Source organism: Pseudomonas sp. GM25, assembly GCF_000282255.1.
Taxonomy (GTDB): Bacteria; Pseudomonadota; Gammaproteobacteria; order Pseudomonadales; family Pseudomonadaceae; genus Aquipseudomonas; species Aquipseudomonas aphyarum.
Genome location: NZ_AKJQ01000063.1, coordinates 1 through 57,671 on the forward strand (window position 1 = coordinate 1; position 57,671 = coordinate 57,671).

Consider the following 57,671-nt stretch of genomic DNA (forward strand, 5'->3'; position numbering starts at 1 on the left):
TGGCAGGCCAAGCCGATCCAGCCGCCGACCGGCGTCAATCTGGCCGGGTCTTCCAGCGAGTTCGTCAGCGTCGCACCGGGTAACGTCTACATCCCGCTGGGCAATCTGAAACCGGGCCTGTATTTGGTCGAAGCGCTGATCGGCAAGTACCGCGCGACCACCATGGTGTTCGTTTCCAACACCGTTGCGGTAAGCAAGATTGCCGGTGATGAACTGCTGGTATGGGCTGCGCGCAAACACGAAGGCAGCTCGGTGCCGAAGGTCAACGTGCTGTGGACCGACGGCCTCGGCGTGATGAGCAGCGGCGCCACTGATACCGATGGTTTGCTGCGCCTCAAACACGTCAGCCCGGAGCGTTCGTTCGTGATCGGCGAGGACGACGAGGGCGGCGTATTCGTCTCGGAAAACTTCTATTACGACAGCGAAATCTACGACACCAAACTCTATGCCTTCACCGACCGGCCGCTGTATCGCCCGGGTGATTGGGTATCGCTGAAAATCGTTGGCCGCGAATTCAAGAATGCGCGGGATTCGGTATTGCCGGGGGCGGCGGACGTCAATGTCAGCGTGCTCGATGCGACCGGTACCGAGTTGCAGCGACTGGATCTGAAGCTCGACTCCAAGGCCGGCACCCAAGGCCGTTTCCAGTTGCCGGACAACGCGGTGGCCGGTGGTTATGAGCTGCGTTTCAACTACAAGGATCAGGCCTACAGCAGCGCCTTCCGTGTGGCGGAGTACATCAAGCCGCACTTCGAAATTTCGCTGAACCTGGCCAAGCAGGATTACCGCACGGGCGAGCCGGTGAAGGGCAGCCTGGTGCTGCTGTACCCGGATGGCAAACCGGTGGCCAACGCCAAACTGACCCTGAGCCTGCGCGCCCAGCAACTGTCGATGGTCGACAACGAGCTGCAATACCTCGGGCAATTCCCGGTGGAACTGACCAGCACCGAACTGACCACCGACAGCAAGGGCAACGCGACCCTCGACTTGCCGGCCGCCGACAAACCGAGCCGCTACATGCTCACCGTGTTTGCCAGCGATGGCGCGGCTTATCGGGTCAAGACCACCAAGGAAATCCTCATCGACCGGGGCGCCGCCAGCTTCCGCCTGACCGCGCCGCAGCGTTTCAGCGCGGTCGGTGACAAGATCGCGTTCAGCTACGCCAATGAGGGCGGCAGCGAACAGGCAAAGGCCATTGTGCCGAGTAGCTACAGCTGGGTGCGTCTCGAAGACCAGACCACCGGCGAAGGCAAACTGGCGGCGAAAGACAAAGGCTTCAGTGTGGCTTTCGATCGCCCGGGCACCTACAACCTGTCGCTGAAAGATCAGCACGGTCGAGTGCTTGGCGCGACCGGTCATTCGGTCACCGGCGATGGCGTCAAGGCCGTGCCGGGCACCGTGGAAATCGTCCTCGACAAACCCGAGTACAAGGCCGGCGATGAAGCGCTGGCACTGATCACGTTCCCCGAGCCCGTGAGCGATGCACTGCTGTCGCTGGAGCGCGACAAGGTCGAAGCCACCGCGCTGCTGGCCAAGGGCGGCGACTGGCTGAAACTGGAAAAACTCAGCGACACCCAATACCGCGCTCGTATCCCGGTGAAGGACAACTTCGCGCCGAACCTGACGTTCTCTGTGCTGTACACCAAGGGCGGTCAGTACAGCTTCCAGAATGCCGGGATCAAGGTCGTCGCGCCGCAGATCGACGTGGCGATCAAGACCGACAAAGACACCTATCAGCCGGGCGATACGGTGACGGTCGACCTAACCACGCAGTTCGCCGGTAAAGCGGTGCCGGCTCACCTGACGGTCAGCGTGGTCGACGAAATGGTCTACGCGCTGCAACCGGAAGTTGCGCCGACCATCGACCAGTTCTTCTATCACCCGCGCCGCAACAACGTGCGCACCAGCGCCAGTTTGTCGTTCATCAGCTACGACGTGGCGCTGCCGGGCAGCCCGGGCGCGCCGGGCAAGGCCAACCGCAGCGAACGCGGGGTGAAAGTGCTCGAGCGGCCGCGTCGCGAAGACGTCGACACCGCCGCGTGGCAGCCAGAATTGCTGACCGATGCCGACGGCAAGACCCGCTTCACCTTCAAGATGCCGGACTCGCTGACCCGCTGGCGCATCACCGCGCGGGCGATTGCCGATGACGGTCAGGTCGGGCAGAAGAAGCAGTTCGTTCGCTCGGAAAAACCGCTGTACCTGAAGTGGAGCGGGCCGAGCAAATTCCGCAAGGGCGATCAGCCGCAACTCGGCGTGTTCGCGTTCAGCCAGGCCGAGAAACCGGTCAAGGCTGAGCTGGTGACGCACTACGCCGGCGCCGAACAGCGCCTGCCGGTGACGCTCAACAACGGCATCAACTACCTGCCGCTGCCGGCCTTCGCATTGGCCACCGGCGAATGGACCGCCGAACTGGTGCAGGATGGCAAGACCGCCGACGCCCTCGCTGTGCGCCTGACCGCGACCGGCGAAGGCTGGCAAGTAACGCAGACCCAGAGCCTCGTCGTAGCCAGCGGCGACACGCCATTGAGCCTGCCGGCGGACGCCACCGATATTCGCCTGCGTCTGGATGACAGCCCGCAAGCGCTGTTCCGTTCGGCCCTCGACGATCTGCTCAGTTATCCGTACGGCGGCGTCGAACAGACCGCCAGCCGCTTGCTGCCGCTGAGCATCGCCTATCCGTCGCTGGCGTCGAGCCCACAGATCCGCGATCGCTTGCGCCTGATCATGCAGAACAGCCGTCTGCGCCTGGTGCAAATGGCCGGGCCGTCGGCGAGCTTCACCTGGTGGGGTTTCGATGGCGAGCCGGATGCGTTCCTCACCGCTTACGCCTATTACGCCGACTGGAACGCCAGTCAGGTGCTGGATCTGACCCTCCCGCCGGAGCACTGGCAGCGGGTGCTGGAGGTTTACGCCAAGCAGGCGCCGAACACACCGTTGCTGCAACGGGCGCTGATCCTGTCCTTCGCCAAGCAGATGCATTTGCCGGTCAACACGCTGCTCAGCGGTTTGATGGAGGATCTGGCGAAGGCCGGGGAAGGCAATGCCGAAACCCTGATGGACGATGGTGAAGACAGTCTGGTGATGGGCGATCCGGATTCGGCGCTCGGTCTGGCGGCGGCGCGGGTCTTGACCGCATCGTTGGCCACGCAGTCGAAAGTCGCTTTGCCAGACGCGTTCAATCGTCAGCTCGGCGCTGCGCAACAGCGCTTGTCCGTCAGCTCGCAGCCGTTTGCCGAAGCGCTGAACCTGTCGCTGCAACCGTTCGATCAGGTTCGTGCGACGGCGTTGTTGCAACGCCTGTTGCCACAGCAATCGACCCTTGAACGTGCGCTGGCGCTGACCTGGCTGCAACGCAGCATCGCCCAAGCGTCGCCGACCATCGCGCTGGCACCGGGCGAAGGCTGGAAGAAAAACTATGGCGCGACCGGTGAGATGTACTGGACGTGGCAGGGTGCGACACCGGTGCCGAGCGTGTTGTCGGTGTCGGGTACTCAGGAGCGTCCGTTGCGTGCCGCGCTGAGCTTCCAGACCCAGCAACCGGCGGTCGATCCGATGGCGGTGACCATCACTCGTCGCCTGTCGCGTCTGGTGCCGGGCGACGAAGCCTTTACCTTCAAACTGGAGCAGGTCGGCACCAAGCCGTTGTCCAGCGACAGCCTGTATCTGGACGAAGTGATCCTCACCAGCAAGGCACCGAAACCGCTGCGCTACGGCATGCTCGAAGTACCGCTGCCGCCGGGCGCGGATGTCGAGCGCACCACGTGGGGCATCAAGTTGCAGGGCAAGGACGGCACCGAGCCGACCGCGCTGGAAAAAGCACGGTTCGAACCGGGTCAACTGGCCTACGCGGTGCCGGTGGATGCGCTGAGCGGTGAATTACGTCTGCGCCATCTCGTGCGTTTCTCGCAGAAAGGCCAGTTCAACCTGCCGCCGGTGCGTTTCACTCAGGTCTATGCGCCGCAGCATCAGGCCCGCGAAGCGAAACCGGCCCTTGGTCAGGTCACGGTCAACTGACATGACCCGGCCGCTGGTGTGGCTGCTGATGTGTGTGATTCCTGCGCTGGCGACGGCGCAGGATGAACCGTTGCGCGTGGCGTACAAAGGCGAGTTGCTGTCGCTGAACACCACGCAACTGACCGCTCGCGAGCCGCTGCCTTCGTCTCTGCATACACCGCTGGGCAGTTTGTGGAAGGTGTTCGTTTACGCGTGGCTGGTGGATACCGGCGCGCGGGAACCGGCTTATGAATGTCGCGGGCAGTCGAAGGAAGAGGTTTATTGCTGTACTGCGGGCGGGAAGATTGAGCGTGATCAGGCGCTGGTGAAATCCTGTGGGCTGTATTTCGAGCCGGCGCGGTTGGGCATAACCGCTGGCGATTGGAGAACCTATTGGCAGGCGCGACAGGCGCCGTCGTGGTTGCTGGATTTGCCATCGATGCAACCGGCTACTCGGGTTCCCGTGGCTGACTTGCTGAGGGTTTTGGCTTTGCTGCCGGCTCAGGATCAGATGCGCCGTGTGCTGCTCGACGTGGTGCTGAACGCGGCGGACGGCAATGTCGTCGGTGAGCTCGGCGGGCGCTTGCGGGTGAAAACCTGGAGCTGGCTCGGCGATCAGGACCCGCAATCACGTCAGGGCGGATTCGCCGGCTGGACCGCGGACGGCTCGCCGATCTGGGCCGGTGGCCGGGGCACCAGTCAGATGGTTTTGCGGCATTACGGTTCGGCGTTGGCGACGGTGTTGCCCGCATCGTGGCCGGCGGAAGCGGGGCGCTGCGTTGAGGTCGGGCTGTTCACGCGTTATCCAGTTTCGCAGGTTCTGTCGGGTGAGCGCGTTGCGGGCTCCGGCCCGTTGCAGGGCGATTTCCGTGTCGAATTCGCCAACGGCAATGCGCTGGATATCCACAGCGACGGCGAGCTGTTTCTGCTCAACGACAAACTGGTCGCCCGGCTGGATCGCGAAGAGTACGTCGCCCGTGTGCTGGAGCGTGAAGCCAAACCCGAACCTGCCGAAGCCGCCAAAGCGTTGGCCGTGGCAATCCGCACGTATCTGCTGCAAAACGCCACGCGTAACGGCGAATGTTTGAGCATCGACGACAGCAGCACCCGCCAGCGCGTCGCCCCGCGTCCGGCCTCCGCCGAATCCCGCAACATCGCGGCGTGGACGGCGGATCTGGTGTTGGCCGGCAGCACCGTCACCTATCACTCCGATCAACCCGGCCCCGACAAACTGGCCTGGCAACAAGCCGTCGAGCAAGCCAATGCCGGCCAGCGTTACGACGCGATCCTGCTGCACGCCTATCCCCGCGCCAGCCTCAGCCGTTGGGACAACCCGGTGGCGTCCTGCGAAGCGCTGCCCGCCGCCCAAGACTGGCTGCAAAAACAAAGACGCGTCTGGCGTCCGAGGCTGGAAAGCGAAACCGGCTACAACGAAGTCAGCACGTTCGCCGTCTGCAAACTCGCCTTCGGCCGCCCCTTCGTCGATCGCGAACGCCAGCGCATCTACGTGCGCGGCGTGCTGTCCTTGCAGGACCGCCTCGACCTGACCCACGAATACCTGCACTTGGCCTTTGAAGCACACCCCAACGGCCAGGATGAAACCTATATCGAAGGGCTCGCCCGTCACCTTTTGCTGGAATAGACCATGACACTCCGTTATCCACAGGTCTTGCTGTTGCTCTGCGCGCTTAATGCATTGCCAATGGCGATGGCCGCCGACAGCGTCAAACTCGACACCCCGGTCGGCGGCTGGCGCAGCGGTGCCCCCGAAGGTGAGGGCGAGAGTTTCCGCCAGACCGTCAACTACCCGGCCTCCTCGGTGAACACCCCGCTCGGTCAGGCCAACACCGCCCGCATCAGCGGCGAAATCAAAGCCACACCGAAAAACAAAGAGCCCGGCCGCCTGATCGTCAACGGCGTCAGCATGCCGCTGAAAATCGACGACAGCGGCCGCTTCGACCGCCCGTTCTCGTTTCCCAACGGCAGCAACAGCGTCGAAGTCCGCAGCCCGGACGGCCAGCAACGGCACCGCACGCAGTTCCTCAACACCAGCGGCGGCGCTACTCCGGCGAAACTACGGGTGTTGCTGGCGTGGGACAGCGATGGCACCGACCTCGACCTGCACCTGATCACACCCGACGGCGCGCATATCTGGTACGGCGACCGCGTCGCGCCCAACGGCGCGGCACTGGATGTCGACGTGACCACCGGTTACGGCCCGGAAATCTTCGCCATGCCGGCGCCGATCAAGGGGCAGTATTTGGTCTATGTGAACTACTTTGGCGGTGGCTATCGCGGGGATGATGAGGGTGGGGAGGAGGCGGTGCAGCCGTTGACCACGGCGCAGGTGACGGTGATTACGGAAGAGGGGACGCCTAGCGAGAAGATGGAGACGTTCGTGGTGCCGATGCGGGCGGTGGGGGAGTTGACGTTGGTGAAGTCGTTTAGTTATCCCTGACGGTAATTGGGCAGAAGGTTGCTGCCCAATTCTATTCAATCACTCAGGCCGCTAATTCAGGTCGGAAGCTGCTGGTGGTCAGACGCTTGAGCGCAATATCAAGAGACTGATCATCGAACAGTTTGCTCTTGCGCGCCGCAGCACCGGCGCCACCGTCCCAGTGCTTCAATGCTTCGCGCACTGCGGGAACGGTTGCCGAAACTCCTTCCTGGCTCAACAGCCAGTCAACTGTCGCCAGCAACTCCATGCCGAATGGCGATTCAAAACCGTCAATGAGCCGAGCCGTGCGTTCCAATGCTTGAGAGTATTCCTTGGCCTCAGTCTTGAGATAAGCCTGCAAAAAGGCTTTGCGTTCTTGATCAAACCAGATCACATCGCTAATGCCAGCGTCACTGATTCGCTTGTCACAATGCAGATAGCTTCCATCAAGGTTATCGAGCAGATGCTCCAGACGGTTAGCGTACGGGCCGTATTTATGTGCGACGAACTTGAGGTTGAGCGGGTTTTCAATTTCCGGCAGCTTCTCGATAGCGCGCTCAAGAAACCAGGCTAGTTTCTGGATTTCCAGCAGGCTGCATTCCATGCCCAACACCCAATAGCGTCGAACCAGTTCGGCGATAAGGGCACGAGCCGGCGTGAGTTTCTCTACACCGCTGCGCTTGGCGACATTCAGATATTGATTGGTAGGCTCGAACACCAGTACGTCGACATCGAGATCGCCCAAAACTTCAACGATCTGTTCACGGACTTCAGGCCACTTCAGTCCACCGTTACCAGCACCTAGTGGCGGGACCGCGACGGATTTCACGTCGTTCTCGATCAGAAAGCGACGCAGGTCATGCAAACCTTCTGTTATCCAGGCCATTTGCGAAGGTGAACGCCAGTGACGTTTGGTCGGGAAATTGACGATCCAACGAGGTCCCTCAAGTTCGTTGGTGGCGGTCACGTGCATCTTGCCGGTTTCAACTTCCTTGGACTTGCACGCCGCTGCGTACAGACGATAGTTCTGTGCAAAGCGTTCTTTGAACATCAACGCGATGCCTTTGCCCATCACGCCCACGGTGTTCACCGTGTTGACGAGGGCTTCGGTCTTGGCTTCCAGCAGGTTGCCTTGGGTAAATCTGATCATTGGAAATACCATTTGGGACGCGCATGGACAGACAACGTCAGGCCTCGAGCGGCAACGTCTTGTTCTATGCGTTCTTTCATTGCATCGGTGTGGCACATGATGCCCAGTAGTCCCGTAATCGGTAAGTGATGGTGGATCAGCGCTTCCGCTTGATAACGCTCCATTTTACGAGGGTCATCAGGATCGCGCTTGAAGTCGCGCCGTTGAAGGATAGTCCAATCGATCTGGTCGAGATTCGCCAGATCGCTGTAATAGTCTGTCCAACTCGGATAGGCATGTGCGTTTGTGAAGACAAACGGTAGGCCGAGCTCTTCAACGCGATAAAGGCTTGAAACTAGAATGACGATCTCGTCATTGCTGCGTTGCTGCACGCTCCACCCGGAGTGGATGTTCTGCATCATCACCGAGAAGGGCGTGAAATAGAAGGGCACGTAGTCGGCCAGGACGCCTTCGGGTGCGATAGGCACCTGACGGGAACGGCGCTTGTCGATCAAGTCGACGTTGCCGATATTCACGTACTGAGGTGCCTGTACTTCCGAGTTTGCGCAATGCAGGCCGTTGTCCAGAATCCAGGGCAGGTTATCGCGATGGACGATACGCCAAATCAGAGCTTTCTCTGGATTCAGGCTGGTGTAGTTCATTTATAGGAACATTCCGGGGTTCACGCTGATAGGGGTCGCGAGTTTGGCCACGCGCATTTTAGCCTCACAAAGTGTTTTGACCTCCTCGTTCGGAACATAAATCCTCGAAAAGGTTTTGGGATTTACCACTCTCGGAGAAAGGCATTCGGCCATGCAGACGTTTTTGCATTCGGAATTCTGGTAGGCCCGGGTGTTCATCAACTCCCAATTGATCGCTTCAAAACCTTCGTTGTATTCCAGCACCTGGATGTCGTCATCAGCGAGCGGGTGCCGAGGGATGACTTTCCAGCCATTCTGCTTGGCAAATGTCCGAAAGACCGAAATCAGGACAAATTTATCTCTTGGCCGATCAAGCTGCACTCGCCCATCAAACGGGTTCGCAGCAAACCAATGAAAAGGTACGAAGCGATCAAGGTTATAAGCTTTGCGCTTCTTGATAATTTCGCTGTCCGCTACGTCGGTAAAACCTTCAAGGTCTGCGCGGGGCTTTAGGCCGTCCTTGAAAATCCCATTCAGGTTTTCAACGGAGGTGAGGTGGTATACGAAGAATTGATCCTTGATGTTGACTTCCGACATTGTGGTCTCCTTGACCTGCGCATCAACCTAAACTGGATTCAGTCCCGGCCTCGCCCCGTGCTGATGTAACCCTCGATCCGTGGGGGTTGGTAGAACAGTTGCTGTGATTCTAGTGTGCCATCACTTTTAACCACAAGCCCCATAAGGAAACTGGCTAGTCAACGTTAAACAGCACAACTCCTGCGCTCACTCCTCATCAAAATAATCGCGATCCAGCGTCGGCAATCGCAACAAACGAGATGTCACACCTACCTCATGATCCATCATCAGGTGCACCAGCCGCATACCGTCGACCAACACAATTCCATCCACCGATTTGGCGAAGTCGACAGCGTTAGCCGTAAAGCCAGAAGTGGTGATAAACACACCACGTTTGGCTTTTTGTCCGGCGAGCGCGCCATAGAACGCCTGTAACTCAGGTCGGCCAACCGTGTTCTGCCAACGCTTGGCCTGTACGTAAACCTTCTCCAGCCCCAATTTATCGAGCGAGATAATGCCGTCGATGCCGGCATCACCGGAACCGCCGACACGTTGCAGATCATTGCGACTGGCGCCGTAACCCAAGCGATGAAGTACATCCAGCACGATCACCTCAAAGCGGTTGGGGCTGACCTGGAGCAAGTTATCCAGAAGGTCTGCCGCTGTGGCATCGCGCAATTCCTTCAGCGCTCGCTCCAATCGGTCGTCGGGGCTTTCGGTGGCGGAGGTCAGATCGGGTTCAGCACTTGGTTGGTCATCCAGCGGCTCGGCGTCTGGTGCGACTTTCAGCCTCACGTTCATGTAGCCAATTGCTAAATGCTCCACGTCTTTGGCCGACAGTGGTGATGCGTGATCTTTGGCGTACTGCACACCCGCATCAGTCAACTTCCAATAACCGCGTTTGGCACTGCTGGAAAGACCGGCACGCTTGAGTCGGTCGTGCGCCCAGCCTGATCGGTTCTTGTAGGCAGCCTGACCACTGGCGATCAGTTCTTCGCGCTGAGCTTCAGTCAGTTGCAGCATTTTTGCTGCTGCTTCATGGGCGTCCCGAGCGATTGCACCCTCGGGTTTTGTGGCGAGAAATCGCAGGATCGGCTCAATGAACTGATCGTACGTTGGAACGGACATGGGCGCATCCCTGTGCTGGTGGGTGTTTTTTTACTGACCGGCGGGCGAGTATAAATTAACGCTCGCTGAGGATGCCTTCTAGCGTTAGCGCTGATGCGGTGAAAGCGTAAGCCGCTGTGTCCCAACGCACTCATACATTGAATTGCTGATCAAAAAGCGTTTTGTCCTACAGAACAGACCTTCGCAATAAATTCCGCCGTCTGGCATACGCAAGCTTTGCCCAGGCGCTATCATCCCCCACTTTTTAGCGCCTGCTGATCGGGCGCGTGAGCTATGGAGCAACACACGGTGATCACCGGCGAACTCAAAAGCAAAATCGACGCTATCTGGAATGCCTTCTGGTCGGGCGGTATCTCCAACCCGATGGAGGTCATGGAACAGCTGACCTATTTGCTGTTCCTGCGTCGTCTGGATGAGTTGCACACCCTGGAAGAGAACAAGTCCAATCGTCTGAAGCAGCCGATGGAGCGCCGCATCTTCCCGGAAGGCCTCGACGCGCGGGGCTGCAATTACAACGATTACCGCTGGTCGCACTTCAAGAACCTGGCCCCGGCGGACATGTTTGAAGTCATTGCCGATCACGTGTTCCCGTTCCTGAAAACCATCGGCAGCGATGATTCCACCTACAGTCATCACATGCGCGATGCGCGCTTCACCATTCCGACGCCGGGGCTGCTGGCCAAAGTGGTGGACTTGCTCGACGACATCCCGATGGATGATCGCGACACCAAGGGCGACGTCTACGAATACATGCTCGGCAAAATCGCCAGCGCCGGGCAGAACGGTCAGTTCCGCACGCCACGACACATCATTCAGTTGATGGTTGAACTCACCGCGCCGCAGCCGAACGACGTGATCTGCGATCCGGCCAGCGGTACTTGCGGCTTTTTGGTTGCGGCGGGTGAATATCTGCGTGAGAAGAATCCAGGCTTGCTACTGGATGCTGCAAAGCGTGAGCATTTCCACCATGGCATGTTCCATGGCTTCGACTTCGACAACACCATGTTGCGAATTGGCAGCATGAACATGATGTTGCACGGGGTGGAGAACCCGGATATTCGCTATCGTGATTCTCTGGCGGAAAGTACGGCAGGTGAGGCTGAGCACTACAGTTTGATTCTCGCTAACCCGCCGTTTGCTGGAAGTCTGGATTACGAAAGTACGGCGAAAGATCTGCAGAAGATCGTCAAAACTAAGAAGACCGAGTTGTTGTTTTTGGCGTTGTTTTTGCGGTTGCTTAAACCAGGTGGTCGTGCGGCTGTGATTGTTCCTGATGGCGTGATGTTCGGGTCTGGAAAGGCGCATAAGGAATTGCGTCGGATGATTATTGAGGATCAAAAGTTAGATGGTGTCGTTAAGCTGCCTGGTGGGGTATTTAAACCTTACACTGGTGTCGCTACATCTATTTTGTTGTTCACTAAAACTAATTCTGGCGGCACCGATAAGGTTTGGTTCTACGATGTAAAGGCTGATGGAATGAGCCTTGATGATAAACGTAATCTGCTGCTCAGTGAGGATAAGTTGGGAGTGTTGCCGGGCGTTTTGTTGAGTCAGGAAGAACACGAAAAAAATAATCTGCCAGATGTGCTTGCTCGGTGGGAGCAACGACGGAAATCGGAAACTGAGCGGCCGCGCAGTGCACAGAGCTTTTGCGTCTCGAAAGAGGAGATAGCTTCGCAAGGGTACGATTTAAGTATTAATCGTTACAAAGAAGTTCTTCATGAGGAAGTTATTTATGAAAGTCCCGTCGAAATATTAAAAAAGATCAATGATCTAGATCGGGATGTTCGTCGTGGAGTGGCGGAACTTTGGGAGCTCCTAGAGTGAAGTGTGATTATGTGAGTGTTCGTCTCAGTCAGGTTGCGGAGATTAATCCAAAGCCTGCTTATAAGCTGAAGTGTAACGAAGTTGTATCATTTCTGTCGATGTCCGCTGTGACGGTGGAGGGCGTTACGTCTGAGGGGGAGGATAAGCTTTATTCTGATGTAAATAAGGGGTACACGTCATTCAAAAATGGAGATGTTTTGATTGCAAAAATAACCCCTTGCTTTGAAAATGGAAAAATTGCACAAGCAAAAATAAAAAATGAGTATGGTTTTGGCTCTACAGAGTTTCATGTTGTACGGGCTATTCCTGGTCTATTAGATGCAAGGTATCTTTTACATTTTTTACGGCAGTCTAATGTTCGATTAGACGGCGAGCATAGGATGATTGGTAGCGCAGGTCATCGTCGAGTACCAGCAGATTTTTTTTCTGATCTGAAAGTTCTCTTACCTCCTTTATTTGAGCAGCGACGCATTGCCGGGATTTTAGATAAAGTTGAGTCGGTTAAGCAGAATTCTGATTTGCTCATAAAAATGCTTCAGGTATTGCCTCAATCAGTGTTTGTTAAAGTCTTCGGAAACTTGACCGAAAAAGAAAGTAGTTTGCCAACGGTCCCATTGCGAGATTTAGTAGATCCACTTAGGCCCATAAGTTATGGCATTCTTATGCCAGGGCCTGAGCAGGAGGAGGGTGTAAAGTATGTAAGGGTTGTAGATATGAAGGATGGAGGCATAGATGTTGGTTCTGTTCGAATGACCACTGTTACGATTTCTGCTGCCTATAAGCGCTCACTTCTTAAACAATTCGATCTCATAATGTCGATTCGCGGTCATGTTGGTCGATTGGCTATCGTTCCTTCCGAGCTTGAAGGTGCAAATATCACTCAGGATACTGCTCGGATCGCGGTAGATGAGTCCAGAATATTGCCTGTATTTTTGCTGGAGTACCTGCGCACGGAGGGCGTCCAGCGTTGGTTAACTCGGCATGTGAAGGGCGTTGCGGTTCGGGGTATAAATCTCTCCGATGTAAAAAATATTCCCGTGATACTTCCCAATTTAGACTTGCAACGTGACTTCGCTCTCAAGGTGAAGGCGATTGGATGTTTAATATCCTCCTATCGTACGCAGCTCGAAAGTATCGAGGCTCTGTTCGCCTCCCTCCAACACCGCGCCTTCCGAGGCGAACTCTAACCCATGCGCGGCTCCCTGCTCCCAGTCTGGTCTCGAACCTGGCGCGAGCTCTGGAGCCCTTTGGCGCGGCACGGATCGGCGCCTGCCGATCTGTTCTGCGAGTTGTACCGGGCGTTGGTGCCTGCCTTAAAAACGCCCCCAACCATGGCGGCTCTGGCCGAAATCATCGACGACCCGCCTCAGAGCGTTCGAGCCTTCCGGCAGATCAGCGCCGATGACCTGATCGACGAATCATCCCTGCTGAGCTTCCTGCAGACCGCCTACGAAGTACTCGACGAACTGGCCGGCGACGCACTGGCCAATGCGTATTTCAATCGCCTCGCCAACTTCATCGACACCTACAATCTCAATTACGAACTACGGCGACCCTGTCGGTTGTATCCGACAGTCCCCGGCCTGTTCGCCAATCTGGTTCAAGGCCTGCGCAACAGCAACGCCGAGCATCCGCACCTGCATACCCTGCAAAGGGATTTCGACGAAGCCTTCCGTGATCTGCACGACAGAGGCGGAGAAGGGCGGATCAAAACCTGCCTGCAGAAACAGATCAATCTGCTGGAAGCCCTAGGTCGCAATCATCCGCAGGTCAATGAATACGCACTGTCGAGCATCTGCGATCAACTCCCGCATTGGCCTCACGCCAAGGTTCGCCAAGCACTGAAAAGCCTCTATGGTTTCACCTGCGACTATCCCGGCATCCGCCACGGCGGTAAGCCCGGTAGTGTGGAAGGCAATATAGAGATGCGCGATATGCTGGCACTTTGTATCCTACTCACCGGATTCACCCCCTACCTGACCGATCGGCTGGACGTTGCCGCCATATTTCAAGGACGTTGATATGAGTAACTTTGCCTTCTTGCGCGCTGAATGGCCCGGGCTGCATGCCGAGGCGCTGAAGGCTGAAGCCAATGTGTTGGCGGATCCGCGCACGTCCTGCTTCTATGCCCGGCGTACGCTGGAGTTGTTGGTGGCGTGGCTGTTCAAGGCTGATCGCAGCCTGAAGCTGCCGTACAAAAGCGACCTGTCGGCGTTCCTGTTTGAGCCAACGTTCAAGACCCTGACCGGGCCGATGCTCCACGCCAAAATGGAAGTCATCCGCAAGCGCGGTAACGATGCCGTGCACAGCGCCCGGCAAGTGCGTGAGCAAGACGCCAAAGCGGTGCTGAGCGAACTGTTTCATGTGGCTTATTGGTTGGGGCGGCATTACGCACGCAGCGCGGCGGGCAAACCCGATGGCGCATTAAAGTTCGACTCGGCGCTATTGCCCAAGCCGCCGCAAATCGCCGCGACGCAAACTCAGGCGCAACTGCAAAAGCTTGAACGCGAACTCGCTCAACGAGACGCCGCGCTGGCGCAAGCACAGAAGAAAAACGCCGCGCTGGATCAAGAACTGGTCCAGCTACGTGCTGATGTGGCCGCTGCCAAAGCCGTCAATGCCAGTCAGCCGGATAACCACGATTACAACGAAGCACAAACCCGTGACCTGTTTATCGATCAGTTGCTGCACGAGGCAGGCTGGCCACTGAATGCCGCCCGTGATCGTGAGTTTGAAGTCGCGGGCATGCCGAACAGTAAAGAACAAGGTTTTGTCGATTACGTGCTGTGGGGCGACGACGGCAAACCGCTGGCGTTGATCGAAGCCAAGCGCACGCAGCACGATGCCCGCAAGGGGCAGCAGCAGGCCAAGTTGTATGCCGATTGCCTGGAGTCGATGTTCGGCCAGCGCCCACTGATCTATTTCACCAATGGCTACGAACACTGGCTGTGGGATGACTTGCTTTACCCGCCGCGGCTCATTCAGGGCTTCCACAAAAAGGCCGAATTGGCGCTGCTGATTCAGCGTCGTAGCAGCCGCAAGAAATTGGGTGAGGCGACGATTGATCCGCTTATTGTCGAGCGGCACTATCAGCAACGGGCCATTCGCCGTATCGGTGAGACCTTCGAGCAGGATCACCAGCGCAAAGCGTTGGTGGTTATGGCGACTGGGGCCGGCAAGACCCGGACAGTCATCGCTTTGAGCGATTTGCTGATGCGCTGTAATTGGGCGAAACGCATTCTGTTTCTGGCCGATCGCGTGGCCTTGGTCAATCAGGCTGCGAATGCTTTCAAGAAGTTTTTGCCCAACGCGGCGCCGGTCAATCTGGTGACCGAGAAGAACACCGAGGGCCGCGTCTACGTCTCGACCTACCCAACGATGATGGGCCTGATCGATGAAAAGCAGGAAGGGCAGCGGCGCTTCGGTGTCGGTCATTTCGATCTGATCATCATCGATGAGGCGCACCGTTCGGTTTATCAAAAGTACGGCGCGATCTTTTCCTACTTCGATGCGTTGCTGGTTGGCCTGACCGCGACGCCTAAAGACGAAATCGATCGGAACACATACAGCCTGTTCAACCTTGAAAGTGGCGTCCCGACCGATGCCTACACTTTGGATGATGCGATTGCCGAGGGTTATCTGGTCAAACCGCGTGGGGTTTCGGTGCCGCTGAAATTCCAGCGCGAAGGAATCAGCTACGACGAACTGTCTGAAGAAGAGAAAGACCAGTGGGACGAGCTCGAATGGGGCGAAGAGCAAGAAGTTCCGGACGAGGTCAGCGCTGATGCGGTCAACCGCTGGTTGTTCAACACCGACACGGTCGACAAGGTGCTGCAGACACTGATGGAGCGCGGCCACAAAGTGGCGGGCGGCGATCGGTTGGGCAAGACCATTATTTTCGCCAAGAACAACGCACATGCTGAGTTCATCGCCGAGCGGTTCGACGCGAGCTATCCGGACAAGAAGGGTGCTTTCGCTCGGGTGGTGACTTACAAAACCGATTACGCACAATCTCTGATTGATGATTTCTCGATCAAGGACAAAGCGCCGCACATTGCCATTTCCGTGGACATGCTCGACACCGGTATTGATGTGCCGGAAGTGGTCAATCTGGTGTTCTTCAAGATCGTTCGCTCCAAAGCCAAGTTCTGGCAAATGGTCGGGCGTGGTACGCGATTGTGCGATGACCTGTTCGGGCCAGACCAGGATAAAGAGGACTTCTTCATCTTTGATTTCTGCCAGAACCTGGAATATTTCAACCAGAACCCTGAGCCAACTGAGGGCACGTTGAGCGAGCCACTGGGGCAGCGTTTGTTCAAAGCGCGTTTGCAGGTGTTGGCGGCGCTGGATCGACGCCGAAAAAGTGTTGATGCCAGAGAGTCTTGCGGCACCTACTCCATCATCTATAGCGACGATGAACTGCGTGATGACATTGCCCGTGGGTTACACGAACGAGTCAGTGCCATGACGCTGGATAACTTTGTGGTTCGACCAAAGCGTTACTGGGTTGAGCGGTTCTGCGCTGCCGGTATCTGGAAAGATCTCAGTGACACCCAACTGCAGGAGCTTGCTGAACATCTGTCCGGGCTACCGACCCAGTTGGCGGAAGAAGATGAGGAAGCCAAGCGTTTCGACCTTTTGCTGCTCAGACTGCAGCTATGTGTTCTCAACGCCGAGCCAGGCTTCGCCAACTTGAGCGAAAAGGTTCGGGAGCTGGCGGAGGCGCTGTTGGGCCAAAGCAACATCCCGGCGATTGCAGAGCATTTGCTGATGGTCGAGGCCGTGGCGAGTCAGGAGTGGTGGGAAGACGTAACGGTTTCGATGCTGGAACAGGCGCGTCGCAAACTACGCAGCTTGATCAAATTGCTGGAAAAGGGACGAGGCGTTCGCGTCTATACCGATTTTGAAGATGAGCTGGGCCAAATCGACGAAGTGATCATGCCTTCGATGGTGAACCCGGCAAGTTTCGAGCGTTTTCGTGACAAGGCCCGTGCGTTTCTGAGGGCGCATCAGGATCATTTGTCCTTGCAGAAGCTGCGACGGAATCAGCCGCTAACTGCGCTGGATCTTGAAGCACTTGAACAGATGTTGGTTGAAAGCGGGGCGGGTGCAGGCGAGATCAGTCGAGCGCGTGACCAAGCTAAAGGCTTGGGTTTGTTCATTCGCTCCTTGGTTGGATTGGATCGCGACGCGGCAACTGATGCGCTGTCGGGGTTTTTGGCAGGAAGAGCATTGAATGCCAGCCAGATCGAGTTCAGCAATTTGGTGATACAGCACCTCACGGAACATGGGGCGATGGATGCGAATCTGCTCTATAAATCGCCGTTCACCGATATCACCCCTAAAGGGCCAGATGACTTGTTCGACTCAAAGCAGGTGGATGAGTTGTTTGCGGCGCTTCAAAAGATTGAGGCTGGAGCCCGCGTAGCTTAAGGCTCATCACTGAATTTATAGAAATGGATTAAAAGGTTTAAAGGAGCTGCACGATGACTGCAATTTCAACCACAGACGTGATGGCAAAAGCTTCGAATGATGATCTGAAACCTCTGGTCGAATACATTCTTAAAGCCAGTACTACTGAAAGCTTGTCTGGGAAAGAACTCTACAAAGCGCATAGCCCCAATCATCGACGCTATCCCGGTCTGATTCTCGACGAAATCCGTTTGTTCGGAGGTAATAGTTTCGTAAATCTCTTCCGTAGTGAAGGGCCGGAATATCATGAGGTTGTGAAGGATGTAGCCAGCAAATTTGGCGTTAAAGAAATCGACTCTTTCGGCCTCGTTCAGCTCGAAGAAGAACTTATTCAGAAGATTTTGCGTGACGCGCTGAAAAAAGCTGAAGGGCAAGAGCGTGCGGACATGGAGGCTATTCTCAAAGAGGCAGGACTTGGTAAAAGTGATCTGAGTGCGTTGTTGTCTGGTGCGTCTCTCCTGACTCTATTGGGAGCCAGGGCAGCAGGCGTAGTCACTTACCAATTGTCGGCAATCATTGCCAGTGCCATGGCTAAACAGCTTCTTGGTTATGGCATCACGTTTGTCGCCGGTGGTGCTGCTAGCGCTGCTCTCGGGCGTGGTTTAGCTGTGTTTATGGGGCCAATCGGCTGGATCCTCACCGGTATCTGGACTGCGATTGATTTGGCAGGCCCAGCGTTCCGAGTGACTGTGCCCTGCGTTCTGCATATCGCGATGCTCAGGCAGAAAATGATGTGTGCTCAGATGAGCTCGGCATTTGAGGGCGCTTTCGATGATTGATTTGAGCGTTGTATTTAAAGTGCCCGAGTGGCTCGCGGCTGGACTTCAGTCTGGTGAGCTAGAGCGTGTCGGCGGTGTGATCCGGGATAAGGTCACGAAAAAGGTCGTTGCCTGGTTGAGAGAGGGTGATTCCGTCAGCACTGAGCCGCCATCAGAAGTACTTAATGGGCAGTTGTCGAAGTTGATGATGCAAGGCCAGGTGTTGATGGGACTTCAGGTCGCCAACCTGGTTGTGAGTGCTGTCGGCTTTGCCATGATTTATCGAAAGCTACAGGGGATTGAGCGGCAGCTTTCAGTTATTGGCGATGCTGTAAATGAGGTAAAGGCAAATCAAAAGTGGTTTGACGACAAGCAGTGGATGGCCAACTTTGCACCTGTGAGTGCAGCGATGAGTACGCTGGCTGATCTTCAGCATTACGTTTCCCCCAAACTTGTTCATGAGAAGTTATCCATAGCCGAAACTCAATGCGCTGTTGGCCAGAATTATTTTCATGGTGTGGTCCGCAAGCTCGCAGCCGATAACAAGGAGTATCTACGTGCCTTTGAGCTTTCGATGAGCTATCGCTCATGGTTGGCTTCAGGGCAGGGGCGAATTCAGGCGTTGTCTGAACTGGGTGAGCAAAAAGCTGCTCTCACTGTCGCTCAGAAACTCACCACTGATCACGCTGAGTTTGGGAAGACTCTTACAGCGATTTTGAGTGACCCATTGCGACGTTTCGTTCCCGGTAACTACGACCAACAAGCCAGCGCCAGTTTGATCGGCTTAGCTAATCAGGCAACTCAGGTACATCAGGTTTTGAAGGGGAATGTGCTTCAGCTTGATTTCATGCATGAAAACAAACTGCTTCCTTCTGATTTGCCATCGACTGAAGAGTTGGATCAGCAAGGAATGTTGATCTACCTCGCCAATCGCTGAGAGGTATTTTCAGCAGGCATTAAAAAGCCGGCTTGTGGCCGGCTTCTCGGGGACTGGCTTGGTTTATTTTTGGTAAACCGCGCCAGCCTTCAAAACGTACACCCGGATCTTGCGTCCGGCTGTGGGACTTGGTCAGACAGTGGTCTGCCGCGTCAGGCGTCATCTGGGCCGCTTGGCGGGTCGATGCGCGAATGTGGGGCGCAGGATACTGAGTTTTGTTGGGGATTCCCAGTCTCAAGTGCGGAATAGAGCGATTTCTGCGGCAGAAAGCAGGGATTTGTACCAGGTATCCGGGCCTCTTCGTCGGATCGCCGCCCGGACCAAGCCCACTCTCACCAAGTTCTGCGCAGGGGCCGGAAGTGACGGAGGCTCAGAGAAACGGCACCACCGGCCGGCGCTTGCCCAGCGTCGACCACCAGAATACCCACCCCAATACATGAATCCTCTGCTCCTCGATCTGCGCCGCGCGGAAGATCTCGTCCGGGTATTCCGCGCTGTTGTGGCTGCGCAGGCGCAGGGCATTGCCGGGCATGCGGTGCAGGTATTTGATGCGCAGCATGCCGTCGTGTTCGATGGCGTAGATTTCGCCGTCCACCACCTGGGTGAGGCCGCGGTCGATGGCGAGGGTGGAGCCGTCTTCGATTTTCTCGGCCATGCTGTTGCCGATCATGTGCGTGCAGATGGCGTCAGTGTGGCGGATTTCCAGTGTTTCGAGGTGGCTGCGGGGCAGGCGGATGGTTTGTTCCGGGTCCTTGATGACGTGGGTCTTGCCGGAGCCGGGGGCGGTCGGGGTTTCCTTGTAGAGGGGCAGTTCGATGTCGTTGGTTTCGAGCACCGTGTAGACGCCGCGAATGGCATGGGCATCGAGGATGTCGCCCGACTCTGTATGCAGGTGCGGGGCGTCTTTCGGGCCTTCGCCGGTCTTCAGCCATTGGCTGTTGACGGACAGCAGGCGCGCAACTTCTTCCATGCGGTACGCGGGTACGCCCCGGGTGTACCAGTTATGAACGTTTTGGGCTTCCGTGCCCCAGAACTTTGCGAATCCCGTGGTGGTGATGTTCGCAGCTTCCAGGAGTGCCTTGAATCTTGGACCGCTAGTGTTCTTTCTCATAAACACGAGTCTACGGCCGGCCTAGAGCGGTTTGAATAAACCTTGCGTTCAAAATCAGGGCAAATTTTGCGACGGGATGTAAGACGCCCTTGTGGGAAATTACACACACTAAAACTTTTCTGTAGGCCGCTATAAACAAGTCGTTTAAGCACTTATCAGGCAGGCACAAAAAACCCCGGATCAACCGGGGTTTTCTTCAAGCGTGTCGCAGGTCGCGAGGCTTAGCCTTTGTAGGCAGCAACCGACTTGGTGATCGCGGCGCGTGCAGCGTCAGCGCCGTCCCAGCCTTCGATTTTCACCCATTTGCCTTTTTCGAGATCTTTGTAGTTCGCGAAGAAGTGCTCGATCTGCTGGATCAGCAGGGCTGGCAGGTCGGTGTATTCCTTCACGTCCACGTACAGCTGGGACAGCTTGTCGTGTGGGACTGCGATGACTTTTGCATCGCCGCCGCCGTCGTCGGTCATGTTCAGGATACCGACCGGACGAGCGCGGATCACCGAACCTGGAGCAACCGGGTAAGGGGTTACAACCAGCACGTCCAGGGGATCACCGTCGTCAGCCAGGGTGTTCGGAATGTAACCGTAGTTGGCCGGGTAGAACATCGGGGTGGCCATGAAACGGTCAACGAACAGGCAATCGCTGTCTTTGTCGATTTCGTATTTGATCGGCGCGTGGTTGGCCGGGATCTCGATCGCGACGTAGATGTCGTTCGGCAGGTCTTTGCCAGCCGGAATCTTGCTGTAGCTCATTGGGCGTTGCCCCCGTTAGTTGACCAAAAACACTTGGCCGGATTGACCAAAAAGTGGCGGCGATTATAGGCATATTCTGCCGTGGACGCCACGTACCGGAAGTCGTGCAGACCTTTACTCGTGAGCCTGATAGACCGGGTCGGTGGCCTGAAGTTGCTTCAGGCGCGCCAACGGATCCTGGCGGTAGAAAAGCCGCAGCTGCGCATACACCTGTGGATAAGTCTCGTGCAGCAAGTCCGGAGCGCTGAAGAAGTACTCGCTGGTGACGGCAAAGAACTCGGCCGGGTTCTCGGCGGCATACGGGTCGATGGCGGTTTCGGCCTCCGGGTTGCGGTCGAGCTGGCGGTTGAGGTCGTCGTACGCCGCCTGCATCACCTCGGCCCAGTCGCTGACCCGCATGTCGGCATGCAGCGGCGGCAGGCCGTTGGCGTCGCCGTTGAGCATGTCGAGTTTGTGCGCCAGTTCGTGGATCACCAGGTTGTAGCCTTCCCAGCCACCACTGGCCATCACGCCGGGCCAGGCGAGAATGATCGGCCCTTGCTGCCAGGCTTCGCCGCTGTGTTCGCCGTCCCACTCATGTTCGACACCGCTGGCATCGCGATGGCGCTGGGGGCTGAGGAAGTCGTCGGGGTAGAGGACGATTTCGTGGAAACCCTGATACCAGTTCAGATCGCCGAGATGCAAAAGCGGCAATTGGGCCTGGGCGGCGAGCAGCAGGCGTTGTTCCTGGTGCAATTCGACGCCGGGCAGGGCGGTCAGGTGTTTGTCTTCGAGGAACAGCACGCTGGCTTCGCGCAGCCACTGGTCTTCAGCGGGACTGATGCCATCGAGAAAACTCAGATGATGGCGCACCCGCTGCCACAGTTCGTCGGCAATCGGGTGCCTGGCCAGAATGCGCCGGCGTCGCCAGGCGCTCAGCGACCACATCGGCTTAGTGCGATTGGGCTTTGGCGCCGCCGAAACGGCTGCGCACCAGACCGAGGATCATCGGAATCAGCGACAGCAGGATGATGCCGACCACCAGCAACGACAGGTTTTTCTTGATGAACGGTACGTTGCCGAAAAAGTAACCCAGGGTGACCAGACCGCCGACCCAGAGAATTGTCCCGAGGACACTGAAGCCGAAGAAGCGCGGGTAGGGCATTCTCGCCACGCCAGCGACGAACGGTGCAAAGGTACGGATGATCGGCAGGAAGCGCGCCAGCGTCACGGTTTTGCCGCCGTGCTTGTCGTAAAAGTCGTGAGTTTTTTGCAGGTAGTCGCGGCGGAAAATTTTCGAGTTCGGGTTGCTGAACAGCTTCTCGCCCGCCGTTCGTCCGATCACGTAGTTGGTGCTGTCGCCGAGGATCGCCGCCAGCATCAGCAGGCCGCCCAGCAGCACCGGGTCCATGCCGCCACCCGCAGCCACTGCACCGGCGATAAACAGCAAGGAATCACCCGGCAGGAATGGCATCACTACCAGACCGGTCTCGCAGAAGATCACCAGAAACAGGATGGCGTAGATCCATGGCCCGTAATTATTCACCAGCAGGTCGAGATAAACGTCGAGATGCAGGACAAGATCGAGCGGGTTGAAATCCATGGAGGCACCTGTGGTGACGGCCTGACTCGGCAGACCTGTGCGGATGACTTCGTGTAAGCCTACAAGCAGGTGTAGTTTTTCTTACAAGCCGGAAAGCTCGGGATTATACGGTTTGAGAGGTGAAAAGCGCGTTGGTTTTGTAGCGGGGGATGTCGGTGTGAATAAATGTCGGGTTGGCATTCATTTTGGGGAGGGAGTCTGCTCCCTCCCCGCAGGGCACTCCGCGATCAGAGCTCGTCGCTGATCGGCAGCACGTAGTTCTTGAACTCGGTGTCTTCCTTGAATCCGATGGATTCGTAGGTTTTCTGCGCCACTTCGTTGTCGGCACTGGTGGAGACGCGCATGCGCACGGCCTGGGTTTCCTTGGCCATTTTCTTCGCGGTGCGGATCAGGTTGTCGGCCACCAGCTGGCGGCGGGCGTCTTCGGCGACGTAGATGTCGTTGAGGATCCACACGCGCTTGAGCGACAGGGAGGAAAAGCTCGGATAGAGCTGGCAGAAGCCCATGAGCTTCTTGTCGTCGTCATCGGCGAGGGCCAGGTAGATCACCGATTCCTTGCGTCGCAGGCGCTTTTCGAGAAAGGCCCGGGACGAGTCCGGATAGGGCAGGGAGCCGTAGAACTCGCGGTACTTAACGAACAACGGGGTCAGCAAATCCAGGTGTTCGAGGGTCGCTTGGATAATCCGCATGGTAGGTCTCGTCCTTCAATTGGCTGTCTTCACGTGGGGCTGACGGCATCGGGAAACCTTGGGCGGCCGTGCGTCGATCCTGCCTCAAACCGGCGCAGAAAGGCAATGCGGAAACGGTTCAGGCTGGGGGCGGATCGAGTAGGAAATTACTCTTCATGTCTGCACCGGCTTCCGATTCCAGCGTCTGAACCTGCGCCTCGTCCTTCAGATTGACGCCCGACAGCTGTCGCCGACAGGCTTCGCGCATCAGGTACAGCAAGCGATGCGCCGCCATGCCGTAGCTGAGTCCTTCCAGCCGCACGTTGGAGATGCAATTGCGGTAAGCATCTGTGAGGCCGACCTTTGGATTGTAGGTGAAATATAACCCCAGGCTGTCCGGCGAACTGAGGCCCGGACGCTCTCCAATCAGCATCACGACCATTTTGGCGCCCAGCAACTGGCCGATTTCATCGCCAATCGCCACTCGACCCTGTTCCACCAGCACCACCGGCGCTGTTGACCATTCGTCGGCGCTCATCTGTTCTTCCAGGCGGGTCAGGAACGGCAGGGTATGCCGATGCACCGCCAGCGCCGAGAGACCATCCGCCACCACAATCACCAGATCCACGCCGCCCGGGTGCGCCTGGGCGTATTCGCGCAGGGTTTGCGCCGATTGATCGCTCAGCTTGCGCCCCAGATCCGGGCGTTGCAGGTAGCTGTTGCGATCTGCCGCCGCGCTGTGCAGCAGCAGACTGTCGCGCTGGCGCTCGGTCAGTTGGGCGCTGAGCCCGGCGTGATCGAACGGCAAATGCACGGCGTCCCGAGCCTGGGCGTGGGCGTACTGGAAATCCAGCTGTGCACGGGTCGGCAGGCTGGTGCCGGTACGACCGAGGGCAATGCGCGCCGGGGTCAGACGACGCAGCTCCAGCCACGGGTTTTGTGGATCGACGGGCGGTTTTTCCATCTGACTCATCCCAGTTGCGCCAAGGCCTGGCGGAAGGCCGGCGGCAGGTTGTTGCCGAAGCGGACCTTGCCGTCCGCCTGGGTGAAGATGCCCATGTTCGCCAGCCACTGCTCGAACTCCGGCGCCGGTTTCAGGCCCAGGGTCTGACGCGCATAGAGCGCGTCGTGGAACGAGGTGGTCTGATAGTTGAGCATGATGTCGTCGGAACCGGGGATGCCCATGATGAAGTTGATCCCGGCCACGCCGAGCAGGGTCAGCAGGGTGTCCATGTCATCCTGGTCGGCCTCGGCGTGGTTGGTGTAGCAGATGTCGCAGCCCATCGGCACGCCGAGCAACTTGCCGCAGAAGTGGTCTTCGAGGCCGGCGCGGATGATCTGTTTGCCGTTGTAGAGGTATTCCGGGCCGATGAATCCTACGACGGTGTTCACCAGAAACGGCTTGAAATGTCGCGCCACGGCGTAGGCCCTTGTCTCGCAGGTCTGTTGATCGACGCCGTGGTGGGCGTTGGCTGACAGCGCGCTGCCCTGGCCGGTTTCGAAATACATCAGGTTCTGCCCGAGCGTGCCGCGATTGAGGCTCAGGCCCGCTTCATAACCTTCCTGCAAGATGTTCAGGTTGATGCCGAAACTGGCGTTGGCCGCTTCGGTGCCGGCAATCGACTGGAACACCAGATCCAGCGGCACGCCACGGTTGATCGCTTCTATAGAGGTGGTGACGTGGGTCAGCACGCAGGCCTGGGTCGGAATGTCGTAGCGCTGGATGATCGCGTCGAGCATTTCCAGCATCGCGCAGATCGAGGCGATGCTGTCGGTGGCCGGGTTGATGCCGATCATCGCGTCGCCGTTGCCGTACAGCAGACCGTCGAGAATGCTCGCGGCGATGCCGGACGGTTCGTCGGTCGGGTGATTGGGTTGCAGCCTTGTGGATAACCGTCCACGCAGGCCGAGGGTGCCGCGAAACTTTGTGACCACGCGGATCTTCTGCGCCACCAGCACCAGATCCTGCACGCGCATGATCTTTGACACGGCCGCGACCATTTCCGGCGTCAGGCCGGGGGCGAGGGCGCGCAGGCTGGACTCGTCGGCCGCTTCGCTGAGCAGCCAGTCGCGAAAGCCGCCAACCGTGAGATGGCTGACGACTGCGAAGGCCTGTTTGTCATGGCTGTCGATGATCAGCCGGGTTACTTCATCGGATTCGTAGGGGATCAACGCTTCCTGCAGGAAATGCGTGAGCGGGATGTCGGCCAGCGCCATTTGCGCGGCCACCCGCTCGCCATCGTTGAGCGCGGCGACGCCCGCCAGGAAGTCCCCGGAACGTGCCGGGCTGGCCTTGGCCATCACGTCCTTGAGGCTGTCGAAGCGGTAGGTATGGGCGCCGACGGTATGGGCAAATGCGGCCATTGGGCGCGTTCCTCCTGAATGAATGCTTTTAGTGCGGGCACCGAGCCCGAGGCCCGATGCCGGTGCAGCTCAGTTAGCGTTTAGATACCTTCGAGCATAGCGTCTGCCGGGGCTTCGGAGCGTTGCTTGGCGGTCAGCTGGAAGTACAGGTAACCAGCAGCCATGAAACCAAGGAACACGCAGCCAATCAGCGTGTTGAACCAGGCCATCGCCACCAGACACACCACGGCCAGGAACAGCGCGATGGCCGGCACCACCGGATAGCCCGGCGCGCGGAAGGTGCGCTCCAGGTTCGGCTCGGTTTTGCGCAGTCTGAACAGGCTGAGCATGCTGATGATGTACATCACGATCGCACCGAACACCGACATGGTGATCATCGCCGCCGTCAGGGTCATGCCTTGCAGGTTGACCAGTCCGTCGCTGTAGATCGCCGCGATGCCGACCACGCCGCCGGCCAGGATCGCCCGGTGCGGGGTCTGGAAGCGCGAGAGTTTGGCCAGGCCTTTGGGCAGGTAACCGGCCCGGGCCAGGGCGAAGAACTGCCGCGAGTAGCCGAGGATGATCCCGTGGAAACTCGCTACAAGCCCGAACAGGCCGATCCACACCAGCATGTGCATCCAGGTCGAATTGTTGCCGACCACTGCTTTCATCGCCTGCGGCAACGGGTCGTTGATGTTAGACAGTTGACGCCAGTCGCCGACGCCGCCGGCCATCACCATTACGCCGATGGCCAGGAATACCAGGGTCAGGATGCCGCTGACGTAGGCCCGTGGAATGGTGCGTTTCGGGTCCTTGGCCTCCTCGGCCGCCATGGCCGCGCCTTCGATAGCGAGGAAGAACCAGATCGCGAAGGGAATCGCCGCGAAAATGCCCGGAATCGAGCCCATCGTGAACTCATTGGCGCCCGACCAGCCGTTGAGCACGAAGTTGCTGAAGCTGAAGCCCGGCGCAACCACGCCCATGAACACCAGCAGTTCGGCGACGGCGAGCACGGTCACCACCAGCTCAAAGGTCGCGGCGATGCTGACGCCGAGGATGTTCAGGGTCATGAACACGAAATACGCGCCGACCGCCGCGAGTTTGGGGTCGAGCCCCGGATATTGCACATTCAGATACGCGCCGATGGCCATGGCAATGGCCGGCGGGGCGAACACGAATTCGATCAGGGTGGCGATGCCGGCGATCAACCCGCCTTTCTCGCCGAACGCCCGACGGCTGTAGGCAAACGGCCCGCCCGCGTGGGGAATGGCGGTGGTCAGTTCGGTGAAACTGAAGATGAAACAGGTGTACATGGTCGCGACCATCAGGGCCGTGACCAGGAAGCCCAGGGTTCCCGCCGTGCCCCAGCCGTAACTCCAGCCGAAGTATTCGCCGGAAATCACCAGGCCGACGGCAATGCCCCAGAGGTGCAGGGTGCCGAGTGTGGGTTTGAGCTGTGTGGTGGAAGTCATAAGTCCTCTCTGTCTTTTTTATTGTTCGATCTGTTGGACTTTCGGGTGCAGCGGTTGAGTGGGTGGATGCTGTTCACGCAGCGGCAGTGTTCACGCAAATCCTGAATGACGGGTACGCAAGGCCCGTGCCAGAGCGGCCAGGCCAGGTATTGTCATCGGGATGAAAAGGGCGACACCGATTGTTCGGTGTCGCCCGGTTTTTTAGAAGAAGCCCAGCGGGTTGATGTCGTAGCTCACCAGCAGGTTTTTGGTCTGTTGGTAGTGGTCGAGCATCATCTTGTGGGTTTCACGGCCGACGCCGGACTTCTTGTACCCGCCGAACGCGGCGTGCGCCGGGTACAGGTGGTAGCAGTTGGTCCACACACGACCGGCCTTGATGGCGCGGCCCATGCGATAGGCGCGGTTGATGTCGCGGGTCCAGAGGCCGGCGCCCAGGCCGAACTCGGTGTCGTTGGCGATGGCCAGGGCTTCGGCTTCGTCCTTGAAGGTGGTGATGCTCACCACCGGGCCGAAGATTTCTTCCTGGAACACACGCATCTTGTTGGTGCCCTTGAGCAGGGTCGGCTGGATGTAATAACCGGAGGCCAGGTTGCCTTCGAGTTTTTCCACCTTGCCGCCGGTCAGCAGTTCGGCACCTTCGCCCTTGGCGATTTCCAGGTACGAAAGGATCTTGTCGAATTGCTGCTCGGATGCCTGGGCGCCAACCATGGTGTCGGTATCGAGTGGGTCGCCACGTTTGATCTGACTGACTTTCTTCATCACCGCTTCCATGAACTGCGGATAAATCGATTCCTGAACCAGTGCACGGGAAGGGCAGGTGCAGACTTCGCCCTGGTTGAAGAACGCCAGCACCAGGCCTTCGGCAGCTTTTTCAATGAAGCTCGGCTCGGCCTGCATGATGTCTTCGAAGAAAATGTTCGGCGACTTGCCGCCCAGCTCAACGGTGGACGGAATGATGTTTTCGGCAGCGCATTTCATGATGTGCGAGCCGACCGGGGTCGAGCCGGTGAAGGCGATCTTGGCGATGCGCTTGCTGGTGGCCAGGGCTTCGCCGGCTTCTTTGCCGAACCCTTGCACCACGTTGAGCACGCCCGGCGGCAGCAGGTCGCCGATCAGCTCCAGCAGTACGCTGATGCCCAGCGGGGTTTGCTCGGCAGGTTTGAGCACCACGCAGTTGCCGGCGGCCAGGGCCGGGGCGAGTTTCCACGCGGCCATCAGGATCGGGAAGTTCCACGGGATGATCTGGCCGACCACGCCCAATGGTTCATGGATGTGATAGGCCACGGTATTGCCGTCGATCTCGGCGGCGCTGCCTTCCTGGGCGCGCAGGCACCCGGCGAAATAACGGAAGTGGTCAGCGGCCAGCGGGATGTCGGCGTTGAGGGTTTCGCGGATGGCTTTGCCGTTGTCCCAGGTTTCGGTGATCGCCAGGGTTTCGAGGTTCTGTTCGATGCGGTCGGCGATTTTCAGCAGGATCAGCGAGCGCGCCTGAGCGGAAGTGGAACCCCAGGCATCGGCAGCGGCGTGGGCGGCGTCCAGGGCTTTTTCGATGTCTTCGGCCGTGGAGCGCGGGAATTCGGCAATCGGTTGGCCATTTACTGGCGAGGTGTTGGTGAAGTACTGACCTTTGACAGGCGCGACGAACTCGCCGCCGATGTAGTTACCGTACTTGCTCTTGAACGAGACTTTGGCGCCTTCAGTACCGGGGTGAGCGTAACGCATGATGTTCTCCTTGGCTGTTGTACTTATCAGAGAGACGCGCATGAGCGCTTGCTATAAGCGTAGAGCAAAGGTCGGGCCACTGCCGTGCAGGTCAGGCAAATCAAGGCCTTGCGTGATTTCTGTCGGACAAGTGGCAAGCGTCTGTGACGGTATCGGTACAGCCCGGGTGACAGTTTGTACCGCTTCTGGCACAACCCGTGACCGGGCGGTCTTGCCAGCATTGCAAAGACCGGTTGGCTGGAGGATGCTGGGCACCACTTCACGCATGGGCCGATGAGCCTCGGGGAGAATAATAAGAAATGCACGACAACCATTTGAGTCGCCATGCCCAACAGGTTCTCACCGTCACCCAGGGCAAGCCGCACCTGCATGGCCCCGGTGCCGACCCGTCGATTGCCCGCTCGTGGCTGCGTTGTCTTGAGGACTATCACCTCGACCCGGCCCTGACCATGGCGCCGACCGTGCTCGAACACGGTCGGGTTCTCGAAAGCCGCGAACGGTTGCAGCAGGTGTTGCAGATTGCCGGCAATGAAATGAGCAGCCTTCATCAACAACTCTCCGGCGCCGGGCATGCGGTACTGCTGACCGACGCGCGCGGGGTGATCCTCAACTGCGTCACCGCCCCCGCCGAACGCAAGATTTTCGAACGCGCCGGCCTGTGGCTGGGTTCTGACTGGAGCGAGGCCTGCGAGGGCACCAACGGCATCGGCACCTGCCTGGTGGAACGTCAGGCCCTGACCATCCATCAGGACGAACACTTTCGCGGCCGCCACACCGGCCTGACCTGCTCGGCGAGCCCGGTGTTCGACCCGCACGGCGAACTGCTGGCGGTGCTCGACGTTTCTTCGGCTCGGCATGACGTCTCGCGGCAGAGCCAGTTCCACACGATGGCGCTGGTCAATCTGTCGGCGAAGATGATCGAGAGCTGCTATTTCCTGCGCTGTTTCGATAACCAATGGCTGTTGCGATTCCATCTTCAGGCCGAGTCTGTCGGGCTGTTCAGCGAAGGGCTGCTGGCGTTTGACGGGGAAGGGCGGATCAGTGCGGTCAATCAGAGTGCATTGAACCTGCTCGGGCACATCCGTGGCGGCTTGCTCGGTAAACCGGTTGAGGCGTTTTTCGATTGTTCGCTGGATGAATTGCTCGGGCGCGCCAGTGCCAATGCCAGCGCCAGTTGGCCGTTGCGTACCCGCGATGGGCGGCATCTGTTTGCGGTGCTGCGCGGCGAAACCCGTCGGCCGCTGCCAGCAGTACCGGCTCCGGCGCCTGTGGAAGCGCCGCGTCTTGCGGGCATTTGCCTTGGTGATGCGGCGTTGCAGGCGGATTTCCGTAAGTCATTGCGAGTGTTCGAGCGTGACGTGCCGCTGCTGATCAACGGCGAAACCGGCTCCGGCAAGGAAGCATTCGCCAAGGCTGTGCACAACGCCAGTCAGCGCGCCGGCAAAGCGTTCGTTGCTCTCAACTGCGCGGCAATTCCCGAAAGCCTGATCGAGAGCGAACTGTTCGGTTATCGCGGCGGCAGTTTCACCGGTGCGCGCAAGGACGGCATGCGCGGCAAGTTGCAGCAGGCCGATGGCGGCACGCTGTTCCTCGATGAAATCGGCGACATGCCGCTGGCACTGCAAACCCGGCTTTTGCGGGTGCTCGAAGACCGGCAAGTGGTGCCGATCGGCGGCGAGCCGGAAGCGGTCAACGTGCGGATCATCAGTGCCACCCACCGCAATCTGCTGGAACGGGTTGGCGATGGCAGTTTCCGGGAAGATCTTTATTACCGGCTCAACGGGCTGGAAGTGGCGCTGCCACCGTTGCGCGAGCGCAGTGACAAGTCGCAGCTGCTGGATTTTCTGCTGGCCGAAGAGGCGGGCGGGGAAGCGATCCTGATCGACGAAGCGGCGCGCCTGGCGTTGCTCGGGTTCAACTGGCCGGGCAACGTGCGGCAGATGCGCAATGTGCTGCGCACGCTGGCGGCGCTGTGCGATGAAGGGCGGATCGGGCTGGAGGATTTGCCGGCGATGTTTCGGCAGGTGCAGCCGTTGCTGGTAAAAACCGATGAATCGTCATCTGAACATCCGCTGGAAGATGCCGAGCGGCTGGCCTTGCTCAATGCGCTGGAGCACACGCGCTGGCACATGACCCACACGGCGCAGCAACTGGGTGTCAGTCGCAATACGCTTTATAGAAAACTGCGCAAGCACGGGATTGCCCGAACCGCCTGAATACTCCTGCCGATCGTTCCCACGCTCTGCGTGGGAACGCCTCCCCGGACGCTCCGCGTCCGCTTTTGGACGCAGAGCGTCCTGTGCTGCATTCCCACGCAGAGCGTGGGAACGATCATGTCGTGTGATCAGCTAAAGAGTGCGATTTCCCCCTCCCTGCGCTAACCTGCGGCCATGTTTTACGAGGTCGACTATGCACATTCATATTCTGGGTATCTGCGGGACTTTCATGGGCTCGATGGCGGTTCTGGCCAAAGAGCTGGGCCATCACGTGACTGGCTCCGATGCCAACGTCTATCCGCCGATGAGCACCCAGCTCGAAGCCCAGGGCATTCAGCTGACCCAGGGTTACGACCCGGCGCAGCTTGATCCGGCACCTGATCTGGTGGTGATCGGTAACGCCATGTCCCGCGGCAATCCGGCAGTGGAATATGTGCTGAACAAAGGCCTGCCGTACGTCTCCGGCCCGCAGTGGCTGGCCGACCATGTGCTGCAAGGGCGCTGGGTGCTGGCGGTTGCCGGTACGCACGGCAAGACCACCACCAGCAGCATGCTCGCCTGGGTGCTGGAGCATGCCGGCATGAGTCCGGGCTTCCTGATCGGCGGCGTGCCGCAGAATTTCTCGGTGTCGGCACGTCTGGGCGGCACGCCGTTCTTCGTGATCGAGGCCGACGAATACGACAGCGCGTTCTTCGACAAGCGTTCGAAGTTCGTCCACTACCGTCCGCGCACCGCGATCCTCAACAACCTTGAGTTCGATCACGCCGACATCTTCCCTGATCTGCCGGCCATCGAACGTCAATTCCATCACTTGGTGCGAACCATCCCGAGCGAAGGCCTGGTGATTCACCCGACCACCGAACCGGCCTTGCAGCGCGTGATCGAGATGGGCTGCTGGACCCCGGTACAAACCACCGGTGCCGGCGGTCAGTGGCAGGTCAAGTTGCTGAAAGACGACGGCTCGGCGTTCGAAGTGATGTTCGAAGGCGTGTCCCAAGGCGTGGTCGAGTGGGAACTGACCGGTCAGCACAACGTTGCCAACGCCTTGGCGACGTTGGCCGCTGCGCGTCACGTCGGTGTTGTGCCATCGATGGGCATTGCCGGGCTGAGCGCATTCAAGAGCGTCAAACGCCGGATGGAGAAAGTCGCGGAAGTGCGCGGCATCACCATCTACGACGACTTCGCCCACCACCCGACCGCGATTGCCACCACCCTCGACGGCCTGCGCAAACGCATTGGCGATGCGCCGCTGATCGCGATCATCGAACCGCGCTCCAATTCGATGAAGCTCGGCGCCCACCGTGACGGTCTGCCGGACAGCGTGGTCGATGCCGATCAGGTGATCTGGTACGCCCCGGCCAACCTCGGCTGGGATCTGGCAGGCACCGCCGCACTTTGCACCGTGCCGTCGATTGTCAGCGACTCGCTGGAAGGCATCATTGAACGCGTGAAGAGCCAGGCCCAGCCCGGCACCCACGTGGTGATCATGAGCAACGGCGGCTTCGGCGGCCTGCACGGCAAACTCGCCGAGGCGCTGAAATGAACACGCGTCTGGCGAGCAATGGCCCGGAACGCATCACGCTGGCGATGACTGGCGCGTCCGGCGCCCAGTACGGCTTGCGCCTGCTGGATTGTCTGGTGCGCGAGGATCGCGAGGTGCATTTCCTGATCTCCAAGGCCGCGCAACTGGTGATGGCCACCGAGACCGACGTGTCGCTGCCGGCCAAGCCGCAAATGATGCAGGCGTTCCTCACCGAATACACCGGCGCGTCCGCCGGGCAGATCCGCGTGTACGGCAAAGAAGACTGGATGTCGCCAGTGGCCTCGGGCTCCGGTGCCCCGGCCGCCATGGTGGTGGTGCCGTGCTCGACCGGCACCTTGTCGGCCATTGCCACCGGCGCCTGCAACAATCTGATCGAACGGGCGGCGGACGTGACGTTGAAGGAGCGTCGCCAGTTGATTCTGGTGCCGCGCGAAGCGCCGTATTCGAGCATTCACCTGGAACACATGCTCAAGCTGTCGAACATGGGCGTGACCATCCTGCCGGCCTCGCCGGGTTTCTATCACCAGCCGCAGACCATCGATGATCTGATCGATTTCGTGGTGGCGCGGATTCTCAATCTGCTGGGCATTCCCCAGGACATGCTGCCGCGTTGGGGCGAACACCATCTGAGCAGCGATGAATAAGCTGCTGGCGTCTGTGCTGTTGATGGCGCTGGCGCTGCAACTGACCGGCTGCGCCACGGCGCGCACGCTGGATGCCGCCAAGCCCGGTGCGCCGGTGGTGTATTCCGGTACGCGGCTGGATCTGTATGCGATGAATGGCGGATGTTGCGCGATGGACCGATTCGGCGCCGAGGCGCCGAGTTACCCCGGTGTGGATCTGCCGGCCAGCGCATTGCTCGATACGCTGCTGTTGCCGTTGTCGTTGCTGACGGTGATCGGTGTAGGGTTTCAGGCGACTGGCGGGTTATGAAAATCAATGGCACGACCCCGCAGGGGCGTGGCATTGAAGTTCCCTACAACGTGATCGTTTCGGGCGGAAAGGCGATGTCGTCGGAGAATATGTCCTGTCCTGCCGGCAATTCGATAACGCGTTTGCCGGCATTCGCCACTTCATCGATCAACCCGTCATATTCGTCCCGGTTCAATTCTCCTGCCCGTGTGCGGGCTTCGATGACGTCTGCAGGGTTCTGATCTGATCCCGTGGCGTGTGTCAGCGCCTGCAAATGGATATCTTCCACTGTCGCCGCGCGGGTCATGCCTGAGTTGACCAGCCAGACGCGCCTCGACGTGAAACCGATCGACGACATCGAAACATGCCCCTCCATTTTCATGCTCGGGAACCACGTTTTGCCGTCCGCGGGGCTTCGTTCGAGCCGCGTCGGGTTGTAGACGCGATTGTCCTGTCCCGCAACGACTTCCACATTGCGGGTATCGAGCAGGTAGCAAAACCGGATGCGTTGAGCGGGGGGCGTCGAAGTGCCGCTGGTTGTCTGGTGCGCCTCTATGCCCGTCACTCCTCTGGTTTCATTCGCAAAATCCATGGCGGTCTTCAGGCTGAACATTGCACTGACGGGTGTCTCGCTTGTTGCGCCCACGGCCGATACCACGCGTGGGACCATGGCCCCGGGCCGGGCTATTTCGAAAGGTGTCCGGTCATCCACTTTGAACACGGCAGGAATGTCGGTTCTGTACAGATAATTGTGCGTGTTGCGCTTGAAGCCGCTGAGCCGCAACAGCTCCTGAAAGAAGGGTTCGGTCAGACTCGCCTTCAGCAGGCTGGTGCCTTCTCCCTGATTTCTCAGCTGGATGATTTCAGCATCGATTTCCGGCAGAAACGGTTCGAAGAGTTTTTCGTTGGTTACCAGCCGGGTGCGATCCTGATAGGTCTTGACCCACCCTGGCATTTCATCATTGATCAGGTTCTTGAACTGCCCTGTCGGCGACAGCTCTTTGCACAGTCGTATTAGTTGCTGGACGGAAAGATTGTAGGGCTGGAACCGGGCGAGGATTTGCTCTCGTGTTTTGAGCGGAGAATCAGGGTTGGTCCACAGCCGCAGGTAGTCGATCAGCTGTTCACGCTGGGAAGGGTATTCCCGTTGTTTGACCCAGGCAGGCGGTTTCTGATGGAGCGCAACGTCCTGACGAAAGCGCACGATGTCGGGTCCTTCGATCCTGTAAAGGTTCCAGATGTCGATGTCCCGCCAGAACGGGCGCAGAACATTCTCTTTGTAGATCGGATAATCGGTGGCTTTGACGACAATCAGGCTGGCGCCTTCACGAAACGCCAGTTGGGTGAGAGGTCCATGATTGTCATTCAGGCCAGGCTTGCGCTGCATTTCGACATAACCATGGAAATTCGACTTGTCGAGATCCCAGGTGTAGTGGCGCTGATCACCGTAGGCAATCATGGCGTCCGCTGTCCCGGACGTGTCGGGTGTTGATGGGCGTGGAGAGGGCGAGCCGGGTGTTGGCGGGCTTGGCAATGGCGTTTGTGGGCCAGATGGGCTGCGGTGCAAGGTGACGGACTGGAGGTGTTCTGCCCATTGGGCTGGCGTGCGGTTCTGATGGTTCAGCAGGCTGTTGAACAGGCCGCGATCCATGTCCATGCCAGACCAGCGGTATAGCTCGTCAAACAGGTAGGCGTTTTCCATCCGTTGTGTCCGAACGGTAGCCCATAGAGGTTTCTTGCCGGTGCTGTGCGCTTCGCTGCGGAAACGGGTGATTTCTGCGCCCTGTATCCCGTAGAAATCCCAGATATCGCGGTCTGTCCAGGCTGTTAACAGTTCGGCTGGCTGATCGATTCGCGAGGCGGAAGGCTCGACACTGACAAACGAGCCGCTTTCGTCCATGAATGCATGATGCAGCGGCGGCCCGACCTCGTCGGTCCGGCGCATTTTTCGGTGCAGGACCACATAGCCATGGTGATTGTTGGCCTTCTCGTTCCATACGTAATGTTGGGTGTCGACGTAAATCGGTGCAGCGTTCGGTTGCGTCCGGGCCGGTCCCTGCAGGTGGTGCTGTGCTGGGTTATCGTCGGTATTGTCTGCCTGCCGGTGTACCGTGGACTCGAGGGGCTGACTGTTAATCCGCGGCTCAGCGACCCGCCAGGTATTGCTTTCGGGGTCGAATTGCAGGATGGGGCCCGAGGGCTGCGCTTCCTGTGACCGCATGGCTCGGTAGGTGCCGAGGCCTTCGTCCCAGGCCACCATGACCGTCGTGGTCGTGGTGTATTGCACCTCGGCATAAATGCGCCCCCTGTGAACCCGCAACCCTTCGGTGTTGACGGCAGGCAATAGCGTTCGCAATTGCGTCGGCAACTCGTACTGACGGATCGATCCGCTCGCGTGTGGGTTGCTGGGTGATCCTCCTTCGGTGTCTCCAGCCGGGTGGGTCAGATCCTGAATCTGTATCGCGGGCAATGTGTCACTTGAAGAGTGGGGTGCAGGCGCCTCCGTGGGGCGGCTGACGCTGTCTGTTTCCGGGAATCGAATCAAACCCGGAAAATCATGACGCTGAGTCAACGACGTTTCCGGAGTCCTGTCGAGGGTGGGGGTATTTTTGCTGGTGCCTTTCGACGTTTTTGTTTGCGGTGCCATCAAGGAATCCTTTCATTGATTGCCTGACGTGCTGTGGTGTCATCCCGTGGCGGAATGGCCGTAGACGCAGGTGTGCTGGAGGGCACGTTATCCATGAAAGGGAAGGGGCACGTAGTAGATAGTTACTACACGCGGGTTGATTCGATTCACTTCATTTCGAATGTCGGCCAGTTCACGCAAGATCCTCGGGCTTCATTGGAAATGGTTACCCGGGATCCGCGTTGAACCGCTGTGGCGAGTGAGCTTACTTGCCGAGTTTTCTCAGTTCGTCCGACTCGACAATCCGCACGCCATCCTGCTCCTCCAGCGCCAGGCGCCACATGGCACGGGCCAGTTGGCAGGCTTCGATGCCACGGTATTTGCCGGGAATCAATTTAGAGAATGGCGCGGCGAGCTGTTCGCCCAGACGGGGCTCGCTGCGTTCGCCGAGCAACAGCGATGGCCGGCAGATGGTCAATTGCGGCCAGTCCTGCGCGCGCAATGCGTATTCCATCTCGCCTTTGACCCGGTTGTAGAACACCGAGGACCGGCGATCGGCCCCCAAGGCGCTGATCACGATCAGGTGCCGTGCGCCCATTTCCCGCGCGCGTTTGGCGAACGCCACCACCATGTCCAGATCCACGGCGCGAAACGCCTCTTCGGAGCCGGCCTGTTTGATGGTGGTGCCGAGGCAGCAATAGGCAATGTCGACCCGACCGGCCAGTTGCGGCAGGAAGGTCTGCGGATCACCGACCGGGTTTTCCAGATGCGGGTGTTCGGCCAGCGGCCGGCGTGAGGGGGCAAGGACGCGGCTGATCGTCGGCTCGTTGAGCAGGCGGTCGAGCAGATGTTCACCGGTCAATCCGGTGGCTCCGGCAAGCAAGACATGCTGAGGCGTCAAGTACATAGTGTCTCTCCCTTGATACTGTTCAGCTTAGTTGCTCTTTATCGCTCCGTCGTTCAACGCAGCACTTTGCAATGCTTTTCTCGCTTGCTGTTTACGCAGCAGTTGCCAATGTGCCAGTACGGTTTTCGGCGCCCAGATCTGCGGTTCAGAGGCTTCGAAGTTGTCCGCCAGTTCGCGCTCGGCGACGGTGGCCTTGGCCAGCCTGAAGGCTTGCTCCAGGTCGTCGGTCTGGTTCAGCGCCTGGGCAAACAGGGCATCGCCGAAGTAGGTGAAGTTGGCCTCCTCGGAGCAGCCGAACGACACGCGGTCGGCGCGCGAGGCGGTCATGATCAGCGTGCGTTCGTCCTTCAGCGCGGGAATGAAACCACCGGAATAGCACGAGGAGATGACAATGATCTTGTCGCGATTCTTCAGCGGTGCAAGCACGGCGGCGAGTTCGTCGGCGGGCAGGTCGGCCAGTTCCATGCGCGGCTGGTCGAGCACCAGTTCGTGCTCGGCGGTGCCGTGGCTGGTCAGGTAGATGAACACCAGATCTTCCGGGCCACTGCGTTCGGCGAGGGTCAGGGCTGCGCGGCGCAGGTTTTCGCGGGTGGCCATCGGCCGGTCGCCGAGGTGGTCGCGATGGTTGACCAAGCGGATCTGGCCAAACGCGCCGAAACGGCTGGTGAGCATGTTGGCCACGTAATCGGATTCACGCAGGAACACGCTCTGTTTGCCGTCGCCGCCGAGGGTCAGGGTGTACAGCTCCACCGCAGGGGTCGAGATCGGCACATTGGCCAGCGCTTCATCGAGCAGGCGACCCTGGGCCAGCAGGCCGAGTTCGAGGGTGTCCGGCAGCAACTTGCCGTCGGCATCGCGTACCCGCTGGCCGTTGATCCAGGTGCCGCTGAGTACCGTGCCGTCAGTCAGCACCAGCGTGCCCCGGCCCGCGTAGCTGTCGCTGTCGAACCCGCCGACGTAGAAACTGCCATCGGACAGGTTCAGGCGGCCCTGGCCGCTGAAGCGCCAATCATTGAAGTAACCGATGTAGTGGCTGCCGTCGGCGCCGATCAGTTCGCCCTTGCCGGTCAGCGCGCCTTCCTTGAACTGCCCGAGCCAGACATCGCCGTCGGCATTTTCGTAGCGGCCCTTGCCGTGCAGTTGATTGTTCTTGAAACCGCCGACGTAGATGTCGCCGTCGGCACTGTTGAAGGTGCCGTTGCCTTCGAGCTGGCCGTTGACGAAATGGCCGGTGAACTGATTGCCGCTGGCATCGCCGCGCTGGCCTTCGCCGTTGGGTTTGCCGTGGGCGAACTGGCCCTGATAGGAGCTGCCGTCGTCCAGCTCGAGGCGACCGAGCCCGGAATACTGGTCGGCCTTGAATTCGCCGCGATAAGTCATCGCGTTTTCTTTGAGGGTGCCTTCGCCGTCGCGCCGGCCCAGCTTGAAACCGCCGGTGTAGCTGCCGGCCGTGGTGGTCAACGTGCCCTGGCCGTCGAACAGCCCTTGCTGGAAGTTGCCGCGATAGACCTCGCCATTGCTGCCATGCCATTCGCCCTGGCCATGCCATTGCCCCTTGTCGAACGCCCCGGCGTACCAGCTGCCGTTGGGGTAGTCGACCCGGCCCTGACCTTGCAGCAAGCCATCGACCAGTTCACCGCGATAGCGGCCGCCGTCGGGCAGGCGCGCATCCGGCGGCAACAGCGATTCGCCGTCGCCACACGCGGCCAGCAACAGGGTCAAGGCAAGGGGAGCAAGAGGAGCGAATGAGCGCATAGCGGGATCCGGGCAATTAGGCGACCGAGTATGCCGCAGCTATGTGACCTTATACAGCCGGCAGGGAGGAGCGGATGCGAAACAGCGTGAGCCGCTTCGCATCCAGGCGCTTAAACGAAGCAGAGCGACAGCGGTTCGGCGATGTAGGCCGGTTTGTCCGAGCCTTCGATCTCCAGGGTGGCGGTGGCCTTGAGCAGCCACTGGCCAGGTTTTTTCTCGGTCACTTCACCGAGGTCGACCTTGAGCCGGACCTTGGAATTGACCTTGACCGGTTGGATGAAACGCACGCTGTCCAGGCCGTAGTTGACCACCATCTTCACGCCTTGCGGCAGGATCAGGATGTCTTCCATCAGTTTTGGGATCAGCGACAACGACAGGAAACCGTGTGCAATGGTGCTGCCAAATGGCGTTTGCGCGGCTTTGACCGGGTCGACATGGATGAACTGGTAATCCCCGGTGGCTTCGGCGAACAGGTTGATGCGCTCCTGATCGATGGTGAGCCATTCGGAACGTCCGAGTTCCTTGCCGACATAATCTTTGAGCTCTGCAACTGGAACATAGGGCATTGAGACTCTCCTTGGGTTCATCGGTTTTATAGTTTTTCAGGTGGGGGATTTGACCGCCCTGCGAACCACTGTAGATCATCATGGCGATTTGCTCAGGTCAACCGACCATGCTTTTGGCGAATGCCGATCCATAGCGCAGGCGTGCTTATAATGCCCGGCCCGTGCTTGGCGGGATGTCGGACGGAGATGACGGATGTTGCTACGCGGCCTGACCATGCTGGTGCTGTTTCAATTGCTCGGCACGGCCCTCAATCATTTGCTGTTGCCGGTACTGCCGGGGCCGATCATCGGCCTTTTGCTGTTGCTGGTATTTCTGATCGTACGCGGTGAAGTCGGCGAGCCGTTGAACCTCGCCGCCGGCAGTCTGCTGCGTTATCTGCCATTGCTGCTGGTGCCGCCGGCGGTGGGCGTGATGGTCTACGCCACGGCGATAGCCGCGGATTTCTGGGCCATCGTCGGTGCGCTTGTGGTCTCGTTGATTCTATCGATGGCCTTCGCCGGCGTGCTGATGCAACGGCTGGTCAAGCGTCACGCGCCGCATTCGGAGGAATCCTGATGCTGTTCGACTGGCAAGGTGCCTGGGCGTCGGTGATTCACCATCCGCTGTTCGGCATCGGCATCACCCTCGGTGCTTATCAACTGGTGCTGGCGGCGTTCGAGAAAACCCGCTGGATCTTTCTGCAACCGGTGCTGGTCTCGATGCTGCTGGTGATCGGCGTGCTGGTCGGCTGCGGCCTGACCTACGCCGAGTACCGCAAGAGCACCGAGATCCTCAGCATTCTGCTGGGCCCGGCGACCGTGGCACTGGCGGTGCCGCTGTATCTGAATCTGCGGCGCATCCGTCAATTGTTCTGGCCGATTTTTACTACGCTGGTGATAGGCGGCGTGGTCGCCACGGGCATGGGCGTGGCGCTGGGCTGGTGGTTCGGTGCCGATCACATGATCCTGATGACCATGGCGCCCAAGTCGGTGACCTCGCCGATCGCCATGCTGGTGGCCGAGCAGATCGGTGGCGTCGCGGCTCTGGCAGCGGTGTTCGTGTTGATCACCGGGGTGATCGGCGCGATCTTCGGCCCGGCGCTGCTGACCCGCCTCGGCGTGCACAGCCCGGAGGCGCGCGGCATGGCGCTGGGCATGACGGCGCATGCAGTCGGCACGTCGGTGGCGTTGCAGGAAAGCGATGAGTGCGGCGCCTTCGCGGCGCTGGCGATGAGTCTGATGGGCGTGGCCACGGCGGTGTTCCTGCCGTTGGCGGTGTCGATGGTGGTGTAAGGAAATGTCTATGAGTCTGCCGCTTTTTCCGCTGAACACGGTGCTGTTTCCCGGCTGCAATCTGGATTTGCAGATCTTCGAGGCGCGCTATCTGGACATGATCGGCCGCTGCATGAAACAGGGCGGCGGGTTCGGTGTGGTGTGCATCCTTGAAGGCAGCGAAGTCGGCGTCGCGCCGGAAGGTTTCGCCATGGTCGGCTGCGAAGCGCGGATCACCGATTTCCAGCAGCAGGACAACGGACTGCTGGGTATACGGGTGCAGGGCGGGCGCCGGTTCATTGTGCAGCGCACCGAGGTGCAACGCGATCAATTGATCGTGGCCGAGGTCGAGTGGCTTGACGAAGAACCCGAGCAACCGTTGCAGGATGAGGACGCCGATCTGGTGGCGCTGCTCAAGGCCCTGGCCGAGCACCCGATGGTCGAGGCGCTGAACATGGGCATCGAAGCGGCGGGGCAGCAATCGCTGGCCAATCAGCTGGCGTATTTGCTGCCGTTCGCCGAGGAAGACAAGATTGACCTGCTGCAACTCGACGACCCGCAGCAGCGACTGGATGCGATCCAGGCGCTGCTCGATGAGTTGCAGGGCGAGTTGTTCGCTTAAGACTCAGCCCGGTTATTCCGGCCAGACGATGTCGTTGGAGAACCAGTCCCTGCCACCTGGAAATGCAAGGATCGGCTTGCCGGCCTTGGCCACCGCATCGATCAAGGCATCGTATTCACGTTGATTGGCCACACCGCTGTGGGTCCGCGCCTCAATGTCATTGCCGATGTAGCTGCTCTGGGCTTCAGCGGCGACGTCGTCGACTTTCGCCGCACGGGTGAAGGTCGAGTCGAGCAGCCACAGACGCTCTGATTCGATGCCCCGCTTCGACGTGGAAATCAGGGCTTCGAGTTCGTCTTCGGGAAACCAGGCATTCTTTTCCCGTGCCGCCAGATTGAGCAAATGGTTCTCCTCGTTGAGAACCACCTCCATCCTTCGCGTATCAATGACGTAAGAGAAGATGAACTGCTGATCGTGACGGATCGTCTCGTAATTGCGTTCGGTGTCCAGTTCGATGTCTGACGCATCGGACCATTCGTTATCGGAGTTCCCCGACTCGTTGTCCGATTCACCCGGTTTTTTGCCGGGGTATTTGTTTCTCTGACTGTTGTAACGCAGGTACTCCGGATCGGGAGCCTTGGTGCCCCTGGCGCCATACCTCTTGACCAGCTTGTGGCTGACCGTGGCACTGATCGGTTTTTCGGTCGTTGCGCCGCGCGGGTGTTTCAAGCGCGGCAGCATGCGTCCGTCGTTGTAGAGCTCGAAAGGCGTGCGTTCATCGGCCCTGAACAGGCCCGGAATATCCGTGCGGTACAGGCAGTCGCTGCTGTTGCGCAGGTAACCGAGTCGGGTCAGAAAAGCATCGAGAAATTCGCGGGTGACGCTTTTGTCGAAGTCGACCAGGTCGCTGCGCAGTGTTCCGTTCCTCACAGGCAGTAGCAGCGGTTCGATTTCCTCCTGCAGTTGATCGAAGCGGGTCGGATCGTTCTCGTCCCGGGAGCGTAAGTGATGCTGCTCGGCCCACTCCGGCATCACCCGGGGATTGGCGGTCAAATCATTGTGCAACTGGATGTGTTGCCGTGGTGACAGATTGTAGGCGCGCAAAAAATCGACGCGCTGGCCGAGCGTCATCAGTGGATACATCGTGAGCAACGAGTCGTTCAGCAGTCGGGTGGTGGCTTCATGCGCCGACAAAGGCGAGGTCAGCGCTTGTTTGGCTGGCACCGGCGTATCAACGGCACTGACCTGGGAGTGGGGGCGTTTCAAGGGATTATGTGAGGCCGGGCTCCAGGTCGATTCACCGGTATTTCTGTAGAGCGCCGGCCCGGGAGACAACTTTTTGTAAAGATCCATTGCCCGATAGGTGCCCAGGTTCGCATCGAATTCCACATAGACCGTGCCGCTGTCTTTCACATCGACGAACGCGCGGCCGACGATGTAGCGCAGACCCTCCTCGTTGGCCGGTTGCAGGTTGCGCAGCAATCCGGGGTTCAAACGGTAACTGTCCAGGCCGGTCGACGTTTCACGGGAAGCGACCGGCAGGTCAGACACTTCGGTTTTCGGCAATCCGGGTGTGTCCGCGAGAGGCGGGGTGTGTCCCGGGTTTCGCTGATGCGCGGCCGTCAGGTCTGGCAACGAATGTGGTAGCTGCGGGTCTGGAGCTTGCGGTCGCAATCGTGGGAGTTCAGCAAGCGAGTCGGCGGCCGTATTGCCTTTGGAAAAGCCTGGCGGCGAGGGTGGTTTTGGTCGCATGGTGTCATTCCTTGACGATGATCAGGTGCTCGGCAGATATCGAGCGGAACGCAGTGGTTTCGCTGCTCCAGACGTTGGTGGCAACGTTGTAGGAGATCTTGCCGGCAGCGGTTTCGCTCAGGCGAATGTGGTGAACCGACACTTCGTCGGACTCAAGCTCTTCACGCAGTTGATGCTCATGAACGTCCTGGGCGATGGCCTGAACCGATGGGTAGGCTCGGGCATCGATGGCGCACAGACCGATCACCTCGAACAGTGCATTGATCCGATAACGGTTTCCCGAGGAGACCACGACTTCGATGGTTTCCAGTGGCAGCAGCGGATCGTTGCTGTCCGGCAGTTGAATCCGGATGCTGCCGATTCTGAGCAGGTTGTCTTTGATGGCGAGGTCGCGGTGGCTGATCTGCTCCTCCAGATGTTGTGTGTGAATGAGCCAGGTGGAAGAACCCGAGATCTGGGCATCTGCGTCTGCGGTGGACAGCCGGATGGACGTTGCGCTGGCGGGAAACAGTTCATAGCTGGACGATCGTCCCTCCAGCCAATAGGTCGCGTTGTGCTCGGCTGCCTGAAAGTCGACCCGCTGCGGGGTTGCCTTCAACGTGCGTTTCTCGACTGAGGGGCGGACGAACATATACCGACCGGCTCGCTCGCGCAGCGCGGTGCGGCTTTGCACAACCGTATAACCCGGGTTCCTTGCGTCGTTTAGATACGTGGGACGTGGAAAGTCGAGGTGATAGGAAATCCCGTCTCGCATGACCAGCGTCATCGGGTGAATCATCTGCCAGCCAGAGGCCAGGATTCCGGCTCCCATGTCGCGTTTCTTGCCCGGTTTTTCTCTTGCAGCACCGTGCAACGAGAGCAGGCCACCACCCTCGTGGAACGTGAGGGTGTGGTGAATGTCCGTGTAGCTGAGCTGCGTGAATGCATTTGGCCGTGTTTTGGTAACGGTATAAATCGCCCGGACTTCATCGATCTCCGTGCTGTCGCGGTCGACGTACAGAGTGCTTCGGGTCGGATTTTCGTGTGGTGTTGCCATCAGGATTGCGTGACGGATCTGGCGCGAGATGAAGTAATACGAGTGCGGTTTGTTCGAGATCCTGAAGGGATGATCGTTGACCGGCACCGGCGAGGTTTTCGTCGTGCCGACGGTCAGAACGGTAACTTTCACGGTCAGGTCGGCCAGGTCCGGGGTATCGGCAGGCCACGCCGGCTGCAAGTGGTAGCCGTCCTGTGTAATGAACGTCCATTTGTCGTTGCGCAGGGTGCGTTTGCCATCGACCGTCCGGTACACCGCCTCCAGCACCAGTTCCCGCCTTGGCGACCGGATGTCGTCGTCGCGCAGGGATTCAATGACCAGCGCGTCATTGCGTACGTACCAGCGCTGGATGGCTTCGAGTGTCACGCCCAGATAGACCTTGCTCGGTTCCTGGCCATCTTCGTGCAGTGAAACCTTGAGACAGTCAGGGGCAATTTCATAGGTATCGCTACCGCTGCCGCCGTCGACCGTGCCATGAAGGCCGCGCACGGAAATGCGGTCATCCCCGGCCCCGGCTTCGACGCGGTCATCGCCATTGGCGGCAATGGTGTCGGCGTGATCGGAACCGGTCACGCGGTTGAGCGCGCCGGCCAGTGTCTCGACCTTTTCGATGGACCTGAAGGTTGAATGCAGCACCGGCTCACGCGACGGGTCCACAGGGCGCACCGCCAGCCTGCCGCTTTTAAGGTCGACATCAAAACCGATATGGCGCGGCGGGTTGGCGACAGGGTCTTCGTTTTTGTGTTTGCCTTGCAGCCAGAGCAGATCGGTGCCGTCACCGCCGGACAGCTCACTGACGGTGGTCGGGTCGTCAGACAGCGCGTCTGATGCCGACTGAAACAGAAAGGAGTCATCCTTGTTGCCACCGTCCAGGGTTTTGCGGCCGCTGGCATAACTGAAGAAATTCGGCTTGTCCTCGACGCCTTGAACTGTGTCGTGGCCGCCGCCCAGGTTCCAGAAGACCCCTTTCGCCGGGTCGCTTTTCGCACTGGCGATGACAGCGTCCGAGTCGGGTAATCCCTTCCTGGCGTCGTAGGTGTCATCCGTATCGCTGATGACTGGGCGGTTTTCGCTGGTATAGGGCGTTTCGCCTTTGCTTTCATCCCATTGGAAACGATAGAGGCGAGTCGGCTGCAACGTAACCTCGAAACGGCCATTGACGATCACGTCGACACTTTCCTTGAATTCATTGTCGAGCCAGCCAAGGCTGCGGGTTTTCAAGGCTTTGGCATAATCGCTCGTGGTCTTTGCAACCAGGTAGCGATCCATCAGCGCCTTGTCCTGGCTTTGTCCGGTGAACGCGAACCAGCCGGCACGCCAGCGTTCGTGCACGGTCAGCTCGATGTAATCGTCGATATCGTCGACCATGCGCGCGGCACCGTAGATTCGGGCACCGACAATCATGATCGCCGCCGCTGCAATCCCCACCGGGCCCGCCGCCTGAAAACCCATCAGGGCTGCGCAGCCAAGGGCAATGGACAATGCGCCGCTGAACACGCTCAAGCCGCCGGTGACGTACAGATCCTGAGCTTCCTTGCCTTGGGCCTTGGCGGCATCGTTGAAGGATTTGATGGCGGTGTAGATGTCGAAGGGCAGCGTCAGCACGCTGGCGATCAGACCCGCGCCCCGGCTCAGCCATTTGCCCATGGTGGTCTTGCCGAATTGTTCGAGGGCCATGGATCCCTGACGGATCATCTGTTCGCCGGTCTTGTTCAGCGCGTATTCGAGGCCCAGTGAAGTGATCTCGGCGAGAGCACCCCCCGCATTGATCAGCACTTCGCCCATCTGACCTTTCTTGAGGCCGTCGATGGCGCCCATGTAGGCGCTGTACAAACCGTAGGCCTGCAGCCCGGCGCCCATACTGGTCATGCCGCGACTTTTAGCCTTGTCTACCCAGCCTGGCAGGTGATCGGGCAGCGGGCTTCTGTGGATATCCAGCTGTTGAGTGGCGGTCAGCAGTTTGCCGATTTTCTGCAGGGGGTGCTCAGCATCACTGGCGGATATTTCGCGTAGAAGCGGTGCTGCGTCGGGGGAGCGCAGAGTGACGATTTCGTAGAGTAATTCCGGTACCCGCTGGTGCTCCTGACCATCGACTGACTTGATCCGCTGCTCAACCTGGGCGGGATCGAATTGCAGCCCATCGATAAAGGCCTGATCGGGCTCGGGGAAGTACGTGTTGGCCGCTGTAATGGCCTCGCCGTTGACCCGGGCACCCAGCGCCTGAAGTGTCTGGCGGCTCACGGTCAGTTCGCCAAATCGCATGGGCCCGAACAGTTTGTCCAGGTGATTCAGGTCGGGAACTTTGCCGGGCGTTGTATCGGTTTCGGCCGTCGTTGAATTTGATGGAATGTTAATGTCGGAAATTGTTATGGGGGCTGTAAGAATATTTTCAGGATTGATGCTAAAGGGTTTGGCCAAAATCAATGCTCGCTTGTGAAGTGTCGAAAGACTTTGGCATGTCGGGTGGTTGTGTTCAGTTGTTATTGTTTTGCCGATTGTATTGTTGTTTTTTGTATTGCCTTTGAAGTGGTCTGTGGGATGTTTTTGATTTAGCGTTGAACCCGACTCGCAGGAAGCGGGCTTCATGAACAAGGAGAGCGTTATGACAATTTATGAAGATGAGTGGGCGTTCTGGGATGATATTGCCGGAAAGTATATTTTCAAACATGCGGGCGTTGATCTGAATGCCGAGATTGTCCTGAAGGCTGCCGGTTACTACGCGGACTCCATGGTGCTTGAGCGCCGCAAGCGCAAACGTGTGAAGAACGAGTCGGCCCAGGCTGCCGATAAATGAAATCCTGTCTGTTGTTCAGTCCGTTCTTAACAAGAAGAGAATCTTCAGATGTCTGATGCCAATAATATTACCTTCACGGGGCAACTGTTCGCGGATGGACTTCCGCTGGTGCTCAATTATCAAGTCATGGAGCAGCGTTTGAAGCAACCGCGAATCACCACGGGGCAGAGGTTGAATGCGGAGATTTCCCTGAATGATGAAATCAGTTCGCCAATCGTGACGCTCGCGGATCATGATGATGCCGAGCCGCTGTTGTTGGAGTTTGTTCCGGATTCTCGGGGGCGATATGCCCTTAATATCAAAACGGCCGGTCGTTACTTTAATTGGCAGCTTCGACTTGATCAAAGTACAAGGCATCTTCTGGCCGCAAAAAGTGGCGGCAGTTACTTTGAGCTGGAAACGTATGCCGGAAAGCTCAAGTCCTTTGGTGACCTGCCGTCCAACCCGGTTTCTGTGGCGCTGTTCAGCGTAGAGAAGAAGATGCGCCTGTTTCAGCATGAAACGAAGGAAGGGCTCACCTACTTCCTGGACAAGAATCCGAACGACACCGGGCACAATGCCTACAACCCTTCGTCGGTGTCGTTCGTCTTGAGGACCAATCCTTCGCTGCTGTCTGCCGTAGCCTAGTACGAATAGCGCAGCAGAGTATGCGGCAAGTGTCGCAGCACGAAGAAACCGAACAGCGCTATCAGCGCCGGCAACACCAGCCACCAGACTTTCTGCGGCATGGCGCCGAGCGGTGATTGCCGCTGGCTGAGCCAGAGCCCGGCGGCGCACACGCACGCGGCGAGCATGGCGCCGGCCAGCACATCCGTCGGCCAGTGTGCGCCCAGATACACCCGCGACAAGGCAATCGCCAGTGCCGGAATGCAGCCGATCAGCAGCCAGGTCAGTCGCAGTCTCGGCGGTTGCCCGCGTCCGGCCAGCACAGCCAGAGTTAGGAACAGCGCGAACGATCCGGACGCATGGCCGCTGGGCATGCTGTAGCTGGTGAGCGGATCGGTCAGCACTTCCGGGCGCACCCGGGCGAAAAACATTTTGGTGCCGGTGTTGGCCAGGGCCGTCACGAGCAGGGTGCCGCCCACGAAGATCGCGTGGCGCCACTGACGGCACAGCAACAGCAGAGTAGTCAGCAGGGCGCTGAACAGCAGCATGTTGCGGAACTCACCTATCAGGGTGAAAACCACCGCCACTTCATCCAGCGCCGGGCGGCGGTGTTCCTGCACCAGGGTCATGACGCCCTGATCGAGTGCGGTCAGATACGGGTAGCCGATGAACAGGCCGATCAGGATCAACAGGCTCATGCTGCTGATCCAGATCGTCGCCCGGCGATGGCGGCGCAGGCTGCTGTTGGCGCTCAGGCCGACCATCACCGCAATGCTGCCGGCGACGATTCCGGCCTGCAGCCAGAAGCCTTCCGGCAACGGCAAGCGAATCGCCGCCCCGGTGGCCCAGCCCGGCAGCAGGTAGGCGAGGCTCCAGCCGGCCGCCGCCAGCAGGCTGACGGCCGCGAAGCGCGGGAAGGGCATGTCGCACATGCCGGCGACCATCGGCAGCATCGGCCGCAGCGGGCCGATGAAGCGTCCGACCAGCAGGCTGGCGATGCCGTAGCGCTGGAAGTAGGTTTCCGCGCCGGCCATCCATTCCGGGTGATGGCGCAGGCCCGGCAGACGCCGGATGTTCTGGTGGAAGTGGCGACCGAGGAAATACGAAATCACATCGCCGAGAATCCCGCCGAGGAAACCCAGCAACAGGGTTTCGCTCAATGACAACGCACCGCTGCCGGCCAGCACCGCCACGGCAAACAGCAGCACCGTGCCGGGCACGATCAAGCCGGCTATCGCCAGGCATTCCACGCAGGCCACGACAAACACTGCAGCGGCCAGCCACTGCGGATTGGCGGCCAGCCACCCGGTCACGCTATCGAGCCATGGGCCCATACAAACCACTCCATTTTATTGATGTCCCTGATCGGCGAGCCGAAGGGTGTGCATTCACAGCAGAAAATAATCGCGACCTTCGACCTGACCCCGACGCAGCGGGTTCCGCGTGCACCACTGGGCATAGGCGGCATCGACGAAGCGATACATCAGGTGTTCGTCACGGCCATGGGGAATGCCCAGGCGGGTGGTCTGAATCACATGAGTTGGCGCGGGGCCGGTGTCTTCCACCAGAAGAATTTCGTGGTCGAAGCGCTTGGCATCCCACACCGGCACTTTCAGTCCCAGCGCCTTGCACAGCAACGTCTGCCCGGCACACAGTTTCTGCGACGGACGCGGTCGGCCCTGGGCATCGGGGTTGTTCAACAACATCTGCGCCAGACTGGCCGGGCCGCTGATCTCGTCGACCCACGGATAGGCCGATTTGATCAGCACCGCGTTGCCCGGACCCTGCGCGCTGAAGTTCAGCGAGTCGCCGCCACGGGCGTAGTACATATAGATGTGGCCGCCGTCCAGAAACAAAGCCTTACGCTTTTCTGTGTAGCCGAGGGACGCGTGGCTGCCTTTTTCTTCGCAGTAATACGCTTCGGTTTCGATGATTCGCGCGCTGAGCCACAAATCGCCGACGCGGTGGCGGATGACTTTGCCGAGCAGATCGCGGGCCAGCGTCTGGGCGTCACGGTCGAAAAAGGCGTCCGCAAGGCCGACAGGCTGGCGCGCGGAGGTGGCGCGAACGGTCAGGTTGGACATGGCAAACAGGGTTTATCCAGGCGGAGGAGGTCGTGATGATAACAATTCGCGGCTTAATCCCGGCTGAACGTCGGCAAATCAACGTCCATTTCGACCATCCGCCCGTCACCGCTGTTAGTCCCGGGACGCGACAGCTATAATCTGCCGCTTTCCTCTTTGCCAAGACCCCAGCAGACCATGACTGAGTCCGTTCTTGACTACATGACCCGATTGGGTCGCGCCGCCCGCGAAGCCTCCCGCGTCATCGGCCGTGCCAGCACCGCGCAGAAAAACCGCGCCCTGCTGGCTGCCGCCAATGCCCTGGACGCCGCCCGCGCCGAGCTTGCGGCAGCCAATGAACAGGATCTGGCCGCCGGACGCGCCAACGGTCTGGAGCCGGCACTGCTGGAGCGTCTGGAACTGACCCCGGCGCGCATCGACGGCATGATCGTCGGCCTGCGTCAGGTCGCAGCGCTGCCGGATCCGGTCGGTGCGATCCGCGACATGAGCTTCCGTCCGTCGGGCATTCAGGTCGGCAAGATGCGCGTACCGCTGGGCGTGATCGGGATCATCTACGAATCCCGTCCCAACGTGACCATCGATGCCGCGAGCCTGTGCCTGAAGTCCGGCAACGCGACCATCCTGCGCGGCGGTTCCGAAGCGATTCATTCCAACCGCGCGATTGCCGCCTGCATCCAGCGCGGTCTGGCCGAAGCCGAACTGCCGGCTGCCGTGGTGCAAGTGGTTGAAACCACCGACCGTGCCGCCGTTGGCGCGCTGATCACCATGCCGGAGTACGTCGACGTGATCGTACCGCGCGGTGGCCGTGGCCTGATCGAGCGCATCAGCCGTGATGCCCGGGTGCCGGTGATCAAACATCTGGACGGCATCTGTCACGTCTATGTCAGCGAACACGCCGACCTGCCGAAAGCCCAGCGCATCGCCTTCAATGCCAAGACCTATCGCTATGGCATCTGCGGTGCGATGGAGACCTTGCTGGTCGATCAAAGTGTTGCGAAGGATTTCCTGCCGTCGATGGCCAAGCAGTTCCGCGAAAAAGGCGTGGAACTGCGCGGTTGCGAACGCACCCGGGCGATCATCGAGGCCGTAGCCGCGACCGAAGAAGACTGGAGCACCGAGTACCTGGCGCCGATTCTGTCGATCCGCGTGGTGGATGGCCTGGATCAGGCCATCGAACACATCAACCATTTCGGCTCCCACCACACCGACTCGATCGTCAGCGAAAACCTCGCCGACACCCGCCAGTTCGTGGCTCAGGTCGACTCGGCGTCGGTGATGATCAACACCCCGACCTGCTTCGCCGATGGATTCGAATACGGATTGGGTGCCGAGATCGGCATTTCTACTGATAAGCTGCACGCCCGTGGCCCGGTGGGTCTCGAAGGACTGACCTGCGAGAAGTACATCGTGGTCGGTGATGGCCAGTTGCGCGGCCAGGCGACGGTCTGACTTGTCCGACCTCGACCTGAAAGCGCCGAAACCCGGCAAGAAGTCCCGTCCCCGGCGCATTGGCGTACTGGGCGGGACGTTCGATCCGGTGCATGTCGGCCATTTGCGCGGCGCGCTGGAAGTCGCCGAGGCACTGGGGCTCGATGAGCTGCGCATGATGCCCAGCGCCCGGCCGCCGCACCGCGATACGCCGCAGGTGTCGGCGCAGGACCGGCTGGCAATGGTTGAATGTGCGGTGGCCGGTGTGCCGCCGCTGGTGGTGGACGCCCGCGAATTGCAGCGGGACAAACCGTCCTGGACCATCGATACCCTGGAGTCGCTGCGCGCCGAAATGGCCGCCGAGACCCAGGTTTTTCTGCTTCTGGGCTGGGACGCGTTTTGCGGCCTGCCCACTTGGCACCGCTGGGAAGAGTTGCTCCAGCATTGCCACATCCTGGTGCTACAGCGCCCGGACGCCGACAGCGAACCACCGGATGCCTTGCGCAACCTGCTGGCAGCGCGTTCGGTGAGCGACCCGCTGGCCCTGAAGGGGCCGAGCGGACAGATTGCATTCGTCTGGCAGACACCGCTCGCGGTTTCCGCCACCCAGATCCGTCAACTGCTGGCCAGCGGTAAGTCGGTACGTTTCCTGGTGCCCGACGCGGTCCTGGCCTACATCGATGCGCACGGTCTGTACCGTGCGTCGAACTGAACAAGGCGTGCTTCACTGATACGAATCCACGTGTCGCCAAGCCGCCGAAAATATGAGCAAAACGAGTTTTATATGACTGACAAAGACCAAACCAAAGTAAAGCGCAAAGGCACATTCAAGAGCGCCCCGCTGCCAGAGCCGGTCAACACCAACGAACCGCTGAAGGGCGACGAACTGGTCAAGGTGGCCGTTGCAGCCCTGGAAGACGTCAAGGCCCAGGACATCCAGATCATTGATGTGCGCGACAAGCAGAGCATCACCGACTACATGATCATCGCCACCGGTACTTCCAACCGCCAGATCAACGCGATGCTGGACAAGGTTCGCGAAGAGGTCAAAAAGAACGGCGCCAAGCCGCTGGGCGAAGAAGGCAAGGGCGACAGCGACTGGGTGCTGCTGGACCTGGACCTGGTGATCGTGCACATGATGACCGCCTCGGCACGTCAGTTCTACGACCTGGAGCGCCTGTGGGCCGGTGCCGAGCAAAGCCGTGCGGCGGACGCCAAGCACCACAGCCCGGAAAACACCCACGAGCATTTCACCAAGCTCAACAAAGACCAGCTGTAAGGGATTGCTGTGCGACTGCGACTGATCGCCGTCGGTTCACGCATGCCCAAGTGGGTGGAAGAAGGCTGGCATGAATATGCCAAGCGTCTTCCGTCCGAGCTGGCGCTGGAACTGGTGGAAATTCCGCTCAATACCCGTGGCAAGAACGCCGACGTGGCCCGCTTCATCCGTCAGGAAGGCGAAGCCATGCTGGCCAAGGTCGGGCCGAACGAGCGGATCGTCACCCTCGAAGTTCATGGCAAGCCGTGGAGCACCGAGCAACTGGCGGTCGAACTCGATCGCTGGCGCCTGGACTCGCGCACGGTCAACTTCATGGTCGGTGGCCCGGAAGGGCTGGCGCCGGAAGTCTGTGCCCGCGCGGATCAGCGCTGGTCGTTGTCACCGCTGACGCTGCCGCACCCGCTGGTGCGCATCCTCATCGGCGAGCAGTTGTATCGTGCCTGGACCGTGCTGTCCGGCCACCCTTACCACAAGTAATCCGCCCTCATGTCTCAGCCGATCCGCATCAAGGACCACGAAAAAGACGCCCGTCTGGTGCGTGGTCGCGTCGTGTTCGGCGCAATTGCGGTGGTGGCGCTGATCTGCGTGCTGATTGCGCGCCTGTATTACCTGCAGGTGATTCAGTACGAATATCACTCGACCCTGTCGGAAAACAACCGGGTTCACGTGCAGCCGATCCCGCCGACCCGTGGCCTGATTTTCGACCGCAACGGCGTGGTGGTGGCGGACAACCGTCCCAGCTTCAGCCTGAGCATGACCCGCGAGCGCTCCGGCGACTGGCAGCAGGTGCTCGACGTGATCGTCGAGGTCTTGCAGCTGACGCCGGAAGACCGGGTGATCTTCGAGAAACGCATGCGCCAGGGCCGCCGGCCGTTCGAGCCGGTGCCGATCCTGTTCGAGCTGAGCGAAGAGCAGATCGCGCGGATCGCGGTGAACCAGTTCCGCCTGCCGGGCGTCGAGGTGGTCGCGCAGCTGGTCCGTCATTACCCGCAGGGCGCGCATTTCGCGCATTCGGTGGGTTACATGGGGCGGATCAACGAGAAAGAGCTGAAGACCCTCGATCCGGTCAACTACAGCGGCACCCACCACATCGGCAAGACCGGCATCGAGCGCTTCTATGAAGCCGAGCTGCACGGTCAGGTGGGTTACGAAGAAGTCGAGACCAACGCCCGTGGCCGCGTTCTGCGCGTGCTCAAACGTACCGATCCGGTGCCGGGCAAGGACATTGTCCTGAGCCTCGACATCAAGTTGCAGGAAGCCGCCGAGGCCGCGCTGGGCGGTCGGCGTGGCGCGGTGGTGGCGCTCGATCCGAAAACCGGCGAAGTGCTGGCGATGGTCAGCCAGCCGAGCTTCGACCCGAACCTGTTCGTCACCGGCATCAGCTTCAAGGCTTACGCCGAGCTGCGCGACTCGATCGACCGGCCGCTGTTCAACCGCGTGCTGCGTGGTCTGTACCCGCCGGGCTCGACGATCAAGCCGGCGGTGGCGATTGCCGGTCTCGATGCGGGCGTGGTGACGGCGTCGAGCCGGGTGTTCGACCCCGGTTACTACATGCTGCCCAACTACGATCACAAGTACCGCAACTGGAACCGCACCGGTGACGGCTTCGTCGACCTCGACACGGCGATCATGCGGTCCAACGACACCTACTTCTATGACCTGGCGCACAAGCTGGGCATCGACCGGTTGTCGGCCTACATGAACAAGTTCGGCATTGGCCAGAAGGTCTCGCTGGACATGTTCGAAGAATCCCCCGGCCTGATGCCGTCCCGCGAGTGGAAACGCGCGACCAGGCGTCAGGCGTGGTTCCCGGGCGAAACCCTGATTCTCGGGATCGGCCAGGGCTACATGCAATCGACCCCGCTGCAACTGGCCCAGGCGACTGCGCTGGTGGCCAACAAGGGTGTGTGGAATCGCCCGCACCTGGCCAAATCCCTCGAAGGCGTGAAACCGGTGGATGAGAATCCGATGCCGGACATCATCCTGCGCGATCCGTCGGACTGGACCAAGGTCAACCATGGCATGCAACAGGTGATGCACGGTGCGCGCGGTACGGCGCGTAAAGCGGCGATCGGCGCGCAATACCGGATCGCCGGCAAGTCCGGTACGGCGCAGGTCGTGGCGATCAAGCAAGGTGAGAAGTACGACCGCTCCAAGGTTCAGGAACGCCACCGCGACCACGCCCTGTTCGTCGGTTTCGCGCCGGCGGATGACCCGAAAATCGTGGTGTCGGTGATGGTCGAGAACGGTGAGTCCGGTTCCGGCGTCGCGGCACCGGTGGTGCGGCAGGTCATGGATGCCTGGCTGCTGGATCAGGACGGACGGTTGAAGGCCGAATACGCCAGCCCTATCAGTGCGGAGGCTACGGCCCGTGATGAATAATTTCGATCGCATGCTCTCCAGCGAGGATGTGATGCGTCGCCGGGCGACGCTGTTGCAACGTTTGCATATCGACGGCCCGTTGCTGGTGCTTCTGTTGATTCTCGCGGCCGGTAGCCTGTTCGTGCTGTACTCGGCCAGCGGCAAGAGCTGGGATCTGCTGGCCAAACAGGCCACGTCGTTCGGCATCGGTCTGGTGTCGATGATCGTCATCGCCCAGTTCGAACCAAGGTTCATGGCGCGCTGGGTGCCGCTCGGCTACGTGATCGGGGTGGTGCTGCTGCTGGTGGTGGACATCATGGGCCACAACGCCATGGGCGCGACCCGCTGGATCAACATTCCCGGGGTGATCCGCTTCCAGCCCTCGGAATTCATGAAGATTCTGATGCCGGCGACCATCGCCTGGTACCTGTCCAAGCGCACGCTGCCGCCGCAGCTCAAACATGTCGGCATCAGTCTGCTGCTGATCGGCGTGCCGTTCGCTCTGATCGTGCGTCAGCCGGATCTCGGCACTTCGCTGCTGATTCTGGCCGGCGGCGCCTTCGTACTGTTCATGGGCGGGCTGCGCTGGCGCTGGATTCTCAGCGTACTGGCGGCGGCGATTCCGGTGTCGGTGGCGATGTGGTTCTTCATCATGCACGACTACCAGAAGCAGCGGATCCTGACGTTCCTCGACCCGGAAAGCGATCCGCTGGGCACCGGCTGGAACATCATTCAGTCGAAAGCCGCCATCGGTTCCGGCGGGGTATTCGGCAAGGGCTGGCTGCTGGGCACCCAGTCGCACCTGGACTTCCTGCCGGAAAGCCACACCGACTTCATCATCGCGGTACTGGGTGAAGAGTTCGGGCTGGTGGGCATCTGCGCACTGTTGCTGATCTATCTGTTGCTGATCGGTCGTGGCCTGGTGATTACCGCGCAGGCCCAGACGCTGTTCGGCAAATTGCTGGCCGGCGCTCTGACCATGACGTTTTTTGTTTACGTTTTCGTCAACATCGGTATGGTCAGTGGCCTATTGCCGGTGGTGGGGGTGCCGTTGCCGTTCATTAGCTATGGCGGAACTTCGCTGGTGACGCTGCTGTCAGCGTTTGGGGTTTTGATGTCGATCCATACCCATCGCAAGTGGATCGCACAGGTTTGAATAAGGTGAAGAGTTCAATGCAAGTAATGCGTGACTGGGCGACACGATACGCACCGTGGCTCGGCCTGGTAGGCATCCTTGGCAGCGCGCAGGAAGCGTTGGCCGGCGATTACGAAGGCTCGCCCCAGGTGGCCGAGTTCGTCGGTGAAATGACCCGCGACTACGGTTTCGCCGGCGAACAGCTGATGGCCGTGTTCCGCGAGGCCCAGCGCAAACAGGCGATTCTCGACGCCATCTCCAAACCGGCCGAACGGGTCAAGCAGTGGAAAGAATACCGTCCGATGTTCATCACCGACGCGCGCATCGCCCGCGGTGTGGACTTCTGGCGCCAGCACGAGGCCACCCTGGCCCGCGCCGAGCAGGAATACGGCGTTCCGGCCCAGGTGATCGTGTCGATCATCGGCGTTGAGACCTTTTTCGGACGTAATACCGGCAATTACCGGGTGATCGATGCCTTGTCCACGCTGGGTTTCGACTATCCTCCCCGTGCCGAATTTTTCCGCAAGGAGCTGCGTGAGTTCCTGCTGCTGGCGCGCGAAGAGCAGGTCGACCCGCTGACCCTCAAGGGTTCCTACGCCGGGGCGATGGGCCTGCCGCAGTTCATGCCGAGCAGTTTCCGCGCCTACGCGGTGGATTTCGACGGCGATGGCCACATCAATATCTGGAACAACCCGGATGATGCGATCGGCAGCGTTGCCAGCTATTTCAAGCGTCACGGCTGGGTCGCCGGCGAGCCGGTGGTCAGTCGCGCGGATGTCCGCGGTGAGCAGGTGGATGAAGGCCTGACCACCGGCATCGAGCCGACGAAAACCGTCGGGGAGTTGCGAGCGCTGGGCTGGTCGAGTCATGATGCGCTGCGCGATGACATGCCGGTCACCGCATTCCGCCTCGAAGGCGACAACGGCCCGGAATACTGGATGGGCCTGAAGAATTTCTACGCGATCACGCGTTATAACCGCAGCGTGATGTACGCCATGGCCGTACATCAACTGTCTGAACAGCTGGTACAAGCACGGGGCGTCAAGTAATGCGGGCATTGCCTATCAATAAACCCCTGAAGCTGGTGGCTTTCGCTGCGTTGGCGGTGCTGGTCGCCAGCTGTTCGACCAGTCGTTCGCCGAGCCAGAAGCCGAGCACCGCCGTGCGTTCGCAGCCGGGTCTGGACATCAACCGGGCCCACAAGGACGGCGCGCCGTGGTGGGACGTCGACGTATCGCGCATCCCGGATGCCACGCCGACCCTGCACACCGGCCCGTACAAGGCCAACCCGTACACCGTGCTGGGCAAGACCTACTTCCCGCTGCAGGAATCCAAGACCTACGTAGCCTCCGGCACCGCGTCCTGGTACGGCACCAAGTTCCACGGTCAGAACACCGCCAACGGCGAGGTCTACGACCTGTACGGCATGAGTGCCGCCCACAAGACATTACCGCTGCCGAGTTACGTTCGGGTGACCAACCTCGACAACAACCGCACGGTGATCCTGCGAGTCAACGACCGTGGCCCGTTCTATTCCGACCGGATCATCGACCTGTCCTACGCCGCCGCGAAAAAACTCGGTTATGCCGAAACCGGCACCGCGCGGGTCAAGGTCGAAGGCATCGACCCGCAACAATGGTGGGCCGCCAAGGGCCGTCCGGCGCCTTTGATGCTCAACGAGCCGCAAGTCGCGCAGAATAGCGCCCCGGTGATCACGGCTTCGGCCGGCACCGTCGAGCAATGGACTCCGCCGCCGCAGCAGCACGCCGCGGCCGTCGTGCCAGTTCAGCTTGATGCAAAAAAAAACGCTTCTGCACCAGCGTCTGGCCAGTATCTGCAGGTGGGCGCGTTCGCCAACCCGGACGCTGCAGAACTCCTGAGGTCGAAGCTCAGCGGGATGGTGAGCGCTCCGGTGTTCATCAGCTCGATCGTGCGCAATCAGCAGACCCTGCACCGGGTTCGCCTGGGACCGATCGGTTCGCCGGGTGAAATTGCCCAGGTACAGAACAGCGTGCGCCTGGCCAACCTGGGTTCGCCAAGTGTGGTCACCGAGTAAACGTAGGACTTGATTGACGGTTCACCAGCGATTGGGGGGTGAACCAGGTTGTTGGCTCGTCGAAGAACAAAAGCCCGGCAAGGGTGACTGGAGTGAGCAACTGAACACGCGATGGCCCGTTAGAAAGCCATCTGATTAATTTTGCCCGCAAGGGCAGTTTCCATTAGCGATTTCGAGAGACGGATGAACATCACCACCTTTGCCAAACGCCTGTGTCTGCTAGTCCCGCTGCTCCTCTCGCCTGCCGCGTTCGCGGC

Annotated in this window: 48 protein-coding genes (1 of these 48 running past the window's edge); 27 read left to right on the forward strand and 21 right to left on the reverse strand. The window is 59.5% G+C overall.

Annotated elements, in window-relative coordinates; all coding sequences use genetic code 11:
- From PMI24_RS24015 to PMI24_RS24025, 3 genes are all read left to right on the forward strand, one after another.
- Positions 1-4,014: alpha-2-macroglobulin family protein (locus PMI24_RS24015; RefSeq protein ID WP_007958593.1), on the forward strand; the 4,014-nt coding region annotated here is incomplete at its 5' end.
- 1 nt (position 4,015) lies between these two features.
- Positions 4,016-5,635: a DUF2300 domain-containing protein gene (locus PMI24_RS24020; RefSeq protein ID WP_007958594.1), complete on the forward strand. Its 1,620-nt coding sequence runs from the start codon at positions 4,016-4,018 to the stop codon at positions 5,633-5,635.
- Between the two features lie 3 nt (positions 5,636-5,638).
- Complete coding sequence (locus PMI24_RS24025) at positions 5,639-6,451, forward strand: YfaP family protein (protein WP_007958595.1); 813 nt, start codon at positions 5,639-5,641, stop codon at positions 6,449-6,451.
- 43 nt (positions 6,452-6,494) lie between these two features.
- On the opposite strand, the gene darG is transcribed toward PMI24_RS24025, so the two are convergent.
- From darG to PMI24_RS24045, 4 genes are all read right to left on the reverse strand, one after another.
- Positions 6,495-7,580, reverse strand: a complete 1,086-nt coding sequence (gene darG / locus PMI24_RS24030) for a type II toxin-antitoxin system antitoxin DNA ADP-ribosyl glycohydrolase DarG (RefSeq protein WP_007958596.1) — start codon at positions 7,578-7,580, stop codon at positions 6,495-6,497.
- Entirely contained in the window at positions 7,577-8,221 is a 645-nt protein-coding gene (gene darT, locus PMI24_RS24035) for a type II toxin-antitoxin system toxin DNA ADP-ribosyl transferase DarT (RefSeq protein WP_007958597.1), read from the reverse strand. The genes darG and darT overlap by 4 nt, the downstream gene beginning before the upstream one ends.
- On the reverse strand, positions 8,222-8,797 hold the full coding sequence (locus PMI24_RS24040) for a DarT ssDNA thymidine ADP-ribosyltransferase family protein (protein ID WP_007958598.1): 576 nt from the start codon (positions 8,795-8,797) through the stop codon (positions 8,222-8,224).
- A 186-nt stretch (positions 8,798-8,983) separates the two neighbouring features.
- Positions 8,984-9,904, reverse strand: a complete 921-nt coding sequence (locus PMI24_RS24045) for a restriction endonuclease (RefSeq protein ID WP_007958599.1) — start codon at positions 9,902-9,904, stop codon at positions 8,984-8,986.
- Positions 9,905-10,177: 273 nt separating this feature from the next.
- Between PMI24_RS24045 and PMI24_RS24050 the strand changes: the two genes are divergently transcribed.
- Genes PMI24_RS24050 through PMI24_RS24075 form a run of 6 tightly spaced genes read left to right on the forward strand, consistent with a single transcriptional unit; the run spans position 10,178 to position 18,898 of the window.
- Positions 10,178-11,731, forward strand: coding sequence for a type I restriction-modification system subunit M (locus PMI24_RS24050; RefSeq protein ID WP_238553870.1), 1,554 nt, complete (start codon positions 10,178-10,180; stop codon positions 11,729-11,731).
- 11 nt (positions 11,732-11,742) lie between these two features.
- Positions 11,743-12,918, forward strand: coding sequence for a restriction endonuclease subunit S (locus tag PMI24_RS29035; RefSeq protein ID WP_162130485.1), 1,176 nt, complete (start codon positions 11,743-11,745; stop codon positions 12,916-12,918).
- A 3-nt stretch (positions 12,919-12,921) separates the two neighbouring features.
- The gene (locus tag PMI24_RS24060; RefSeq protein ID WP_045121876.1) at positions 12,922-13,752 is read left to right on the forward strand and encodes a hypothetical protein; all 831 of its coding nucleotides are present in this window, start codon (positions 12,922-12,924) and stop codon (positions 13,750-13,752) included.
- Between the two features lies 1 nt (position 13,753).
- The gene (locus PMI24_RS24065) at positions 13,754-17,164 is read left to right on the forward strand and encodes a DEAD/DEAH box helicase family protein (RefSeq protein WP_007958606.1); all 3,411 of its coding nucleotides are present in this window, start codon (positions 13,754-13,756) and stop codon (positions 17,162-17,164) included.
- Positions 17,165-17,217: 53 nt separating this feature from the next.
- Positions 17,218-17,982: a ubiquinol-cytochrome C chaperone family protein gene (locus PMI24_RS24070; RefSeq protein ID WP_007958608.1), complete on the forward strand. Its 765-nt coding sequence runs from the start codon at positions 17,218-17,220 to the stop codon at positions 17,980-17,982.
- The gene (locus PMI24_RS24075; RefSeq protein ID WP_007958610.1) at positions 17,975-18,898 is read left to right on the forward strand and encodes a hypothetical protein; all 924 of its coding nucleotides are present in this window, start codon (positions 17,975-17,977) and stop codon (positions 18,896-18,898) included. Before PMI24_RS24070 ends, PMI24_RS24075 begins: the two co-directional genes overlap by 8 nt.
- Before the next feature lie 370 nt (positions 18,899-19,268).
- On the opposite strand, the gene PMI24_RS24080 is transcribed toward PMI24_RS24075, so the two are convergent.
- The 9 genes from PMI24_RS24080 to exaC form a co-directional block, all read right to left on the reverse strand.
- Positions 19,269-20,009 (reverse strand): S24 family peptidase, encoded by a 741-nt coding sequence (locus PMI24_RS24080; RefSeq protein ID WP_007958611.1) that lies wholly within the window; start codon positions 20,007-20,009, stop codon positions 19,269-19,271.
- A 221-nt stretch (positions 20,010-20,230) separates the two neighbouring features.
- Positions 20,231-20,758, reverse strand: a complete 528-nt coding sequence (gene ppa, locus PMI24_RS24085) for an inorganic diphosphatase (protein ID WP_007933577.1) — start codon at positions 20,756-20,758, stop codon at positions 20,231-20,233.
- Between the two features lie 114 nt (positions 20,759-20,872).
- Positions 20,873-21,685: a zinc-dependent peptidase gene (locus tag PMI24_RS24090; RefSeq protein WP_007958613.1), complete on the reverse strand. Its 813-nt coding sequence runs from the start codon at positions 21,683-21,685 to the stop codon at positions 20,873-20,875.
- A 4-nt stretch (positions 21,686-21,689) separates the two neighbouring features.
- A complete protein-coding gene (locus PMI24_RS24095; protein WP_007958615.1) occupies positions 21,690-22,340 on the reverse strand; it encodes a DedA family protein in 651 nt (216 codons plus the stop codon).
- A gap of 227 nt (positions 22,341-22,567) precedes the next feature.
- On the reverse strand, positions 22,568-23,029 hold the full coding sequence (locus PMI24_RS24100; protein WP_007958617.1) for a GNAT family N-acetyltransferase: 462 nt from the start codon (positions 23,027-23,029) through the stop codon (positions 22,568-22,570).
- Positions 23,030-23,147: 118 nt separating this feature from the next.
- On the reverse strand, positions 23,148-23,981 hold the full coding sequence (eutC, locus tag PMI24_RS24105) for an ethanolamine ammonia-lyase subunit EutC (RefSeq protein ID WP_007958619.1): 834 nt from the start codon (positions 23,979-23,981) through the stop codon (positions 23,148-23,150).
- Complete coding sequence (locus PMI24_RS24110; RefSeq protein WP_007958620.1) at positions 23,978-25,372, reverse strand: ethanolamine ammonia-lyase subunit EutB; 1,395 nt, start codon at positions 25,370-25,372, stop codon at positions 23,978-23,980. The genes eutC and PMI24_RS24110 overlap by 4 nt, the downstream gene beginning before the upstream one ends.
- Before the next feature lie 80 nt (positions 25,373-25,452).
- Complete coding sequence (eat, locus tag PMI24_RS24115; protein WP_007958623.1) at positions 25,453-26,823, reverse strand: ethanolamine permease; 1,371 nt, start codon at positions 26,821-26,823, stop codon at positions 25,453-25,455.
- A 201-nt stretch (positions 26,824-27,024) separates the two neighbouring features.
- A complete protein-coding gene (exaC, locus tag PMI24_RS24120; protein ID WP_007958625.1) occupies positions 27,025-28,545 on the reverse strand; it encodes an acetaldehyde dehydrogenase ExaC in 1,521 nt (506 codons plus the stop codon).
- 299 nt (positions 28,546-28,844) lie between these two features.
- Here exaC and PMI24_RS24125 point away from each other — a divergent pair, with 299 nt between their 5' ends.
- The 4 genes from PMI24_RS24125 to PMI24_RS24140 all read left to right on the forward strand — a co-directional run bounded on the left by PMI24_RS24125 (position 28,845) and on the right by PMI24_RS24140 (position 33,237).
- Positions 28,845-30,761, forward strand: a complete 1,917-nt coding sequence (locus PMI24_RS24125) for a sigma-54-dependent Fis family transcriptional regulator (protein ID WP_007958626.1) — start codon at positions 28,845-28,847, stop codon at positions 30,759-30,761.
- A 193-nt stretch (positions 30,762-30,954) separates the two neighbouring features.
- Entirely contained in the window at positions 30,955-32,304 is a 1,350-nt protein-coding gene (mpl, locus tag PMI24_RS24130) for a UDP-N-acetylmuramate:L-alanyl-gamma-D-glutamyl-meso-diaminopimelate ligase (RefSeq protein WP_007958628.1), read from the forward strand.
- Positions 32,301-32,948, forward strand: a complete 648-nt coding sequence (gene ubiX, locus PMI24_RS24135; protein WP_007958630.1) for a flavin prenyltransferase UbiX — start codon at positions 32,301-32,303, stop codon at positions 32,946-32,948. The genes mpl and ubiX overlap by 4 nt, the downstream gene beginning before the upstream one ends.
- Positions 32,941-33,237: a YceK/YidQ family lipoprotein gene (locus PMI24_RS24140; protein WP_007958632.1), complete on the forward strand. Its 297-nt coding sequence runs from the start codon at positions 32,941-32,943 to the stop codon at positions 33,235-33,237. The genes ubiX and PMI24_RS24140 overlap by 8 nt, the downstream gene beginning before the upstream one ends.
- Before the next feature lie 43 nt (positions 33,238-33,280).
- Here PMI24_RS24140 and PMI24_RS24145 read toward each other — a convergent pair whose 3' ends face one another.
- From PMI24_RS24145 to PMI24_RS24160, 4 genes are all read right to left on the reverse strand, one after another.
- Positions 33,281-35,863 carry a hypothetical protein gene (locus tag PMI24_RS24145; RefSeq protein WP_007958633.1) on the reverse strand — a complete coding sequence of 861 codons (2,583 nt, stop codon included), beginning with the start codon at positions 35,861-35,863 and terminating at the stop codon, positions 33,281-33,283.
- Between the two features lie 244 nt (positions 35,864-36,107).
- Positions 36,108-36,749, reverse strand: coding sequence for an oxidoreductase (locus PMI24_RS24150; RefSeq protein WP_007958634.1), 642 nt, complete (start codon positions 36,747-36,749; stop codon positions 36,108-36,110).
- A 27-nt stretch (positions 36,750-36,776) separates the two neighbouring features.
- Positions 36,777-38,504 carry a C13 family peptidase gene (locus PMI24_RS24155; RefSeq protein WP_007958635.1) on the reverse strand — a complete coding sequence of 576 codons (1,728 nt, stop codon included), beginning with the start codon at positions 38,502-38,504 and terminating at the stop codon, positions 36,777-36,779.
- A gap of 110 nt (positions 38,505-38,614) precedes the next feature.
- Positions 38,615-39,070, reverse strand: coding sequence for a MaoC family dehydratase (locus PMI24_RS24160; RefSeq protein WP_007909575.1), 456 nt, complete (start codon positions 39,068-39,070; stop codon positions 38,615-38,617).
- A gap of 193 nt (positions 39,071-39,263) precedes the next feature.
- On the opposite strand from PMI24_RS24160, the gene PMI24_RS24165 reads away from it, so the two are divergent.
- Genes PMI24_RS24165 through PMI24_RS24175 form a run of 3 tightly spaced genes read left to right on the forward strand, consistent with a single transcriptional unit; the run spans position 39,264 to position 40,943 of the window.
- Positions 39,264-39,626, forward strand: a complete 363-nt coding sequence (locus PMI24_RS24165; protein WP_007958636.1) for a CidA/LrgA family protein — start codon at positions 39,264-39,266, stop codon at positions 39,624-39,626.
- Positions 39,626-40,342 carry an LrgB family protein gene (locus tag PMI24_RS24170; protein WP_007958637.1) on the forward strand — a complete coding sequence of 239 codons (717 nt, stop codon included), beginning with the start codon at positions 39,626-39,628 and terminating at the stop codon, positions 40,340-40,342. Before PMI24_RS24165 ends, PMI24_RS24170 begins: the two co-directional genes overlap by 1 nt.
- A 10-nt stretch (positions 40,343-40,352) precedes the next feature.
- Positions 40,353-40,943: an LON peptidase substrate-binding domain-containing protein gene (locus PMI24_RS24175; RefSeq protein WP_007958639.1), complete on the forward strand. Its 591-nt coding sequence runs from the start codon at positions 40,353-40,355 to the stop codon at positions 40,941-40,943.
- A gap of 12 nt (positions 40,944-40,955) precedes the next feature.
- Here PMI24_RS24175 and PMI24_RS24180 read toward each other — a convergent pair whose 3' ends face one another.
- Together PMI24_RS24180 and PMI24_RS24185 are read right to left on the reverse strand one after the other, a co-directional pair.
- Positions 40,956-42,365 carry a hypothetical protein gene (locus tag PMI24_RS24180; protein ID WP_238553878.1) on the reverse strand — a complete coding sequence of 470 codons (1,410 nt, stop codon included), beginning with the start codon at positions 42,363-42,365 and terminating at the stop codon, positions 40,956-40,958.
- 274 nt (positions 42,366-42,639) lie between these two features.
- Positions 42,640-46,257, reverse strand: a complete 3,618-nt coding sequence (locus PMI24_RS24185; RefSeq protein ID WP_238553880.1) for a calcium-binding protein — start codon at positions 46,255-46,257, stop codon at positions 42,640-42,642.
- Here PMI24_RS24185 and PMI24_RS24190 point away from each other — a divergent pair.
- Entirely contained in the window at positions 46,256-46,465 is a 210-nt protein-coding gene (locus tag PMI24_RS24190) for a hypothetical protein (protein WP_007958643.1), read from the forward strand. The genes PMI24_RS24185 and PMI24_RS24190 overlap by 2 nt on opposite strands.
- Positions 46,466-46,513: 48 nt before the next feature.
- Positions 46,514-47,092: a hypothetical protein gene (locus PMI24_RS24195; RefSeq protein WP_007958644.1), complete on the forward strand. Its 579-nt coding sequence runs from the start codon at positions 46,514-46,516 to the stop codon at positions 47,090-47,092.
- Here the strand turns inward: PMI24_RS24195 and PMI24_RS24200 are convergent.
- A complete protein-coding gene (locus PMI24_RS24200) occupies positions 47,089-48,405 on the reverse strand; it encodes a bifunctional DedA family/phosphatase PAP2 family protein (protein WP_007958646.1) in 1,317 nt (438 codons plus the stop codon). The two genes, PMI24_RS24195 and PMI24_RS24200, sit on opposite strands and share 4 nt — an antisense overlap.
- A gap of 54 nt (positions 48,406-48,459) precedes the next feature.
- On the reverse strand, positions 48,460-49,155 hold the full coding sequence (locus tag PMI24_RS24205; protein WP_007958648.1) for a DNA-3-methyladenine glycosylase: 696 nt from the start codon (positions 49,153-49,155) through the stop codon (positions 48,460-48,462).
- A gap of 177 nt (positions 49,156-49,332) precedes the next feature.
- On the opposite strand from PMI24_RS24205, the gene PMI24_RS24210 reads away from it, so the two are divergent.
- From PMI24_RS24210 to PMI24_RS24250, 9 genes are all read left to right on the forward strand, one after another.
- Positions 49,333-50,604, forward strand: coding sequence for a glutamate-5-semialdehyde dehydrogenase (locus tag PMI24_RS24210; protein WP_007958650.1), 1,272 nt, complete (start codon positions 49,333-49,335; stop codon positions 50,602-50,604).
- Positions 50,573-51,295: a nicotinate-nucleotide adenylyltransferase gene (gene nadD, locus PMI24_RS24215; RefSeq protein ID WP_007958652.1), complete on the forward strand. Its 723-nt coding sequence runs from the start codon at positions 50,573-50,575 to the stop codon at positions 51,293-51,295. Before PMI24_RS24210 ends, nadD begins: the two co-directional genes overlap by 32 nt.
- 72 nt (positions 51,296-51,367) lie before the next feature.
- Entirely contained in the window at positions 51,368-51,862 is a 495-nt protein-coding gene (rsfS, locus tag PMI24_RS24220; RefSeq protein WP_007958654.1) for a ribosome silencing factor, read from the forward strand.
- A gap of 9 nt (positions 51,863-51,871) precedes the next feature.
- Complete coding sequence (rlmH, locus tag PMI24_RS24225; RefSeq protein WP_003185785.1) at positions 51,872-52,339, forward strand: 23S rRNA (pseudouridine(1915)-N(3))-methyltransferase RlmH; 468 nt, start codon at positions 51,872-51,874, stop codon at positions 52,337-52,339.
- Between the two features lie 9 nt (positions 52,340-52,348).
- Complete coding sequence (gene mrdA / locus PMI24_RS24230) at positions 52,349-54,244, forward strand: penicillin-binding protein 2 (protein ID WP_007958656.1); 1,896 nt, start codon at positions 52,349-52,351, stop codon at positions 54,242-54,244.
- A 31-nt stretch (positions 54,245-54,275) separates the two neighbouring features.
- The gene (gene rodA, locus PMI24_RS24235; RefSeq protein WP_052026248.1) at positions 54,276-55,379 is read left to right on the forward strand and encodes a rod shape-determining protein RodA; all 1,104 of its coding nucleotides are present in this window, start codon (positions 54,276-54,278) and stop codon (positions 55,377-55,379) included.
- 17 nt (positions 55,380-55,396) lie between these two features.
- Positions 55,397-56,407 carry a lytic murein transglycosylase B gene (gene mltB / locus PMI24_RS24240; protein WP_007958658.1) on the forward strand — a complete coding sequence of 337 codons (1,011 nt, stop codon included), beginning with the start codon at positions 55,397-55,399 and terminating at the stop codon, positions 56,405-56,407.
- Positions 56,407-57,414, forward strand: a complete 1,008-nt coding sequence (locus PMI24_RS24245) for a septal ring lytic transglycosylase RlpA family protein (protein WP_007958660.1) — start codon at positions 56,407-56,409, stop codon at positions 57,412-57,414. Before mltB ends, PMI24_RS24245 begins: the two co-directional genes overlap by 1 nt.
- 183 nt (positions 57,415-57,597) lie before the next feature.
- A protein-coding gene (locus tag PMI24_RS24250) for a D-alanyl-D-alanine carboxypeptidase family protein (protein ID WP_007958662.1) crosses the window boundary here: on the forward strand, positions 57,598-57,671 show its 5' portion. It continues 1,084 nt past the right edge of the window; only the first 74 of its 1,158 coding nucleotides appear in the window; it begins with the start codon at positions 57,598-57,600; its stop codon lies off the right edge, out of view.

What these genes read in the sequence shown, in the direction of transcription:
- mrdA (WP_007958656.1), top strand. Translation starts at nt 52,349, where the DNA reads ATGTCTCAGCCGATCCGCATCAAGGACCACGAAAAAGACGCCCGTCTG.
- PMI24_RS24190 (WP_007958643.1), top strand. Translation starts at nt 46,256, where the DNA reads ATGAACAAGGAGAGCGTTATGACAATTTATGAAGATGAGTGGGCGTTC.
- mltB (WP_007958658.1), top strand. Translation starts at nt 55,397, where the DNA reads ATGCAAGTAATGCGTGACTGGGCGACACGATACGCACCGTGGCTCGGC.
- PMI24_RS24095 (WP_007958615.1), bottom strand. Translation starts at nt 22,340, where the DNA reads ATGGATTTCAACCCGCTCGATCTTGTCCTGCATCTCGACGTTTATCTC.
- PMI24_RS24050 (WP_238553870.1), top strand. Translation starts at nt 10,178, where the DNA reads ATGGAGCAACACACGGTGATCACCGGCGAACTCAAAAGCAAAATCGAC.
- PMI24_RS24075 (WP_007958610.1), top strand. Translation starts at nt 17,975, where the DNA reads ATGATTGATTTGAGCGTTGTATTTAAAGTGCCCGAGTGGCTCGCGGCT.
- PMI24_RS24045 (WP_007958599.1), bottom strand. Translation starts at nt 9,904, where the DNA reads ATGTCCGTTCCAACGTACGATCAGTTCATTGAGCCGATCCTGCGATTT.
- PMI24_RS24205 (WP_007958648.1), bottom strand. Translation starts at nt 49,155, where the DNA reads ATGTCCAACCTGACCGTTCGCGCCACCTCCGCGCGCCAGCCTGTCGGC.
- PMI24_RS24100 (WP_007958617.1), bottom strand. Translation starts at nt 23,029, where the DNA reads ATGCGGATTATCCAAGCGACCCTCGAACACCTGGATTTGCTGACCCCG.
- PMI24_RS24170 (WP_007958637.1), top strand. Translation starts at nt 39,626, where the DNA reads ATGCTGTTCGACTGGCAAGGTGCCTGGGCGTCGGTGATTCACCATCCG.
- PMI24_RS24200 (WP_007958646.1), bottom strand. Translation starts at nt 48,405, where the DNA reads ATGGGCCCATGGCTCGATAGCGTGACCGGGTGGCTGGCCGCCAATCCG.
- ppa (WP_007933577.1), bottom strand. Translation starts at nt 20,758, where the DNA reads ATGAGCTACAGCAAGATTCCGGCTGGCAAAGACCTGCCGAACGACATC.
- PMI24_RS24090 (WP_007958613.1), bottom strand. Translation starts at nt 21,685, where the DNA reads ATGTGGTCGCTGAGCGCCTGGCGACGCCGGCGCATTCTGGCCAGGCAC.
- PMI24_RS24140 (WP_007958632.1), top strand. Translation starts at nt 32,941, where the DNA reads ATGAATAAGCTGCTGGCGTCTGTGCTGTTGATGGCGCTGGCGCTGCAA.
- PMI24_RS24040 (WP_007958598.1), bottom strand. Translation starts at nt 8,797, where the DNA reads ATGTCGGAAGTCAACATCAAGGATCAATTCTTCGTATACCACCTCACC.
- PMI24_RS24080 (WP_007958611.1), bottom strand. Translation starts at nt 20,009, where the DNA reads ATGAGAAAGAACACTAGCGGTCCAAGATTCAAGGCACTCCTGGAAGCT.
- nadD (WP_007958652.1), top strand. Translation starts at nt 50,573, where the DNA reads ATGGCCAGTTGCGCGGCCAGGCGACGGTCTGACTTGTCCGACCTCGAC.
- PMI24_RS24195 (WP_007958644.1), top strand. Translation starts at nt 46,514, where the DNA reads ATGTCTGATGCCAATAATATTACCTTCACGGGGCAACTGTTCGCGGAT.
- PMI24_RS24175 (WP_007958639.1), top strand. Translation starts at nt 40,353, where the DNA reads ATGAGTCTGCCGCTTTTTCCGCTGAACACGGTGCTGTTTCCCGGCTGC.
- PMI24_RS24185 (WP_238553880.1), bottom strand. Translation starts at nt 46,257, where the DNA reads ATGAAGCCCGCTTCCTGCGAGTCGGGTTCAACGCTAAATCAAAAACAT.
- PMI24_RS24125 (WP_007958626.1), top strand. Translation starts at nt 28,845, where the DNA reads ATGCACGACAACCATTTGAGTCGCCATGCCCAACAGGTTCTCACCGTC.
- rsfS (WP_007958654.1), top strand. Translation starts at nt 51,368, where the DNA reads ATGACTGACAAAGACCAAACCAAAGTAAAGCGCAAAGGCACATTCAAG.
- eat (WP_007958623.1), bottom strand. Translation starts at nt 26,823, where the DNA reads ATGACTTCCACCACACAGCTCAAACCCACACTCGGCACCCTGCACCTC.
- eutC (WP_007958619.1), bottom strand. Translation starts at nt 23,981, where the DNA reads ATGAGTCAGATGGAAAAACCGCCCGTCGATCCACAAAACCCGTGGCTG.
- darT (WP_007958597.1), bottom strand. Translation starts at nt 8,221, where the DNA reads ATGAACTACACCAGCCTGAATCCAGAGAAAGCTCTGATTTGGCGTATC.
- PMI24_RS24155 (WP_007958635.1), bottom strand. Translation starts at nt 38,504, where the DNA reads ATGCGCTCATTCGCTCCTCTTGCTCCCCTTGCCTTGACCCTGTTGCTG.
- PMI24_RS24020 (WP_007958594.1), top strand. Translation starts at nt 4,016, where the DNA reads ATGACCCGGCCGCTGGTGTGGCTGCTGATGTGTGTGATTCCTGCGCTG.
- PMI24_RS24145 (WP_007958633.1), bottom strand. Translation starts at nt 35,863, where the DNA reads ATGGCACCGCAAACAAAAACGTCGAAAGGCACCAGCAAAAATACCCCC.
- PMI24_RS24070 (WP_007958608.1), top strand. Translation starts at nt 17,218, where the DNA reads ATGACTGCAATTTCAACCACAGACGTGATGGCAAAAGCTTCGAATGAT.
- PMI24_RS24060 (WP_045121876.1), top strand. Translation starts at nt 12,922, where the DNA reads ATGCGCGGCTCCCTGCTCCCAGTCTGGTCTCGAACCTGGCGCGAGCTC.
- PMI24_RS24025 (WP_007958595.1), top strand. Translation starts at nt 5,639, where the DNA reads ATGACACTCCGTTATCCACAGGTCTTGCTGTTGCTCTGCGCGCTTAAT.
- exaC (WP_007958625.1), bottom strand. Translation starts at nt 28,545, where the DNA reads ATGCGTTACGCTCACCCCGGTACTGAAGGCGCCAAAGTCTCGTTCAAG.
- rodA (WP_052026248.1), top strand. Translation starts at nt 54,276, where the DNA reads ATGCGTCGCCGGGCGACGCTGTTGCAACGTTTGCATATCGACGGCCCG.
- PMI24_RS24165 (WP_007958636.1), top strand. Translation starts at nt 39,264, where the DNA reads ATGTTGCTACGCGGCCTGACCATGCTGGTGCTGTTTCAATTGCTCGGC.
- PMI24_RS24150 (WP_007958634.1), bottom strand. Translation starts at nt 36,749, where the DNA reads ATGTACTTGACGCCTCAGCATGTCTTGCTTGCCGGAGCCACCGGATTG.
- mpl (WP_007958628.1), top strand. Translation starts at nt 30,955, where the DNA reads ATGCACATTCATATTCTGGGTATCTGCGGGACTTTCATGGGCTCGATG.
- PMI24_RS24245 (WP_007958660.1), top strand. Translation starts at nt 56,407, where the DNA reads ATGCGGGCATTGCCTATCAATAAACCCCTGAAGCTGGTGGCTTTCGCT.
- ubiX (WP_007958630.1), top strand. Translation starts at nt 32,301, where the DNA reads ATGAACACGCGTCTGGCGAGCAATGGCCCGGAACGCATCACGCTGGCG.
- PMI24_RS24065 (WP_007958606.1), top strand. Translation starts at nt 13,754, where the DNA reads ATGAGTAACTTTGCCTTCTTGCGCGCTGAATGGCCCGGGCTGCATGCC.
- PMI24_RS24160 (WP_007909575.1), bottom strand. Translation starts at nt 39,070, where the DNA reads ATGCCCTATGTTCCAGTTGCAGAGCTCAAAGATTATGTCGGCAAGGAA.
- PMI24_RS24210 (WP_007958650.1), top strand. Translation starts at nt 49,333, where the DNA reads ATGACTGAGTCCGTTCTTGACTACATGACCCGATTGGGTCGCGCCGCC.
- darG (WP_007958596.1), bottom strand. Translation starts at nt 7,580, where the DNA reads ATGATCAGATTTACCCAAGGCAACCTGCTGGAAGCCAAGACCGAAGCC.
- PMI24_RS24110 (WP_007958620.1), bottom strand. Translation starts at nt 25,372, where the DNA reads ATGGCCGCATTTGCCCATACCGTCGGCGCCCATACCTACCGCTTCGAC.